This window comes from Blautia sp. BCRC 81119, from assembly GCF_003184505.1.
GTDB classification, from domain to species: domain Bacteria; phylum Bacillota; class Clostridia; order Lachnospirales; family Lachnospiraceae; genus Blautia_A; species Blautia_A fusiformis.
This window is the reverse complement of the sequence record NZ_QJHD01000018.1, coordinates 1-57,671: the sequence shown is the minus strand read 5'-3', so window position 1 is coordinate 57,671 and position 57,671 is coordinate 1. Positions and strand designations below refer to the sequence as shown.

Genomic DNA, 57,671 nt, shown 5'->3' with positions numbered 1-57,671 from the left:
AGAATTGGTGCAGCACGTGACCCATATGGAGCAATTGCGCTTAAAGATACAAAAGAGGATATGCCTGATTTTGCGCTTGGAAGAACAGGAAGGCGTTTTGTGATGGATAACCTGGCGGAAATGGACAGAGGAAGTGGAGAAAAACTTTCTAACTTCATGCATGGACATGACGAAGAATGGAGCCGACTGTTTAAGCGTCTTCATATCTCAGACCCAGCATGGAAGGCTGCAAAATACGATAATGTAAAGCAGGCAATTATCATCATCCAGAGCGGAATGAAGATTGACCGTCCGGCGAGAAGACTGGAAGAGGCCGTTAAAGCCGGGAATGTTGAACTCGCAGTAAAGGAATCTGCGAAAATGCCAGGTGAGTTCATGCGTCGCTTTGACAAGCTGTATCGTATGGGTATTGAGCAGGGTAAGGAGCAGGTTGTTCTTGACGCAATGAAAAGAGTTTCAGCAAAAGCCGGGATTGCAACTGTAACCGGAGCAATCGGTAATATTGAGATGAGAGACCATGACGAAGAAGAACGCTTCTTTAAGGGAAAGACCGGAAAAGTGGTAAGAAGCGTTAATAAAAACCGAAAAGGCTTTACAGCAGAACAGATTGAAGAGGCCGTTAATATCGCGATGAAAGGAATGTCGGAAAAATTTGTCGGCAAAAAGCCGATGGGTAAAGTGTTTATGAGTGATGCAATCGCTACCGTAAAAATCCCGACAGATATTCGTGATAATTCAGGAGCGGTGGGAGGCATGACCTCCGGCTCCAAGATGCCGATTGCAGAAGATTGGAACAAGATGAGGTTCTTTACCAGCTGGACAAATCTTGCAGAAGGCCAGAAATGTGACAATTCCTATTCTGGACACCGTGTCGATATTGACCTGACTGTAGCTTTCTGCGATAAAAACATGAATATCGTTGATTTCTGCGGCTGGAATGGAGAATATTCCTGTGAAGGTTTCATTTATTCCGGTGACGTGCAGGATGGTGGCCCATGTAATGGAGATGGCCGTGCCGAATTCATTGACATGGATATTGAAAAGCTGAAAGCAAGAGGAATTGCATATGCTATTCCACAGGTAAACAGTTATACTGGACAGAAATTTTCAGAGCAGCCACATACATGTTTCGGGGTCATGAAGAGAACAGATGATGATATGGGTGAGACCTTTGAACCTGCAACAGTCGTAAACAGATTTATTCTGGATACGAATGCGACTCAGGCATCAATGTATATCATTGATATCAAAAACCGTGAAATCCTCTGGATGAATGAAAAAGCTCAGGAAAACGTGGCTTCCAGAAGTCTTAGCGGTATGCTGAATCAGGTAGGGCGAGCAGCTGGTTCCAAAACCATGTCTTTAAGCCGTCTAGTTGAAGCAAATGTCATGGCAACCGGTGAATTCACAAAAAATCCGCAGAAAGCAGACCTCATCTTTGTGAGAGATACTGATGAAATGCAGGAGATTAAAAATGAATTTGATATTCCAGACAGTGATGACAGTAAATTTATTCTGTCAAGCAATATGGAATATATTACCGGATATCTGATGCAGGAAGGAACGCCTGCATCAGGCGAAAAAACAAAGGAAGCCCCAAAAGAAACAAAAAAAACAATCTCTCCAGAGGATATCAAGGTTGAAATTGAAATACATTCTGAAGAAAAAAGATGAGTGTAAGAACCGGTGCGAGAGTGCCGGTTTTTGCCTGTTCTTTTTTTGAAAAAAGGAGAGAAAAATGCAAAAAAAATTATCAAATATAATACGAAAAGCGGCTTTTTTTATGATTCCGATTGCATCAGCAATATGTTATGCAGGAATCTCAGATGATGTGTATGCCAGCAGCGAAACAACAGAAGATAGCCTTATTTACAATTTCAGGGATGCGAAAAAAGAAGGTACGATAACTTTTGTTAAGCGCTGGAAAGACGGAAAAAAGGAAGAAGACCGAAACATTCCAAATATAGAGATAAGTACGAAAAAGCCGAGAAAAAATGTCAGCGGATATACTGTTATATTTCACGGAAATGGGATGACGTTTGCTGATGGCAGCACTGAAAACGAGATGCTGTTCAATAGCAGTATGAATATCATTGGCGGACAATACAAAGTTCCAGGGGAAGCATATGCCTTCTGGTATACTGAACCGGAATGCATCAATAAAGTCAATGTATCAAGTACGGGAATACCAGATTTGCAGCTTGATGGAGATATTAATCTGTATGCGAGAGCTGTCACATTTGTTACAAAAACTGGAACAGAATTCAATAATGCAATACCTGACAATATGACATCTGTAATATTTACTGATGAGGAAATGCCTGATGAAGCTGAAATTATAAATGTTGATGAAGATAATGATGGTGGAGTAGTGGCATGGACTGAAGGTAATATAATGAAGGTATCCACTCAGATTGAAGGAATCCCGATTCAGTTTAATTCAGATTGCGAAGTTATGTTTGGAAACAAATCAAATTTAAATTCAATAGAGTTTGATAATATTGATACATCAAAAGTGGAAGAGATGGGAAACATGTTTAAAAGCTGTAGCAGCATTGCAAATCTTGATTTGTCATCATTTAATACATCAAACACTGAAAATATGAGTTCAATGTTTAAAGGGTGCGGAAATTTAACGACCTTAAATATCTCCTCATTTAATACAGCAAAAGTTGTGTATATGAACTCAATGTTCTGGGACTGTAGAAATCTGGAAGAAATAGATGTATCAAAATTCAATACTCAAAACGTGGTAAATATGAATGATATGTTTAATTCATGCACTAAATTAAAAAATCTGGATTTAAGAAGTTTCAAGACATCAAAAGTAAAAGGAATGGGTTATATGTTTTATGGCTGCAGTAATCTTCAGGTTGCAGATGTCTCTGGATTTTCTACCGGAAATGTGACAACATTTATTGGAATGTTTTCTGGATGCAAAAGCCTTGCAATTATAGATGTTTCAAATTTTGATACATCAAATGCATCAACATTTGGAGAAATGTTCTATCAATGTAAGAGCGTGACTGAACTGGACGTGTCCAAATTTAACACATCAAAATCAACATCATTCAATCATATGTTCTGCGGATGTTCTAAAGTTGCGACTATAGATGTGTCTAAATTCAATACAGCAAAGGCAAAAATGATGCAGTATATGTTTTCCTCATGTTCCAGCCTGGTTTCAGTAGACTTATCGTCTTTTTCAACAGAAAACGTGATAAATATGGAGCAGATATTCTATGGATGCAGCCTTCTCAAATCAATAGACATGTCATCATTCAAAACGCCAAATGTAACTAATGTCTGTAATATGTTTAATATGTGTTATGCTTTAACCTCGCTTGATTTATCGAATTTTGATACATCAAAAGTAACAAATATGAACTGGACATTTTCTAACCTGCGAAGCCTGAAAACTTTAACTCTTGGAGAAAATTTTGCATTCTACGGTACGGTTCACGGTCTGACCGGAACCTGGGTTAACTCTGCGAGAGAAGAGTTCGACGCCAAAGAAATCCCGGGTAATGTAGCTGATACATATACGAAAATCTGATTAAGCCAAATTTTTTGGAGCGAAAATAATTTTCGCTCCTTTTTTTTGTTCTTTGTTTTATTTTTTCTGCATATTATATATGTTGGGATATTTTTTCGGCATATTAAATATAAGGCAAGAAAAAAGCCCGCAAAAATTAAAAAGAAGGTGGAAATAAAATAAAATGGTAAAAAGAAACAAGGTTGTCGCTATGCTGATGGCGGGACTGATGGCTGTGTCTCCAATATCGCAGCCAGTTTCAATATACGCCAGCGAATCTGATGTGGAAACTGTGGTTCAGGAGGAACCTTCTGAAGAAGTCCAGGAAGAGCCTGCTGCAGAGCCAGAAATATCAGATGAATCCACAGAACTAGAAGAGTCCTCAGCACCTCAGGAAGACATTGACATAAACTACGACGACTCTGGCGGCGATATGTTCTCAGATGGCAGCACGGAAGATTTAAGCGTATTTGACACTGAAGAACAGGAAGCAACGGTGCAGTCGCTGCAGTGGACTGGCAGAATTAATGAAACTGATATAACAGCTAAGCTGTCATGTGAAAGCGGCTCTAAAATGGATGCTTCTGATATTCTGGATATTAAAGAAACAGAAAAAGAAGCAAAAAAAGAATTAGAAACAAAAATTTCCGCAATGGCGGTAAACTCGTGTGCTTCGGTAAAATTTGGATTTGATGTAAGCCGAAAGGACAAAAATGGAGAAGAAAAAGAAAAGAATATTTCTTATAAAATTTCCTTAAATATGGCTGATATCTCAGCGTTGAAAGGTCTAAAGTTATATCACCAAAAAGAAAATGGAGATATGGAAGAACTGACATTTACAGCAGGAAGCGACGAAAACGGAGGGCAGAAAGTTGAATTTGTGTCTGCTGAAGGTCTTGGAAGTTTTGTTTTTGCAGAGATAAGTGAAGACCTAACGGTAAATGACGAACCTAATACGACAGATGCACCAAAAAACGATACTGCGGTTCAAGATTCAGAAGAAAATATTGAAGATTTGACTGTGAATACAGAAAATATTTCAGAAGAACCTCAGGTTACAGAGGAAGATGCGGCTGCAGGCAACACCCAGGAAAATCCTGATGCAGACCCAACAGGAAGTGTTATCCCTGTTGATATCAGCGAATTCCAGGTGTCATTTGTCAGCGGTGCAGAAAATGCAGACGGTAAAAATGTCTGGAATCCATCAGACCCGACGAAAGGACATTCGTTTATTTACCGTGTAAATTACACAATGTCAGGTACATTTTCAACAGATATTGGAGCCTTTAAAATAGAACTCCCGCTGCATATCCTAAAAGATAAAGATGGAAACTGGGCTGATACGTTTAACTGTCCTTACTGGTTAAGGTCGGAAGTGACAGAGGAAGATAATCCTGATTTTGTCTATGAGATAGATGAAGAAAATAATAAGGTTACAATCTATAACTATAAACCATATCCGACAGGTGAAGCTGGCTATGTAGAATTCTCTTATGAAACCACAAAAGATACAATGCAGTATCTTGACATGGGAGCATCAACAAAAGTTCATGCGAAAGTGTATGCAACAAATGAATCATCAACAGTAACGAAAGAATCAGAAGCTGATGAGGTTTATATTGATACACATGCAACAATCGCTTACACACAGAAAAAGAAGCCTACATTATATAGAGAGTGGAACGAAGCCTGGGGCGAGAAGCCGGCAGGCGCAGAAAACTATTATTATCTTGTATGGCCAATCAGGTCATATGTCAATAAGAATACTTCAATCTATGATTTCTCTTTAAGTGACATCCCAACAGAGATGGATAGCGAGGTAATCGGATATAAGTTCTTTGGACAGACGGAATTTAGCCAGGAAAGCACCATTACAGGTATCTCAATGTATGGTGATAGATATGATTATGTATTGACAAGATATAATAAAGCAAAAGCAGATGAATTGACCAACAATAAAGAAAGATATTTTATCCATAATGATATTGAAGCGACAGTAAGCCCGATTGACCGGGTTGATGAAGATTCAAAGGCAACTTCTTCATATGACTGGTTTTATGAAGCGCCAAAATATTTTGGAGGTGATGGCGATTTCTGGGCTGAAAAATATGGTGTGTATGGTGAATATACAAGGGTTGAAAGTTCTGAAGATATTTCAAACTATGCTCTTGGAGAATTTGAAAGCGGAGAGATTGATTCCCTTTCATATTTGAAATACCGTGCAATATGCGATGGTGCACCGTATGCTTACACTCTTGCTGATGGAGCAACCGGAACAGTTGATGATGCACTAAATGGACTATACTGGCAAAAGAAAGTGGATTATGACCTGATAGATAATGGAATATCAATTGAAGGAACAAAACTTGATGATGCAGATTATGATATTGGAAGAGCAGAAGTAATACCGGTAATCAAAGACGCGACTTTTGATGAATCAACTTACACATTTAAATCCAAAAAGAAAACTTCCGGATTCAATGACAGTGATAATATTGATGTGTTCGTAAGAACAGCAGATGGATGGAATAAAGCTGCAACATATAATCTAAATAATAAGATGTATGAAAATATCAATAATAAATATATCAAGAATACTGACGGAAGGATAATTGAATTTAATGCAGGCGTCAAAGCACTGGAATATAAATGCTCTCACGCTTATTTCTACACAGAACTGAATATTTATCCGGAACTGGTTCTTTACAGAACGGAACATATGCAGGAAATATTAAAAAGCAAACCGGAAAAAATAGCAGTAACCAATGAAATTGATTATATCGTGACGCAGGGAGATAAAACGATGCTCAACAGACACACTCAGGGTACTGATTACGTACAGAAAGTAACACGAGAGTCAGAAATCAAAAAAGATGTCGTAAAAACAGAAAATATAAAAAGGGAATCAAGATTTGAAGTAACCTGGAACGTGAATTTTCAGGAAAAGTATATAGATGATAAAGGCATACATTACATTTATCAGAACAGCGGAAAATTTTACGACCTGCTTCCGACAGGATGCGACTTTAATGCTGACTCACTGGTTGTGACTGAATCGGGAATCCCCCTTGGAAAAGGAGAATATGATTATAGTCTGACATATAACTATAAAAATTCCGGAAGAATACTTCTTACAGTAACGATTTCAAGTCCGACAAAAAATGAATACGCTATGCAGTACAATACTTCACATGATTATAATTCTATTAATGATTATGGAAGAAACCTGCTAAACTCAGTTGTGTATGAGTCGGGAAATACAAGAATTGGTGAAGGATTTCCGGATGATGGAGGGAATATCACTGACAAAGAAATTCTGAAAGATATTGACCCTGACACCGATGCAGAAAAGTTTGTATACTCTGAAGCCCGTTATGAAGTAAACTTCCCGGTGGCAGCAGTTACCGGATTAAAGAAACAGGTTAAGAATTCAACTTCAAAATCTTATTCTTACAATGAAGTCGTACACAAAAACGAGTGGTACAGTTATAAAGTCAGAATGACAAACGATTCTTCAACAAAAGCAAAAGATATTGTTTTCTTTGATTCACTTGAAAACTTCTATCAGAATGAAGGCCAGAGCAAGCCAACGCTTAAATCTGACTGGCATGGAGCGCTGAAAAGTGTGGATGTGTCACAGATAGAGCAGAAAGGAGCTGCACCTGTTGTGTATCTCTCAAAGCTTGAGAGCATGAATCCAAATGAACATAACGATTTGGGAGAAGTTCTGAATGGGGAGCCGGTATGGCTGGAGCTCAGTGAATTTGAAAAGAAATATGGCTTTGATAAAGCAGCAGCAATTGCGATTGACGCATCAAAGCGTGAGGATGGTTCAGAATTCCTGCTTGATGAAAAAGAATCTGTTTCTTTTGTAATCTATATGCAGGCACCCTCAGAAGATACCAGCGGGGAAAAAGACCCGGTGGCATACAATAATATCTTCGTAAGAAGGACTGCAATCAAGGAAATCGGAAATGAAGTAAAAGAGATAAACCAGTTTTATCACCAGGAATACACTCAGGCACATTATAGAGTATCAGGGGATTTCGATTTTAAAAAAGTTGATGCGACAGACGTTGAAAGTGTAATAAAAGGTGCTACATACAAACTGACAGGAACATCAGATTATGGAACATTCTATGATGAGGAGCGTACTTCCAATAAAAAAGGAAAAATAAACTTTAAAGAAATAGAAAAAGGAAAATATGAACTGAGGGAAGTTTCCTGTTCTGATGACTGGCTGCTTGATAAAAATGTCTATACCGTTGTGATTGACGGAAAAGGCAATGTCGAGATTGCCGGACTGGCAGTAGAAAATGGTGAGTATGTCCTTACTGACGAACCAAGATACCATGCTGACATTGTTTTTCAGAAAATCAATCCGGTGACAAACGGAAGTGTTGAAGGGGCAGTATTTAAACTAACAGGAATATCAGATTACGATAATGATTATACACTGTATGCCAAATCAAATAAGATTGGCCGTGTCTCATTTAAAAATATTGATATGGGAACATATGAACTGAAAGAAGTTGAAGCTCCGGAAGGATACATCAAAAACAAAACGGTATTTACCGTAAAGATTGATGAAAACGGCAGAGTATCAATGTTTGACGGAGATAAGAAACTTGAAATGAACAATGCTGATATCTACGAGATAGAGAACGAACCTTATCATAGTGTAAGATTCCTAAAGAGCAGTACTTACGGCGATAATATTTATCTTGAAGGTGCAGAATTTAACCTTTCCGGAATCTCAGATTACGGAACAAATGTAAATATGACGGCTATGTCAGGAAAAGCCGAAGATGGCGGACTGGTAGTATTTGATGGTCTGGAGCCTGGTGTTTACACACTTAAGGAGACAAAAGCGCCGGAAGGACATTATCTTGATGAAAAGCCTTACAAGGTAACTCTTAAAAAAGACGGAACATTTACAATTGATGGTCTGGAAAAAATCAGATTCGGAGATACGACAGATGGGAGCGAAGTGAAATGATAAAAAGAAACAATAATACTAAGCCAGGGAAATCTTCCCTGGCGAAGGTGTTTTTAGTACTATTTAGTTTAATATGTTTATTTATAACAGGAATATCTGTTGTGTCTGCTGACGATGCCGTTTATTCCACTGTCGGAGGAACCTGGGTTAAGGTTAATGAAAAAACATGGACGATGGACAAAGACGGGGACGGCAAAACTGATGTCACTCTGATTAAAGAAGGTGACGAATGGAGATACATTTTTAATGTTGCAGACGATTCATCAATGTATTACGGATGGGAGACAGATATCCCGGACGGATATCAGGTTGAAAACGGATATGGAACAAAAGAAAATCCGGCAGTAAGCATCCAGTATGCACATACTCCCAATATTGATAACGACGGGGTGCAAAACGGAAATTACACGGGCGGGGTTGACACAAATAAAGTTTTCTCAGTTCCCGGCTCTTCCACAATAATGATGAAACTGACGGCTGACCTGGCTGCTGGAGACTATCTTGTTATCTGGACCGGAAGCCATCCGGATTATACGGCAGCAGGAGATACTGCAAAAGGAACAAAAATAACTGGAAAAGTAGATACAAAAGAATATGCATTCAATGACAATACAATCACGCTTGGATTTCATTCAGAAAAAGACGGCGAAAAAGGTTATGGATATTATGCTGTTATCAACAGCGATAAGAACCAGAATGGCCTTATGGCAACAAATGTGGCTACAGATGAACCGATTCCTGACACAGGAAATTTAATCGTTACTAAAAAAGTAACAGAATCCGACGGAACAGAATCAACAGATAATAATGTGTTTAAGTTTGATATTGAATTCACATCAGACAACGCTGGCACGACCGCAGCCCTTGCAGAAAAAAAGGATTATGGCGATGTGACTGTAGAAAACGGTAAAGGTTCTTTTTATCTTTCAAACGGACAACAGGTGAAAATGACAGGCCTTCCAGCCGGAATTTCCTATAAAATTACTGAAGCAGAAAATACAGATTATGAAGTTTCCTGGACTGCAGATTCCGGAGTCATCACGAAAGACGCCGAGGCAACAGCAATATGTGTAAATAAAAAGAAACCAAAAGAAGAAGTAAAAAGACAATCTTTAACAGTAAAAAAAGAAGTAAAAGAGGCAAAAAACGGAGCAGAGGAAAGCTTTGTATTCCATGCAGCATTTGAAGGACTGGAAGAAAATGCAGAATATAAATACAAAAAAGGAGAAGCAGAAACGGTCTTCTCTTCTGATGAAACTGGTGCTGCAGATGTTTCTTTTGAACTGAAAGATAAAGAATCCGTCATCTTTGAAGGACTCCCAGTGGGAAGCAAATATCAGATAACAGAAGATGGGAATAGTTATGCCGCATCTTATGAACTCACTGATTTTGTGAATGCGGTGCAGCAGAAACAGAATAACGATGAAGTAAACAAATCATTATCAACTGGAACAGAAATCGTTGATGCAGATGAAAATGCAGTTGTTACATTCATCAATACCGGAAAAGAACCTGATGTTCCGGAGACAAAAACAACAAAAATAAGAATCAAAAAAGTATGGAGCGATAACGAATCAAAAACAAGACCGGCTGCAATCACTGTATACCTTCTGCAGGATGAGAATATCATTAAAAACATTACATTAAATAATGATAATGGATGGCAGGCTGATTTTGACGGGCTGGACGTATTTCAGGAAGACGGGACAACGGAATATAAATATTCTGTTCAGGAAGAAAAAATTGACGGCTATACTTCCGAGATTACAGAAAGTACTGTTGATGAAAATGGCGAAAATATAAAACTTTTCACTGTTACAAATACTGCTGTATCAACCGGAGCGATTAAGGTAACAAAAGCAGTTGAAGGTGAGAAGGCTGAAACCGACAAGGCATTTAAATTTAACATCACGCTTCAGAAAGGTGGCCAGCCGGTGACAGGTGTTTACAATCTTGACAGCAAAGCCGGAACAAAGACCGGAACAATCGTATTTGACGAAAACGGAAAGGCTTCGTTTGAATTAAAACATAACGAATCAATCGTAATCTCAGGTCTTCCAATCGGTGCTTCATATGAAATCGCAGAGAACCCATATAAGTACTATACCGCATCAGATGAAGGTAAATATTCCGGAGTAATCCCTGAGGGAACTGCAGAAGTCAATGTGGTAAATACGCATAAAGAAATGTACAGCATCTCTGTTACTAAAACAGTCAAAGGAAACCAGGGAGACAAAACGAAAGAATTTGATTTTGTCCTGAAACTTACGGCAGGAGATGGAATTGACCTTCCGGCAGCGGTAGAATACAAAAAAGGAAAAGAAAACGGAAAAATAGATTTAACAAATAGCGAGGCAGAGTTCAAACTTGCACACGGAGAGGAAATCACATTTAAAGACATTCCGGCAGGCATTGGTTATGAAGTGACAGAAAGTGGTGCAGAAAATGATGGATATACCGTCAGCAGCGAAAATGCTTCAGGTGTGGTTAAGGCAGATGTGAATGTTTCTTTTGTGAATACGAAAAATGTTGGAATCCCAACGTCATCCATGACCAATACGATTGTGATGCTACTTATTGTATGCATTGCGGTTTGCGGTGTGGTGTATGGTGTAAGGAAGAGGAGATAAGAAAAGCATGAAGACGTGGCTATGTAATGGCTGCGTCTTTTTTTGTATTGTCAAGTGCCTAAATACGCTCCATCGCTTTGCAAAAGAAAATAAAAAATTTTTCAAAAAAAACGCCACACTCTTGGAATTATTTTGCATATTAATTATAGAGCATACAAACAAAACGTAAGAGGCATTTAAAAATGCTCAAATAAAAACATGGAGTGCTAAAAAAGCAAAAAAATATTTTTCACAGAAACACCACATTTTTTAATTATTTTGCATATTAAATATAGAGCAAAAAAAGAGCTAAAAGCAAACAAGAAAATGCTCAACGGAGAACGGGGAATCCCCGGCTGACCAAAAGTCGTCCGCGGGTCAAAGGCTCCGGTTTTAACTTCGCACGTGGGTCTGAATCCCCGTTCGAAGTCAAGTTACGAGTCCGGCTTTGCTGGCGAGTTATCAAAACCTAAAAGGAGAAAAGCACTCCGCAAAAAAAAAGACGGCAAAAAAAATAAAACCAAATCAGTCGTCAGTCGCCAGAGCGAAAGCGGTCCAGCTGGTGACATGTAATTTCATATGGAAAGGCCAAAGGCCCCAAAAATATAATAAAGAAAAAGGAGAGAAAAACATATGAATAAGAATAGAAAGATTAGACACATTTTACCAAAGGCAGGTATGACAGCACTTATGGCTGCTACCGCATTAGCAGGTATGGGAACTCCGGTTTTCGCTGCAGCAGGTACAAACTATGGTACAACAATTGAAGGAACAAAAACAACTACATTCGATAAATTCCTGGTTATGGACAGTCAGGCAAACGTACCGAATGCTACATTCTCTTATGCAGTAACAGCAGGTAATGCAAAAGCTTACAGTGTTGCAGACAAAAAATTCCAGGTTCTCGCTGGTGTTGATGCAGACAAAATCACAATGGCAGGCGTTGGTGAAGGCGCAGAAGCAAATAAAATCGTGTTCAAGCAGGGCGATGGTTCCGATACACACGATACAACAAAAGATAAGTATGTAAAAGACCTTGCAGCTGGAAAGAAATATGCACTGAAAACTGCTACACTTGACTTTTCTAAAGTACAGTTTACAGAACCAGGCGTTTACCGTTATGTTATCACAGAGTCCGGTACAAACCAGGCTATCACAAATGACGCTGACCTTACAAGAGTCCTTGATGTGTATGTAAACGATGCTTCTACAGATACAGATGGCGCACTTACAAAGAAACTGACAATCGCAGGATATGTCCTTCATTCTAATGAGAACGACGAGCCAGATGTTGCAGCAGGTGCAGATTTCGGTTCCGCAGGTGCTTATGTAGCAACAAAATCCCAGGGCTTCACAAACAGCTATGATACATCTGACCTGACACTGAGAAAACAGGTTACTGGTAACCAGGCTTCCCGTGATAAGTACTTCGAGTTTACTCTGAACATTGACAAGGCTCAGCCAAATACAAAATACGATGTTGTTATTGATGACGCAGACGCTACATCTAAAGCAAATGCCGCTACAATTGATGCAAATGCTGGACAGGCTAACGTTACATCTATCACAACAGATGGTGCTGGTAAAGCAACACAGAAATTCTATCTGCAGCATGGCCAGCAGATTACAGTACAGGGTCTTGCAAAAGATACAACATACGCTGTAACAGAGAATACAGAAGATTACAAATCCACAGCAAACACAGCAGCCGCTCCGGTTGTAGATGTTAAAGCAGATACAATCTCCGCAGAAGTTAACGGAACAATTGCTTCCAAAGACCTTACAACTGGTTACCTGAATACACGTGATGGTGTTATCCCAACTGGTGTTATTATGGCTGTCGCTCCGTTTGCAGTCGTTACACTCCTTGGCGGTGCTGGCGTAGTTACTATGGTAATGAAGAAAAATAAGAAAGAGGAAGAATAATCTTTTCTGATTAAGTTTTTGATAGCGCCGCACGTCGCGCCAGTCTCAGCCGCAGGCGAGTTCTTACTCGCCGCGGCTTGGCGGTTGCCCCGTTCGCAGTTGTAACTATTCTTGGTGGTGCCGGCGTTGTAACTACGGCGCTTCCAAAGAAGCGTCGGGCACTGACGGATTTTCCGTCAGACGCTGGTAATGAAGAAAAACAAGAAAGAGGATGAGTAATCCGTTCTGATTGAGTTTTTCAGCGGCACCACTCGGTGCAACCGCCTCAGTCACACGCGAGTTTTGCCAGCGGTGACTTGGCTGTCGCTCCGTTCGCAGTCGTTACACTCCTTGGTGGTGCCGGTATTGTGACTACGGCGCTTCCAAAGAAGCGTCGGGCGCTGACGGATTTTCCGTCAGACGCTGGTAATGAAAAAGAATAAGAAAGAAGAGGACTAATCTTTTCTGATTAATTTTAACTTTACGGCTCCGGCGAGCCTTCGGCTCGCCTCCACAGCCGTACATAGCATTTAAGAAAGGCGGTGTCAAAAATTCCAAAAAAAGAACCCAAAAAAGACGAAAAAGTAACCCCGGAAAACGAAAAAAGCGAAGCTAAAAAAAAGAAGAAGCGGTTACATCCGTTAATAAAACTTCTTATAAAAATAGCAGTTCTTGGCGTGATTATCTTTTTAGTCCTTACATATGTTCTTGGATTTTATCGGATGACAGGAAATAATATGTTTCCTTTTGTAAAAGATGGGGATTTATGCATCGTCTATAAACTTGATGAGTATACAACTGGTGATGTCGTGGCGTATAAAAATAAAAACGGCAAAACCAAGATTGGAAGAATTGTTGCAGTCGGAGGTCAGGAGGTTAATTTCCCAAAAGATGGCGGATATACGGTTGATGGCTATCAGCCGGCAGAAGAAATCACTTATCAGACATTTGGTGCTGATGGAGTGAAGTATCCGACTGAAGTTGGAAAGAATGAGTTCTTTGTTATGAACGATTTCCGTTCTGATACGGATGACAGCCGCCAAATTGGCAGCATTAAGGAATCCAAGATATGCGGAAAACTCTTATTCCTTATAAGAAGGAGAGGCTTCTGATGGTAAGAAAGATAATCCGGTTTATTGACAATATGATTGATAAGACTGTTTTTCTTGTTTGCCTGGTCTTGTTCCTGCTCGGGTCTTATGGACTTTACGACAGTTATATGGTATATCAGCAGGCGACAGACGACAGTATCTTGAAGTATAAGCCGGGATATGAGACCGATGACGCAACAAATAAAAAAATAAAAGAAAATATGGTGGCCTGGCTGACCGTTGATAACACAAATATTGATTATCCGGTCATGCAGGGTAAAGATAACAATGAATATCTAAACAAAGACCCGTTCGGTGATTACTCTTTATCAGGAAGTATCTTCCTTGACAGTAGAAATAACCCGGATTTTGATGATTATTATTCGTTGGTGTATGGACACCATATGGAACAGGATATGATGTTCGGAGCACTTGATGATTATCTTAAAGAAGGCTATCTTGATTCACACAGCAGCGGAACCCTCACGGTTGGTGAGAAAAAATATAAACTTCGTTTTTTCGCAGTGCTCGAATGTGAGGCAACGGAACCTGCAATATTTGCCCCAACAGAAAATGATGATGAAACTTTGGACTATATCAAGCAGCATGCGCTATTTCTGGACGATGACGCAACACCTGCCAAAGATGAAAAAATCCTTGGTCTGTCAACTTGCAAATATCCTGACACCGTTGAAAGAACTCTGATTTTTGGTGCAATGTCGCCAGTTAAAGATTAGCATAGGATGGGAGAGAGCCATGCTGGAAGCAGCAAGATGTCTCAGAGTCAACGGAGAACGGGGAATTCCTGTTCGGAACATGCTTCATGCTGGTTGTATTTATTCTGGTACCGAGCCGATACGGCGAGTTATTAAAATTTGGAGCCATATATATGGCAGGCGTCCTGATTCCACAATTAAATATGGAACAGGACGCTTTTTTTAAAGGAGGAGAAGAGATGGTAAAAAATGCTTTACCGTTAATTTTGACGTCTATCTGCTTAACGGCAACACCGGTTTGTGCGGCAGAAAAAGTAAATGCAGTTCTTCCAGTAACATGTACTGCAAGAGAAAGCACGGAAAAATTCGCGGTTTTGATTGAAGGAGATAGTGTTTATAAGGCGTCTCCTTCTATTGTCTATTTATCGGATGGAGACAATAAGAGCTTTACTGTATCAATAGACATGCCGGGTGATTATAAATATAAAATTTATCAAAAAAAAGGAAACAACAAAAATACCGATTATGATAAGACGATATATCAGGCAGAAGTTTTCGTTACAGAAGATGATGATGGAAAACTGAACGCCGATACCGTAGTCTTCTCAAACGGAAGCAGCGAAAAGTCTGCGGCATGTAGTTTTGTAAATAAGGTAAAAAGCCCTACGCCGGCACAGGATACTGAAACACAAAATAAGACTACAGGAAAAAATAATACTACAGGAAAAAGTGCAGCAGGAAATCCTGGGTCATCAGGAAACGTTGGCGCAGTGTCTAAAAGCACATCATCTGCCGCAGAAAAAGTCAGAACAGGCGTAGACACGTTTGAATGTCTGTATGCCGGAATTGGATTAGCCGGAATGATTACTGCAATATTGGCGTTACGAAAAAGGAGGAAGACAAAATGAAAAGACGGAAAGTAGTTGCGATGCTGCTTGCTGGAACGCTTACGTTGTCTCAGCCGCTTGCAGTGTTCGCTTCTGAGGACTTTATCTCGGATATCACATCGGAACAAAGCGGTATGGATACTGAGCCAGATGCAATAGCAGAAGATACAGGGTCTTCAGACGATGCGCAGGGAGAGGGGCTGCCTATGGACAATTCGGTGAACTCAGCACAAGGGTTAATAAATAATGATGAGACTGGAACTGCTGATATCCCGCAAAATGCAGATGTCTCTTGTGATTTCGACGATGGCGCCGGCAATAGCACTACAGATGACACAAATGAGGGTATTGTTGAAGAAGCCAGTGGAGCGGTCGACCAGACAGTCATAAAAAATCCCTCGTGCCAGGTTGCCTTATCAAATGGCAGTCTGATTGATATGGAGGTGTCGAATGACGCAGGCGAAATCCAGTCAGAGTATAGACTGGACGTTCGAGAAGTACTTGGCGACCAGAAGAAAAATGAAGAAGATGCGCTCAATAGCACGTATAATGATAATAAAAAAGGTTCATCCGCCATGTTTGACTTAAAAGTCAAAGATGGGCAGGATAATGACGTATTGCTCTCCAGCCCGAGTTTGATAACTTTATCGTCAACAGACTTTTCGTTTTTAGATAATTCTGTATTGTATCATAAAAAAAACGATGGTACATGGGAACAACTCGAGTACACACAGTTTCATGATGAAGAGAAAAATATAAAGCACATCACTTTTACAGTAAATGATGCGTATGGAACATTTGTTTTTGCAAAAGAGGCAGAAACCAGCGAGAATAACAAAAAAGAAGTTCACGAAACTGGGCCAGAATCTACGGAGACCACAGATACCGCGGACACGGATAATATAACTACCGATGAGCCAGCATCAACACCAGAAAAGTCAGACAGCAATAAAGACTTGAGTGTTGTGGAACAAATAAACAATTTCTCATGGAAAGGCGGAATCGGAGGTCAGGATTTATCCATCAACGTTACTTCTGAGACAGCATATCCAGAGACAGACACGCTGCAAGTGACAGAGGGCTCTGAGGACAAAATCAAGGCAGGGACAGATGTAATTGCAAAAGCAGTTGGAAAGAACGTATCGGTTGATTTGGCAACGAACATCAATATCTGCAAAACTGATGGAGAGGCAGAATTAGGTAATGGGGTTTACCATGTTGATTTTGATGGAGTGGCAATCACAGAGGACACGCTGCTTTATCATGAATTGAAGGATAATCAATGGGAAAAAGTACCTTACGAAAAAACAAGTTCAGGTATTGAGTTTAGCTTATCCGATGGGTTTGGGGATTTTATATTCCTGAAAACAGAAAAAGACGAAGCAAAAGAGGATAAAAAGGATAACTCAGATGAGAGCAGCAAAACGTATTCATATGAAGATGATGACGTTGCAATCACAGCTACCGCAAATAGCGATGCTGGGTTGCCGGATGGAGCAGAACTTTATGCGGAGAAACTGCAAAAAGGCACAGACGCTTACAACACAGCGATGAGCGAAGTTGAGAAATCTGTAAAGATAGGAAACAACCAAAAACTGTTTTATATCCCTTACGATGTATATTTTATCAATAATGGAGAAAAAATAGAACCAGAAAAAGGGAAAGTAAAAGTAAAAATGGCTTTCAAAGATGCATTGTTTGGCACATCTCCGAAACCGGATGAGACATTTGTTGCCCATATCAAGGATGACGGAACAGTTGAACAGATTACTAATAGTTCAAAAGAAAAAGACACTGTGGTATTTGGCGTTGACTCATTCAGCATTATGGGACCGGCGATTGTAACAGAAGCAAATAACACCGGAAGCGAAGGAAAAGATAGCGTCACGCCTGTTATAATCGATAAATTTAATGCTTCTTTTGTGAGTGGAGCAACTCTGACAGATGGCAAATATGTATGGAGCCCATCCGACTCAGCTTCAGGACATATGTTTGTTTACAGAATTGATTATACGATGTCAGGAACATTTTCAACAGACAAGGGCGCTTTTAAGATTGAAGTACCTCTTCATATATTAAAAGACCGCGATGGAAACTGGGCGGACACTTTTGATTGTCCATATAGCCTTGAGTCAGAATTAAGCTCAGACGACAACCCTGATTTTGTTTACTCTGTTGATGAAGAAAACAACAAAGCGATTATCTATAACTACAAGCCATACCCGACAGGAGAGGCTGGATATATAGAAGTATCATATTCAACATCTAAAAACACTATGAATTACGTAGATATGGGTGGCTCGACAGAAGTACATGCAAAAGTATATGCAACAAACGATGCTTCAACTGTAACAGCAGAGGCTGATGCTGTTCCCGTATATATCGACACTCATGCAACTATTTCTTATACGCAGAAAAAAGCACCAACACTGTATTCAAAATGGAATGATTCCTGGGGAGAGAAACCAGAAGGCGCAGATAATTATTTGTATCTGGTTTGGCCAATCCGAACTTATATAAATAAAAATACTTCTATGTATAATTTTTATCTTGACGATACGTTTTCGTCTTTAGAGGGAAGCGTTGTCGGATACAGGTTTGCAGGACAGGACAAATACACGGAAACAAACCATGTAGACAATGTCTCATCTTATGGGGATAGATATGATTATGTATTAACAAGGCACAGTAAGTCACTTGCTGAAGAGAAAGTACAATCAGACTTAAGATATGAAGTACATAATGATGTGGTTGCAACGGTTGACCCGATTGACCAGGTAGATGAGGATACGATAGCCCGTTCTTCATTAGACTGGTGGTATGAGGCACCTAAATATGAGGCTCCAACCGGTCATTTCTGGGCAGAGAAAGAAGGTATTTATGGAAAAAGAAATGTGGTCAGAAGTTCAGAAGACGTGTCAGATTATACTTTGGCAGAGTTTTGCGCCGGAGATGAGGATACGATTGATAATCTCAAGTATCATACATATGGAAATGCATATCCGTATCCATGGACGTTGGCAGATGGTGCGACTGGAACTGTGGATGATGCAACAAATGGCTTGTATGGCACGAAAAAAGTGAATTACAAGTTCACCGATGATACGTTTTATTTGGAAGGGACCAGGCTTAACAATGAAGACTATGAACTGACGAATATTGAATGGACGCCAACAGTGAATGATGCGACATTTAATCCGAATTCCTATACGTTCGTAGAGACACCTATTACCAATTATAGTGATGAAGATAATATCACAATATGGGTTAGATGGAGTGACGATAGCTGGAAACAGGCTGCGACATATGACCTTCAAAGAAAAGATTACGAAAATGTTGATGATACACTCATTAAATCGGCAGCGGGCGAAAATGTTGCATTTACAAAAGGAGTCAAGGGTGTGCGTTTTACAGCATCTAATGCCTATTATCATACAAAGTTCGAGTTATATCCAATTGTATCATTAAATAGAACAGATAATGTTTTAGCTATTATCGGAACAGATAAAAGTAAAGTAAGGTTAAGGAATGAAGCAAATTTTGTTGTAACACAAAATAAAGACATCCTTTTTGAAAGGGCTGTTGATGGTACAGACTATATCCAGAAAGTAAAGAGAGAGTCTGAAATAAAGAAGGATATAATCCAAACAAAGAATGTAAAGAGAAAATCAAGCTTCGACATCACATGGAGAGTTGATTTCGGTGAAAAATACGTTGATAACAATGGTATTCACTATATTCTGCAGGAGAGCGGCAAGTTTTACGATTTACTGCCGGCCGGAAGTATCTTAGATACATCAAGTATTACGGTGAATGCGTCAGGTGAAGAACTCGGCATTGGAGAGTATACATACGAAACAATAGATAATTTTAAGAATTCAGGAAGGACGATGCTTATTGTGTCAATCAATAATGAAACGAATAGCAGGTATATCATGACATACAAAACGTCACATACATATGACTCTATTAATGATTATGGCAAAAATGTTCTGAATTCAGTAGCTTATGAATCAGGCAACGAAAAGATAGGAGAGGGTCTTCCTGATAATGGCGGAGAAATCACAGACAAGTCATATATGACTGACCTTGATGAAGCAACCGACGCGAATAAGTTTAAATATGCAGAAGCACGTTACAATATCAATATTTTGTTTGCTGCTTCTACGGGACTTAAGAAGCAGATAAAGAATTCTACATCAACACAATATTCATACGATACAACAGTGCATCTTAATGAAGACTACAGTTATCAGGTACGGCTGGTAAATGATGCCTCAACCAAGTCAAAAGATGTTATATTTTTTGATTCATTGGAAAACTTTTATCAGAAAGCCGAAGAAACCTCACCAACAAAAGCATCTGACTGGAAAGGAACCCTTACCGGTATAAATGTTAACAACCTGTTGTTTAAGAATATATCACCCGCTGTTTATCTTTCAAAGATAGATAGCATGAATATTCAAAATCATCACGACCTGTCAGAAACAGTTGATAGTGGTGCGGTATGGATTCCGTATGATGAGTTCATCCAGAAATACGGGATTGATAAAGCTACAGCTATCGCAATTGACGCAAGTAAATGTGTAGACGGCAGCGATTATGTCATGAATGAAAAAGAATCTATTTCTTTTGATATTTATATGAAAGCGCCAGGAGAAGACAAAAGTGGAAAGACTGACCCGATTGCATACAACAACATATATGTAGAAAGAACTGCCATGGTTGTTAGTGATAATGGTAGTACAGAAGAACTGCCTCAGTTTTATCATCAGGATTATACAAAAGCACATTATAGGGTATCTGGTGATTTAAAACTAAAAAAAGTTGACGAAACAGACATGAAAACGCCAATCAGTGGTATTACATATAGACTAGCAGGGACATCTGATTATGGTACTGATTATAACGAGGAAAGAGTGTCAGACAAGAATGGAGGCATGGAATTTTTAACAATAGAAAAAGGAACCTATCTGCTTCAGGAAATAAATTGTTCGGACGACTGGCAGCTCAACACAGAATCATACACAGTGACTATCAATGAAAAAGGAAAAGCGATAATTACAAACCTGACAAAGGCTGACGATAGTTATATCGTATCTGATAAGCCAAGAATCCACGCGAATCTGCTGTTTATAAAACGTAACAGTGTGACAAGCGGCAGCGTCAAAAATGCAAAGTTCAGGCTCTCAGGAACGTCCGATTACGGGAATGATTATCTGCTGTATGAAACGTCTGGGGATATTGGCCGTGTATATTTCGAGAATATTGAACTTGGAACATACGAACTTGCAGAAGTAGAAGCCCCGGATGGGTATATACAAAAGAAAGAGCCATGGAAGGTTAAAGTAGATGAAAGGGGTGTTGCTGTTATCTATGACGGCGAAAAAGAGGAAGAAAAAGATGCAAATGGATATTACGTTTTAAAAAACGAACCATACCATAGCATAAGGTTCTTAAAGAGCAGTACTTATGGAGATAATATTTATCTTGAGGGTGCAGAGTTTAGTTTGACAGGCATTTCTGACTATGGTACAAGCGTTGATAAAACTGCTGTTTCAGGAAAGGCAGAGGACGGAGGCCTTGTTGTGTTCGATAGGCTGGAACCTGGGACATATATCTTAAGAGAGGCAAAGGCCCCAGAGGACCATGACCTGGATGAAAAGCCATACACAGTAGTTGTCAAAAAAGATGGAACATTTACGATTGACGGACTGAAAAAAGTAAGATTTGGTTCTGGTACTAAGACTATTTCTGAAAGCATTGCAGAGAACACGGCAGAGCTTGAAGAAAAGAGCCTTACGGAAAATGTCAAAATCACAACAAAAAACGACACAAACATAATGGATGAATTGTCTAAAAACACAGACACAGAAAGTTCTAAATCATGATGCGGCGGGCAAATGCCCGCCTGCAGTAAAAGACAGGAGGAAAAATAAGTGAAAAAAGCATGTAAAAAAAATCCAGGTATACTGAAAGTGATTTTGTTTACCGCACTTTGCATATTGTGTCTGGCAAATACGAAGGTTTATGCTGCAGCAGAAAACAATGAGACGACAGATTCAGCACCAGCAGCAGGCGGTAATGTGGTTTATTCGACAGAAAACGGGACATGGGAAAAAGTAAATGACTCAACATTTACCATGGATAAAGATGGAGACGGAACAACAGACGTAACCCTTGTTAAGAATGGTGACGAATGGAAATACATATTTACTGTTGCCGATGACAAAGCCACGTACTACGGTTGGGAAGAAAATGTGCCAGCCGGTTATGAGGTTATTGGAAGCGGAACCAGAGCAAAACCTGCTGTTACTTCTACAACGAAGTATTCTCATACGCCGAATATCAGCGATGATGGCGTTAAAAATGGAAACTATGCGAATAATCTTAATCTGAACGATGTAATTAGCATTCCAGGTGCAGATAAATTGCATGTCACGCTTACATATGGCGGAGAAAGTGCAAGTTATGATTATGTATGCGCCTGGGAAGGAAGCCAGCCGACATATACAGCATCGAACAACAATGGTTCTGCGATATCAGTAAATGGCACAAAGAAGTTTGGCGGTGGCAGCGGTACGACGGTTGAGTTTGATGTGTCTGGCGATACTGTTACGTTTGGATATAGGTCCGACGGAAGCGGCTGCGGAAATGGATATGGATATTACGCAGTAGTGACTGGAAGTGGCGGTGGACTGACCATCACAAATAAATCAAAGACAAACCCGGCACCGGAAACCGGAACGATAGAACTGACAAAAAAAGTAAAAGGTAAAAGCGGAGCAGAAAAATATGCACATACACCAAATGTCAATGACGAGGGCGTACAGAGTGGAAACTACGCAAATAACCTTAACTTAAATGATGTGGTTTCCATCCCAGGCTCTACACAATTACATGTTGTGCTAAAATATGCAGGAGAAAGCGTAAGTTATGATTATGTCTGCGCATGGACAGGAAATCATCCTGAATATACAGCGAACGGTGATTATCGCTCTGCAATATCAGTAAACGGAACACAGAAATTTGGTGGCGGCAGCGGCACAACAGTTGAATTTGATGTGGAAGGTGACACGGTCACTTTTGGATACAAGTCTGATAGTAGTGGCTGCGGAAACGGATTTGGATACTATGCTGTTGTAACCGGAAATGCTAGTCTTGGAGACAAGCAGTATTTTAAATTTAATGTAAAACTTTCATCAGATAACGCTGATTTAACAAAACTGATTTCCGGAGAAAAAATGTACGGCGATACTGTGTTCAAAGACGGCGAAGGGCTTGTGTACCTCGGAGGAGGAGACAAGGCAGTTATTGATGGTATCCCTGCTGGGGTAAACTATACAATCACCGAGGAGCCGAACGAAGATTATAGTGTTTCATGGACAGGAACGGCAGGAAGCGGAAACGAAAACACATATTCCGGAGCTGTTGAGGCTAATGTGACACATGAAATCATGTGTACAAATACATATGCGAAATCAACAGGCGGTGGAAGTTCAACCGAACATCCGGCAGAATATGGAGTATTAAAACTGACGAAGCAATTTGTAAATATCACAGGAAGCAAAAATGCAACATTGCATATTGCTTTTTGGAGTCTTGATAAGAACCTTTCATATAAATATTCAGATGGAACGAGTGAAAAAGAATTTACGTCTGACGCTACCGGCATGGCTGATGTAACATTGTCTGTTACAGATAACCAGGAATTTACATTTTCCGATTTGCCGGCAGGATGCAAATACCAGATATCAGAAGAGGCTGGGGACTATATTTCGTCATATGACGTAAGTGGAGCAGCACAGATAGCACAGCAGCATGGAGAAAACTTTGATGTGAACAAGGCACTAACAACAGCGAAAGAGACTATCAATAAAAACGATGTTGCTGTTGTGGCGTTTACGAACACTGGAAAGGAAACCCCGAAAGACGAAGATAAACTGGTAAATGTTCATGTTGAAAAGACCTGGAATGATAACGATAACGCAGCAGGAATGAGACCGGACAGTATTACAGTGCAGCTGACACAGGATGGAGATGTTGTTGCAACAGCAACACTGGATGCTGACACAAAATGGCGGGCAGACTTCACAGACCTGGATAAGTACGCAGAAGACGGTACGACAGAATGCGATTACGAGGTTAATGAAATTGATGTGCCGGGTTATAAGTCTGAAATAAAGACTGTGAGAGAGGATAAGACAAAATCGTTCACTATTACCAATTCGATTGAAGACGTTGGAGACTTAAAAGTTACAAAAACAGTGAAGGGCGATGGCGCGGACCTGACACAGGATTTCAGATTTACCGTAGCACTGGAAAAGGACGGCAAGCCGCTGGCTGGAACGTTTAATCTTGATGGAAACAAAGGTACAAAGACAGGAACTGTTGCATTTGCTGAAGACGGTACGGCATCATTTACTTTAAAGCATGGTGAAAGCATATACATGAAAGACATACCGGCCGGTGTTAAGTGGACGGTGACAGAAATTGTACAGTCTGGCTACACAGAAGCAAATAACGGTAAATACTCGGGAAGTATAACCAAAGGAAAAGCAAGTACCGCGGACGTAGTCAATACATATAACCCAAGCCACAAAGTGACAGTCAAAAAGACAGTCAAAGGAAACCAGGGAGACAAGACAAAACAGTTTAAGTTCCAAATGTCCATAACAGGAAATGGCGTACCGGGGAATCTGGCCTACGCAAGGAACGGAAAGGCCGGAAGTGTAGCTGTTAAGAACGGAATTGCAGAGTTTACCTTAGGACACAAAGATGTGATTGTCTTTAAAGAAGTGCCTGAAGGCGTAGAATATGCAGTTACAGAACTTGATGGCGAAAGCAATGGATACACTGTTGAGAGCAAGAACGCAAGCGGAACGCTTAATAAAGATACTGAAATAAGTTTTGTAAACACTAAAGATGTTGGTGTACCAACGGCGGCTATGACAAATACGGGTGCAATCGCCGGTGTAGTTATGGCTGGAATGATTGGAATTATGGCTATCGTGGTTCTAAAAAGAAAAAAAAGTGAAAAATAAGGTGAAAAGATAAGACGAAAGGATGCTAAATAGAGGGGCCCTGCCGGAAACGGAAGGGCCCTAAAAATATATGAAAATAAAATAATAGAGATTGTTAAGATGAAACTTTCGTGTAGGTGTCGGCAACGTTGGAAGGGAAATTCGCTGTATTGTAGTTTCCGTTGAAAGTTCCACCGGCGGTGTTCTGCCATGTGCCGGAGAGATAATAACCCGTGCCAACAAATTTGAAGTTGGTGCCGGTGGTGAGGCTGGTGAGGGCGGTGCATTCACTGAACATATTCCGCATACTCGTCACCTTCTGCGTATTTAGCGGCGATAAATCCAGACTTGTCAGACCGGAACAGCAGGAAAACATACCATCTATGTACGTCACCTTCTGCGTATCCAGCGTCGTCAAATCCAGACTGGTCAGGCCAGAGCAGCGGCAGAACATGTAACCCATATTCGTTACAGTCTGTGTATCCAGTGGCGTTAAGTCCAGGCTTGTGAGGCCGGAGCAGTAGTTGAACATCCCACCCATATTTGTCACTTTCTGCGTATCCAGCGTCGTCAAATCCAGACTGGTCAGGCCAGAGCAGTTGTAGAACATGTTACTCATATCCGTCACCTTTGATGTATTCAGCGGAGTCAAATCCAAGCTTGTCAGACCGCGGCAGCCGCGAAACATCTCACTCATATTTGTAACGTTCTGCGTATCCAGCGGAGTCAAATCCAAGCTGGTCAGCCGCTCGCAGCCGCGGAACATATTACTCATACTCGTCACGTTCTGCGTATCCAGCGAGGATAAATTCAGACTAGTCAGGCCGGAGCAGCCGGAGAACATGGAATATATACTCGTCACATTCTGCGTATCCAATGGCGATAAATCCAGGCTGGTCAGGCCGTAACAGCGGTAGAACATGGAATACATATACGTCACGTTTTTCGTATCCAGCGGCGTCAAATCCAGGCTAGTCAGGCCACGGCAGCCAGAGAACATTTCGCCCATATCCGTCACGTTCTGTGTATCCAGCGGAGATAAATCCAGGCTAGTCAGACCAGAACAGCCGGCGAACATATCTTCCATATTCGCCACCTTCTGAGTATCCAGCGGAGTTAAATCCAGACTTGTTAGACCAAAGCAGTCGTAGAACATGTAACTCATATCTGTAACGTTTGATGTATTTAAAGGTGCTAAATCTATATCTGTAAGTTCATAGCATTTTTCAAACATTCCATAGGCCCGCGAACCACCGCCAGAAGGTGCCACATAGGCATATGGGTCTTGTTTATTTATTTTCTCTAATTTTTCTGAAAAGGTTGGAAGCCTTAGTTTAGACAAATTTTCGCAATAGCAAAACATATTTATCGCAGAAGTTACTTTTTTTGCATCCATGCTTGAACAATCTATTTTTTTAAGTTTTATACATCCAGCAAACATATAGTCCATGTTTATTACGTTTGATGCATTCAAACTTGTAACATTTAAGTCAGATAAGTCAGCACAGCACTTAAACATGTTGTTCATATATATTACATTCTGCGTATCCAGCATCTTTAAATCGATTTTTTGAAGTTTACTTCTACTGTAAAACATATTTTCACTGTCTGTCGCTGCCTGCACTTTTACGCCCGGAATCTGCGTAGATACTTTCATAACCGTTCCGGTATCATCATCCAGCCATGCAACAACGCCGCTATCTCCGTCCGCATCAACATCAATGACTTCTTTCGTTTTTGGCTTTACTTCATCAGTAAAGATGACTTCGGTCACGGTATCCGGAATCGCAGCATTGAATCCGTTGTTGTTTTTTATTCCTGAACTATATCCTTTAATCTCAAACGTCATCTCTTTCGCCCACAAATCCAAGTCCCCGGCCAGTTCAACCTGTGGCACGCCGTCATCTGAAATCTCTACCCTGTTTTTACATGTCTTATCACTATACCACGCAACCCCGGTCCCTACCGCCTCTTTATAACTCCCCTCCACAATCTGCCCTGAAGAGTTGTAAACCACCATATTCTCGTCAGTCCCGTCGGCGAACTTCAGCCCGTTTCCGTGGAACGTGACGGTATATCCCTTCGTGCTCTTGCTCGGCTTTTTGGTGCTTAGATACATATCCGGGATTTCACGTTCCGCATTGGTCAGTCCGTCATCCCATTTCTTTGTGATGGTCACGGTCCCGGTTGTCTTGTTATCCTTGAAGTCGTAAAGTCCACTTTCGTCGTCGCTGTTCCCGCTAGTTTCCACATCACTCTCAGTGCTGTCTATTTTATCCTCAGTACTAGTACCCCCCCCGAAATATTCTGACTATTCTGATTACTCACATCTGCGGCATAAGCGTTAATCACCAGCCCATGCCCACTTCCAGGCAGCACCGCCGCGCCGGCCATCACCGCCGCTGCCAGTGCCATCCCAGCAGCCATCTTCTCAAACATACATCTGTTTCTCATTTTATTCCTCCTTTTGAATATTACGATTTAAAATCAATATGCAGAATAAGTGCGCAAAAACAACACAAAAAAAAGAAGCAAAAATAAATTCCGCTTCTTTTTTTTGAACATCGATATTGAGGTGCCGTGAGCACATTCAACGTTCTTCGTTAAATATTCGAATCATCCCAGTTATCACTGTCACTGTTAAATAAATCGTCAAAAATATTTCCGCTGCCGCTATTGATATCCGGCAAATCGGAAGGCAACGGCTCTTCGGGCTCCATGACAATTCCAAAGTCATCAGGCAGGTCAATATCCAGCTCTGCAGATTCTGTAAAATCTGGCTCTGAGAGCGGTTTCTCCTGTCCTGGATTTGCAACTGTATTATTGTTTTCCGTTTTTGCAGCAGATTGTGCTTCTGGATTTTGTGTATTCTTTTTTTGCTTCCTTCGGTCCTTTCTGGATTTTTTCTTTCCGTTTTTGTCAACGACAGTGGCGGTGGTAGTAACAGCGGCGGAACCCTTGACCTGTTCGTCTGTTTCTGATTGTTTTACCTCAGGCTGTTTTTCCTGTTGTGTCGGCTTTGAACCCTTTTCCTCTTTGTTTTGTGTAGATGTGTTTTTCTTATTGATTTTCGGGGTATCTGTTTTTGCCCGGCCGGGTGAAGCCGCGTCATTTTTTTCAGCTTTTTTGACGGATATTGATAACTCGCCTGCCTCGCAGGACTCGTTACCAGATTTCATCGATAGCTCGCCAGCGAAGCTGGACTCGTTGCCTGACTTCGAACGGGGATTCAGACCCGCGTTCTTCGTTGAAGTCTGAGGTTTAGGAGTCTTCTCTTTAGGCGCATTCTCCGCGTCGACAACGGCTTTTGTCTGACTAAGCGCAGTCGTTGTGGCTGCGGTTTTTCTTTCGGAAGCCTGATTATCTTTTTCTTTTTTTTCGGTTTTTTCTGGTTTCTTTATTTCTTTTAAAACGGGTTCGGGTCTGGGCTCTGTTATTGGAAGTTCCTTTTCGGCTTCTTCCTTATTCAATACAGGCGGTGCCTGCTCCTGGCTTTTTGGCTTTGCGTCGGCTGGGACTGAATTGCCCATATTTTCAGGCTCCGTGCTGATTTGAGAAGATGGTTCTTCTTTCTCCGCGTTTGGGTCTTCGTCCGGGCTCTCTAAGCCTTCTGACGTTTTAGGCTTTGATGTCTCCGGGTAATAGTATCTAGCCAGCTGCGCTAGGTCAATCGGGCCAAAATACTCTTTGACTGCATCCTCTGCAGTCTGCGGGAAGACTGGTCCGTCCTGTGTTGGGGAGTCTGGTTCACTTTCTGGGTTGTCACCGCTATTTTCATCGCTGCGGTCTCTCGTAGTGTCTGACTCGCCGAGGTTGACAGCAGCAAATAGTTCGGCTGACGTTTTGTTCAGTTCTTCCTCTTTCTTAGCCAGTTCTTTTTCCAGGTTTTTTATTTTTGAATCCATGTTCTTCATTCTGTCTTCACGGATAAAAAAGTCGTGTACGTTTCGCTTTACCGTGTTTTTCAAAACTGAGAACATGGATGACGGTTTTGATGCTTGTTTTAGTTCTTTTTTTAGTTTTTGTATCTCTTCATTTTGTTTTTTGAGCAGTTCATCTTTATTTTCTGGCATCATGTGTCACCTTCTTTCTGGTTTTTTCTCTTTATGTTTAATATGCAAAACGGGCGGATTTTTTGACATAAAAAGGTTTTGGCATATTAAAAATGAAATTATCTTTACAAAGAAAGGTGGAAAAATATATGGGAACAATTGATAAAAAAGAAGCACATAAGGTTTTTGGCGAGGTCTGGAAGATGTTCAATACAGTCAGAAAGAATGATACCGATGATGGATGGAAAGCGTGCATGGATGAAGCAAACAGGATTCATGCTGAATATCCATCTGAATTTTATAAAACGGTCGTCCTGGCTGTTGTCGCTGAAGCGGAGAAAGAGGCACGGCTCAATCCGTCTGACCGTCAGAAAGAATATAAGAATGCCGGAACGGTTTTTCAGGCTGCGTGGAAAATGTTTGAGACGTTTGCTAATGATATAGAGTCATTTAAGGTAAGCGGCATGAAAGCATTGAGCGATTTTAATGTAAAATTCAGCGGAAAATTTGCGGAGAAGATGGGAAGTGCTGTTTATGAAGCACTTTGCAGGGCAGCAAATGACAAAGGCTCGTTTATGACGGACGCTTTTTCGTTTTATCAGGAATTCCGGGGTGGAATTTCTGACAAGTCAAAAGCAGAGGCATATAAAAAAGCGGAAAACATCATCAACGTACATCCGGAACACATGCTGCAGATGATGAATCTGTATGCAGACCTTCGGGCGGCTGCACGATAGAAAGGAGTTTTTTTTATGAAATATGACAAGACTTTATATGGAGAGTCTGACCTTTTTGAGATGATTGATGCCTCAGAGGAAAGAAGCACAAACGGCGTTAATATCTCTGTGGCACTTGAATCAAAGGCAGTCAAGGAAGAGGAGATAAAAAAATCGGCAAAAGAGCTGGAACCGTTTAGTTCTGAAGAGTTGGAAGGATATACAATTCCCGGTAACGATTTATCCTGCATACAGATTGTCTGTGGCAGGATAGCGGAAATCACGGTAGAGAATGAACAGGCGGTAATCAATATTGAGGCCTGCGATGGGTCTGGCTCTGCACTAATACACGCAAAAAAAGAAGATGTGCTAGATAAGGCAAAGACCATACAGAAGGGCGACCCTGTCACGGCAGTGATTGACAGCGAAATGGAATGTGTCAATTTAAGATTCGGACCAATCTATGGTCAGGTATGTATCAGACTCAGGAAAAAGACGAACAAAAAAGTCGGCCTGAACTGCATCGTTTCTATGTAAAAAGTAAAAATTGCAAAAAGGAATCTGGCGAAAGTCAGGTTCTTTTTTTTGTGCAAAAAAGAAAAATAAAAAATTTCACTAAAAACGAAAAAACTTTTCAAATTCCGGCATATTGTATCTGACTTGGAAACGAACTTAAAAAATGCGAAAAGGAGATTTTAAAAAGAATGTCAGAAATTAAGAGATTAAGAAAAATGGCAGATAAAATATATGCAAAGATGGAAAACATGCAGCGTCTGACAGACAGTGAACTGAAAGGCAAAACAGACGAGTTTAAATTAAGGCTGAAAAACGGCGAAACCGTGGACCAGATTATGCCTGATGCGTATGCAGCAGTGGGAGAGGCGGCTTACCGAAGCATTGGTTTAAGACCGTACAAAGTGCAGATTATGGGTGCAATTGCGCTGAATGAGGGAAAGATTGCGGAACAAAAAACCGGTGAAGGAAAGGCAAATCCGCTTTATACACCAATTCCAACTCCAGATGGCTGGAAAACGGCAGGAGATATTAAAGTTGGAGATATGTTATTTGACAGACATGGAAAATCGACAAAGGTAACTGGTGTTTACCCTCAGGGCAAAAAACAGATTTATGAAGTGCATCTTGCGGATGGAAGAGTTGTGGAAGCGGCAGATGAACATTTATGGAGTGTATATCAGGCTGGAAGAAAAGGATTAAAGACTTTAAATACGGCAGATATGTACAATAAAGGACTACGAGAAGGAAAATCTTATAGATTCAGACTTCCGATGAATGATGCTGTAGAATACGCAAAGGCGGACCTTCCAGCTGCCCCATATGTACTTGGTGCATTTCTTGGAAATGGATGCAAAAGTGGGACTCATGCTTTAGAGATTTCAAGTGGAAATGAGTTTGTTCCAAATGAAATAGCAAAAAGCCTTGATGTTGATGTATTTAAAGCGCATAAAGATAATAATTCATGGATTTTTAGAAAACACGGAGATGACAATCACAGGCTTCATGGATATGATATCTGTCCTGAATTGGACGAGCTGTTAACACAGACAAAATGTGGTGATAAATATATTCCAGATATTTACAAAACCGCATCTATCGAGCAGCGTTGGGCTCTACTCCAGGGGTTATTTGACACAGATGGCTGCATTGAAGACAAAGACCGTTTTCACCTTACATACTCAACCACATCATCAAAACTTCGTGATGACATCTGTGAAGTGATTTATTCCCTTGGTATGTCCTGCTCCTGGTGGCTGTCAAGAAAGGCTGGCGTCAGAACTGCAAAATCAGACCAGTATACAATCAACGTTAATGTTGATAATGACATGAAGAAGAAATTCTTCCGTTATCCATTTAAACTGGAGCGCGCGCTGATGGCTGAGAAAGCAGGCAATAAACGAAAACACTACGACAGAATTGCCATCAAAGACATTGTAAAAAAAGAAGAGGAAACAGAGATGGTATGTTTTACTGTAGATAATGCAGAGCATCTGTTCCTGTGTGGAAATTATGTTGTAACACACAATACTCTCGTTGCTGCCCTTCCGGCATATCTCAATGCTCTTGAAGGTAAAGGGGTTCATGTTGTAACTGTTAACGATTACCTTGCAGAACGTGATGCGGAAGATATTGGAAGAATCCATCGCTTTATGGGCCTTACCGTCGGCTGCATCTTAAAGACGACATCACCGGAAGAAAAGAAAAAAGAATATGCAAAAGATATCACGTACATTACAAATACGGAACTTGGTTTTGACTATCTGAGAGACAACATGGCACAGCGGATGGAAGATAAGATGCAGCGGGGATTCCATTTCTGCATTATTGATGAGGTGGACTCTGTACTGATTGATGAGGCGAGGACTCCACTTATCGTTTCCGGAAACAGCGGCAAGTCTACAAAACTATATGTCGCATGTAATGAACTAGCGAAACAGCTGGAAAAAGGAGAAGTAACAGAATTATCAAAAGTGGACCTGATGGCAGGGGAGAGACCAGAAGAGACTGGTGATTATACGGTTGATGAAGAGCACCGAATCGTTACCCTCACGCTGCAGGGAATCAAGAAATGCGAAAAATACTTCGGAATTGACAACCTGGCAGACAGAGAATATACAGAGTTATACCATAACATCCTGGCAGCGCTGAAAGCGCATAACCTGATGAAAAAAGATAAGGATTATGTTGTTAAGAATGGCGAGGTTCTGATTGTAGATTCATTCACAGGACGTATCCAGCCGGGACGCCGTTATTCCGATGGCCTGCATCAGGCACTTGAGGCAAAAGAAGGGGTTGAAGTCAAAGAAGAAACTTCTACATATGCAACCGTTACATATCAGAATTTCTTTAACAAATACGATAAGAAATGCGGAATGACGGGAACAGCGTCTACTGAAAGGAAAGAATTTAAAGACATTTATCATATGTCTGTTGTAAAGATACCGACAAACAAGCCGGTACAGAGGGTTGATGAGTCCGACAAGATGTTCTTGACTAGACAGTCAAAATTTAAAGCGGTTGTTGACGAGATTAAGAAAACGCATGAGACCGGGCAGCCGATTCTGGTAGGTACATCAACTATTCAGGACTCTGAAATTCTTGATAAGATGCTGAAAGAAGAAGGCCTTCCACATACTGTACTGAACGCCAAGTTCCTAGAGAAAGAGGCCGAAATCATTGCAAAGGCTGGAACGAAAGGCTCAATCACCATTGCAACAAACATGGCCGGAAGAGGAACAGATATCAAACTTGATGATGATGCGAGAGCAGCCGGCGGCCTTAAGGTAATCGGCACACAGCGTCATGAGTCAAGAAGGATTGACAACCAGTTGAAAGGACGTTCCGGCAGACAGGGCGACCCTGGCGAATCTATCTTCTTCCTTTCTCTTGATGATGAGGTGCTCAGGCTTTACGGCTCAGAGCGTATGAAAAATATGTTAAGTCTGGCAGGTATGAAAAATGAAGAGAGCCTTGAAAATGGAACTGTAAATAAATTTGTCAAGAAAGCACAGACTGTGATTGAGGATAATAACTTCGGAGCAAGAAAGAATGTCCTGAAATTTGATAAGGTAAACAATGAGCAGCGTGAACTGATTTACGCAGAACGTGATGCTATCCTTGAAAAAGCAGATACCAGAAGTACGATGGTGACAATGATTGAAGATTCTATCAATATGGTCATTGATAAACACGCACCGGATAAGAAGGTGACAGATGCACAGTATCAGGAAATCCGTAAAGAAATTGAAGTTCTGGTCCATGGCATTAAAAGCCCGGAATATGAGCCAAATATGAAGAAGAAGAGGCTTTCTGAGCTTTATATCAACGCTGCAAAAGACAAATACGTTGACAGGGAAAGAGAGTGGCCGGACGTTAATGTATTCAGAGAATTTGAACGCCAGATTATTCTGAGATGTATTGACATCAAATGGATGCAGCATATCAATGACCTGGAAATCCTGCGCCAGAACATTGCCCTTGTGGGATATGGACAGAAGGACCCAGCGATTGTGTACAAACTGAAAGCATTTGACATGTTCAATAAGATGTCTGATGAGATTAAAACAGACTCCGTATACACACTGTTTTCTTCAAGACTGAAATCTTCAGCGGCAAATAACGGCGCGGCTTAAAAAAGAAGAAAAATACATAGAGGCCCGAGATAAGGATATCTCGGGCTATTTTTTCGCAAAGAATTTTGCATCTGGATTTGTTTTGCATATTTGTGTAGTATAGGAAACATACAAAAAAGAGGAGGAAAAATAAATGTTAAAAAAGTTCAGGATGATGCTGGCTGGAGCTATTGCTGCAGTTGTGGTAATCAGTGGAAGTAATGTCGGATGGATGCAGCAAACAGAAGTTCAGGCAGCGACAGATTTGAGCCAGGTTCCTGGCTACACAGGAAGCCCATATACTGTTGTCAATGACAATGAGCCGAATTTTGCAAAATCGGATTTCACGACAGATGCTTTTGAGGACTATGGCGATTTGGATAGTCTTGGGCGATGCGGTGTGGCTTATGCAAACATCTGCAAAGAGTTAATGCCGACAGAGAAGCGCGGAAGGATTGGTATGGTTAAGCCCTCCGGATGGCATACCGTCAAATATCCGGATATCATCAAAGACCGGTACTTATACAACCGCTGTCACCTTATTGGATTTCAGCTGGCCGGGGAGAATGCAAATGAGAAAAACCTGATAACCGGAACACGATATCTGAATGTGGAGGGAATGCTCCCGTTTGAAGATGAAGTGGCAGATTATGTTAAAGAAACCGGAAACCATGTACTCTATCGTGTAACTCCGGTTTTTGACGGAGATAATCTGGTTGCTTCCGGAGTGCAGATGGAAGCAGAGTCCGTGGAAGATTCCGGAGCAGGTGTCAAATTCAATGTGTATTGCTATAATGTGCAGCCTGGTATTGGAATTGATTATGCAACAGGCGACAGCTGGGTAGACCAGGAGTCAGTCGTGGACGGAGAGCCGGATGTGGGCGGAAACGCTGACACGAGTTCTGCAAGCGGTGTGTCTGGGAATTCTAGTGGCGCGACAGAACAGACGGAATATGTAATTAATACAAATACTGGAAAATTTCATAAACCGAGTTGTAACAGCGTAAAAAAGATGAAAACAAAAAACAAAAAAGAATATACCGGCAGCAGGGAAGAACTGATTTCAGAAGGTTATGAGCCTTGTGGAAGTTGCAGGCCGTAGGAAGAGCAATAAAAAAAAGCATGCAATAAATATGCAGTCAGAACAAAAAAAAGGCAACTGGCATTATTCCAGTTGTCTTTTTTGTTTGGATAGGTTTTTCTTTGTTTGTAAGTAAAATAATGGTTTTGAGTTGTTGATGTCGTCATTAGTGGTGTGCTCAACTTTAACTAAAAGCATTTGCTCATCTGGATTATCAACAAGGCAGTTGTATGTATAACTTTGGATGGCTACATATTCATTGCAAAACTGTGTATCGGTGCAGATGGCAGCGTAATAAGAATAGAAGTTTTCGATTGGCTCTCTCCGCATGCTCCAAACCTGACAATCTAAAACATGGATGTCGTAATCGTCTAACGCGCTAAATTGAAGTTTGTTATTCTTTTTGTATACAAGTAAAAATACAAAAAATATACAGATAAAGATATACGTCTGCATCGTTTCCTTTTCTAAGTGTCCATCCATGACAACATGGATAGTATTCCAGACAAGAAAAAATAAAACGACGGCTAAAAATGGAAGAAAGGAAGAAATAGTTACAGTCCTTAAGATTTTCATTGATTTTTTGGCATGTATAGCCTCATCCTTGTATGGCATACGAAAATTGTAAAAATCTTCTAAATTGTCCACGCGCGTTTTTCTTTTGATTTTGTCTTCGTTTCTGTACATTTCTCCTTTTACGGTTTTTTCTTTTGGCATTGGTGATTTTCTCCTTTTGTGTATTTATATTGTTTAATATGCCAAATAAGGATTTTCCTGTACCATTTTTGTACCGGCATTTCTTATCGACGGGCGGAAAAGCTTCAGAGTATTTCTCTTAACATATTTTTTTGCATATTAAATATGTAAAAAATAATATTCGTCTCGTAAATATAACATGAAGTCTCCACCCCTATGCGGTACATTGCGCCCATAGAGGTGGTATCTAAAACGGAGCGAAGCTCCGAAAAATACCTCCAGGAGTTACCGGTAAAAGGTTTTGTTCTTGAAGCCGTGTCGCTTTCGTCTCTCGAACATAAGGCAAATGAGCCATATGCTGACCGTGCCAACAAAGGACTGTTCACCAAGCCCCCTATCCATTGGTAAATGATGCCTAAGGAATACTTTGGTCTATGCTTTGCTTTTAAAGCGCGTGCATAAAGACGCATTATCTGACTATGCTGCATGTCTGCAAGAATAGCTAGAAGTATCGTCGGAAACGAAAATCCAGTTGTTATGCTGTTTATATCTTTCATGTGAGTCTGCAGGATTCAACATGGCAAACCCAATGCTTTCCGGTGTTGCAAGAAAGTGAAAGTCTGACACGCCTTTCCATGCATCCGGGATTGCCTTTCTGAGGATGTTTGCCGCTCCATTGCAGTCTGCGTTGATGCAGTATCCTTCTTTACATGAGTATAATCCGCGTTCAATACGCCGTCCGGAAAACACCGGGCGGCATTTTTCTTTTCCGTAAACAGGCATATAATCAGACGCAGTGATATCTGCTTTTGAAGTATAACTCTCTTCCTGTTCGATGACATCTATCCCTGCACGGAGTGCTTTATATTCTATCATCTGGCGAAGCTGGAAATGTGGAACAGGTACGAAGCTCTGGTTGTTCCTTCTGCCAATACTTGATTTCTGTTTCCAGAGCTTGTTTACACCAATCACAAGAATCCCGATACGGTGTGCGACACAGTATCTGATAATTTCTGTGCTGACTTTATGCATCTGGTCTTTCATGAAGCAACTATGTTTACGTGAAAGTGCAAGCAAATATTTTGATTCTGCATGCATTTTCGAATGTCCTTGCGTGATTAACGAAACTGCCTTTGCCTTTTTCTTGGCGAAAAACTGATTTGATGACAGTACTGCACCGCCCTTGTATATTACAGATGAATTATCTGTACATGCTATAGCTGCGATGTTGTCTGTCCCAAAGTCAAGCCCTGCCATATAAGGCATATCAGGATAAAATGGTGGTGCCATATCCTCAATCACAAAAGTCATGATATATTTATCGTAATAAGGCTTAAACGTCATCATACGTAAATTTGACTTATGGTCAATATAATTAACCGGGACTCGTTCCTTTTTCTTAAAACCTGGCAGTTTTAATTCATTGCCTGTAATACATCCATTTTTATCAATAACCGGATAAATCACGGCATCCTGATTTGTAACTGTAAAAGTCTTACGGATTGATTTGCAGTATCCCGGCATTTTAGGCTTCCCGGTGTAATTGGATGGGTTTTTCTTGTATCCCTTTAAACTGTCAAGCCATGCCTTAAAATCATGTACCGTATCTTTTAAAACCTGCTGCGCGGTCTGCATCGGAAGCCCGGCAAAGAAGTCAGGATTATGTGTTGCCCTCATGATTTTATCAAGTGCAGCATATGAGAGGACACGGCGTGGCTTAAAGCTTTTGTATACGGCTTCTGTCTGTTTCAATTCATCAAACACAAGCTGTTCCAAATCTGTTCGTTTCGTTTTATTCCATCCTGTAAAGACCTGGCGGATTCGAAAAAGGGCAGCATTATACAGATTTTTAGCAAGAGCAGAATTATCTTCAGCAAATGCAAAAATCTGTTCAAATGATTCTTTTGATATTACCATCGGAATTGCATTTAACATAATGGATGCCCTCCTTTCAAATCTTCTATTATTAATATGCCAAATTTTTATGAAAAAGTAAAATTTTCTGTGGACTTTTTTATGATACACGAATTAAAAAAAGGCATTCACCCACGCCATGCGGTATGGTAAATCTAAGTAATATCATATCCTATGGACGTGGTACTCTGCCTAATTTGATAGAAAAATACTAGCGCTAATAGGCTAGCATTTTTCTACCGTAGCATCCAGTTAAACGCAGAACTGCGAAATTTTGTTCTATCGCTGCATTTGGAAAGAGACAATTTACTGTTTTGTCGATGTGAAACGAGCGAAGACTGGCTGCAGGCTTTAATAATTTGGTTTTTTCGTAATGCTTCTAATCGTGTCATATAGAACCTCCTTTTTCTTTAATATGCAAAATATTTTTTCGCGCATCGATTTTTTCGGCATATTGTATATGAAAGAAATTGTAAAAACACACGCAAAGAAAGGAGAAAAAGATATGTCTAAAAAATTAAGCAAGAAAGAACTTCAGAAACTGGAACTGCAGATGGGTATCTCAAAGATTCAGCATAACCGTCCGCCGGTTGGAAGGCCAACTGTGTTTTACGGGAAGACCAATAAACAGAAACGGAGAGAAGGTCGGAGGATGGCGAAGGAGGGCTTCGTATAACGCGAAGCCGTCTTTTTTTATGCAAAAAAAAGAATACCACATTATTTTGTGGCATTCTTCGATAAAATTAGTCGTTTAAGCATACATCGCCTGGATTTCTCTGTCTGCTGCCTGGCGGTATGTATCCAGTGTATCTAATACTTCAGGGGTCAGGCTGATAACCTGCTTGTACTGCGCCAAGTGTTCGAGGCTTGCCCAACAGTCCATAACTGAAGTACGAATCTGAACTTCTACCTTCATTTCTGGAAAGACTTCGTCGTCAGATGTGATTCCTAAAATGACGTGCAGGCTGCGATATCCACTGGGTTTTGGATTTTTGATGTAATCCTTGATATGTAAAACCTGACATTTCGTATCACCGAAATCGTGGATTTTATCAAGGTTATCTGAAATCTTATACACGTCAGAGATAGAATCTGTGATAATACGGATTCCAATGGCATCAGATTCCTCAACCAGCATAGAGTGATAATTAACTGGCAAACTGTCTGCCAGAATCTTCTTCTCCATACTTTCCGGAGACTTTATCCTGGATACAATTCTGGATGTTTTTGCTCCGGAGAATTCGGCTGCAAATTTCGCAATGATGACCGCTTTGTCTTTGACAGTTTCCATATGGGTTAAGTGTGCTCCATAAAACTTTTCTTTTTCGTTTGTTTTCATTTTTTATTGCTCCCTTTCTTTATAAAACCAAAATTTCTCAGAATTAATATGCAGAATAATAAAAAATATGAAACGCTTTATTTTTTTCTTTTTGGAAAATTATTCATATTATCTGTATGCAAAAAAATATATGCAGCAGGAGGAAAAAATATGAGCTATAAATTGGATATTAAAGATGATGCATTACGAATCTGTGGACTGTTTGGTACATATGAAGCGGCAGACGATGGAAGCGGTGGCTTTCTGGTTTCCGTTCAGCAGGATTCGTGCGTAAATGAGATTGATGCGGATGGGGAGGAATACCTTGTTGACTTTGGGCAGGAATGGAGCGTTCCAGTAAAAAATCTGTCAGAGCTGAATGGTTTTATAAAAAGATGTGAAGAAGAGCGGTTATGGAATTACCTGCCAGGACCGGTGTTCCGGATGAAACCGGATATGGAAAACGGAATCCTTTATATAAGAGGACAAAGCCGAAATTTCGTTATAGGAGAAGGGGATAAGGGTCTGTACGTAGATGAATCCGCAAGCACGAAAAACCATAATTATAAAGATGATTTGCTCGGTATCACCAGATATATGACAGCAGAGGATAAATGGTGGCAGCGACCAGCAGAAGAGACTATGGATATCGCCAGAAATATGAGGTGCGCTGCAATGATTACTTCCGGAGGTAATCTACAGCTTGAATACAGGAATAAAAGTTTATGTATCGGACAGAAGGATGACGGGAGCTTTTGGGTCAACGTTTCCGGGGACCAGGAAAAACATATTTTCTTTAAAGACAACTGGAAAGAAGTAATTGCATTGCTTGGAAATTGAAAATAGAGGAGAAGGCCTGAGGATAGGTCTTTCTCCTCTATTTTTTTTGCTATTTTTTGGAAATTGTTTTGTTAATTTTTCGGAAATCTTTTACGGCCCGTTTTCCGATTTTAATGATTTTCGGAATGTTGATTGAGTTTACGCCTCCCTGGCGTGGCCGAAATGTGATAGGAATATATTTAACGCTGCATCCTTTTTTTGCATAAATGACTGACAGCAAAACATTGGAAAGGTTGAACCCATTTGGGATTAACTGAATATAGCGTTTTAACGTGTCAGTGTTCATTAAGCGGAATGGTGTGTTCGCGTCCTTCAGTGAAACACCGAAGCATAAACGTAAGACTAACTTCAAGGTCTTTGTGACAAGCACCCTTGAAAATCCGTCCTGCCTTCCTTTTCTCCATCCAATGACCATGTCATAGTCGCTGCGGTTCTGCCAAAATCCTTCAAATTCTGAAGCCAGCGTTTGACCATCAGAATCTGTCTGAAAAACATAATCAGCATTGTTTGCGATTGCATGTTGATATCCATATAATACAGTTCCACCGTGCCCGGAGTTCGTTTTTTTAACCGGGTGAAACAGCGGTCTTGTCTCCGCTGCGGCGGAAATAATGTTGTATGTATCGTCCTTGCTTCCATCATCAATGATAACAAGTCGGGATTTTTGGTTTCCGTTGTGCTTTTCAACAACTGGATACCAATTATTGATAACGTTTAAGATGTTGTCTGCCTCGTTATAGGCAGGGATGATGATATATAAAATGTCTTTTTCTGACATGTAAATAGCCTCCGTTCTGATTTGGTATATATATAGTATGCCTGATTCTCTACGAGAAGGCAAAGGAAAGAAGGAAACTGAAAACAGAGAAAAAACAGTCCGCAAAAAAAATAAGCAGCCGCATGTGCGTGGCTGCTTAAAAACATTCGATAGCAAATGCATCAGCGACTTCTTGCTGTAGGAATAATTGAAAAAATTTTGCCTGCGGGTCTTTTTTCGTGTTGTATCTGACAAGAAGGAATGGACAGCTATTGTCTTTGTGCCATTTCTGAAATGTTATGCTATCGACCATGATTGGCTCCGTGCAGATTTCTGTGTCTGTTGCTGCATATGCTGCATAAGTACCTTTTTTGTACAAATCCATTTTTGATACCCGGCATGTCATTGTTTCAAATATTATCTCTTTCTTACGTCTTCGTTCCCGGAAGAAAAAATCTACGAAAAAATAAGATAAAACCCAGGCTGCAAAAATAAGGGTAAAGAAACAACATAAAGAAGCAGCGCGCATGTGGTCATGATACCACTGGTAAACGGCCAGCATCGCCATAGCAATGGTTGCCCATATGATAGGAAGCAATGCATCCCATAGTATCCTGACTGTAAACGTCCTGGAGGTCTTGTTTTTGTTCTCAAGGAAGCGCTGTTCGTCATATGTAGGTTTATGGAAGCCTTTCAGTTCTTCTTTCTTAACTTCTTTTGGATTGATTATCATTTGTCATCAGCCCTCCTTACTTATTGCAAAAGGAGAGCCCGAACCAAAACTCAGCAATAGCCCAAAGAGACACGATGAAAGCGCCAATTCCGCAACAGATTGCTGATTCCGAAGAAACGAAAAGTGCATGATGTACAGCCAGATATGTCAGCCCCAATGCGGAACTGATAAGCGGAATGGATAGGAATAAAAGAGTTTTTGCGATAAACAATGCATCTTTATGTTTAGATTTTTCCGTAATGGTTTTTAATCTTTTCAAAGTTAACACCTCCTGTTTTTCTTTATATTTACAATATGCAAAAAAAAGTAAAAAAAATGTGAAAATGCGGTGAAATTTTACAGCTAAAAAAACGCAAAAAGAAATTCTCAAAAAACGAACGATACAGAGTTTTTTCAGCATATTGTATGTATACAGGAAGAAAAACAAAGGAGGGAAAAGATAACGAAAAGAAAAAAATATTGGTTTCCACCTGGATTTACGGTAAGCATTGTCGGTTTTTCCAGCATACTGGCTTTGACCGGATGTGGCAAACAATATGATGTGCTTGACAAGATTGCCGATTCCACGACAGTAGGAGAAAGTATTTCCGATAAAATGCAGGATGAATTGGATGTGGAATCATCAAACGCGGAATATATCATAAAGCGTCTGGCTGCGGCTGTCAATAAAACGGATGCGGACAGTACTTCTGAAGATGAAGGTACAGAAACAGGCGAAAGGCCGGAATACGACCCATTGAAATATGTGGATGTAAGCGGCTGCGATATTGCTGAAACAGCAAAAACGCAGGATATGGATATTTCCGAAAAGGATATCGATAATGCTGTAAAAGAAGAGATGATGAATCAGAATATCTTCAGTAAAAAAGAAAAATCGGAATCCGGTGATATTGTTACGATTGACTATACCGCAACAGAAGAAGGGCAACAAAAGGCTTTTGTTGATGTGAAAGATGAGGACCGAATCGTCGGAGACAATCTATTCCCTGACGAAGTTGATGAAGAACTCGTTGGGGTTAAGGCTGGTGATGTGATTAATGTAGAGCATTCATTCCCGAAGGACTACAAGGACAAAAATTATAGAGGAAAGAATTTTGATTATCACATCACAATTAAAAAAGTGAAAGGAATGACACTGACAGATGAAACAGCGGTAAGCTTGTCTAGCGGGGCGCAGACGACGATTAAGGAATACCGTGAGTACATAAAGTCACTTTTAGAGTACAAAAAAACGCAGGAATTAAGTGAAAACGGTGTAGACGCCCTGTGTAAAAATGCAAAAATCATAGGCTATCCGGATGATGTGCTCAGTTATGATATACAGCAGGCTTTTATCCGTGTATATCAGGAATCCGGGCTTTCAGATATTAACAGTGATGCTTTTAAGTCTTATGTAAAGAGCATAGGATATGACAGCATTGATGATTTCACAAAGAAGATGCAGGAATCAGTTACAGAGGCACTTGAAAAAGAAATGACAGTCCTTGCCCTTGCAAAAACATATGGTCTTTGGCTGGATGATAAAACATTAAGCAAGGAAATTTTAAATCAGGTAACAGGCTATTCAAGTGCAGAAGACTATTATGCTGATTACTCAAAATATCATGCACAATACGTTATGGCCAGAATCAATATAGCAAAGGAAATGCAGAAAAATGTCAAACAAACAAAACGTGCCGGCTAAAACGGCGCATTATCCAAAAAGAACAAACTTATTATTAAAAAGGACCAGCCTTTTGATTGACGAACTGGATGTAAGGAGAGAAGAGGAGGAGAAGTTTCAGCTCACACCGTATGAGGCTGGACGGTATATGCAGCTGAAAGAGATTTTTAAATGCCAGCGCCCAGCCGAGCCGATTGAGAATGCACTTGAGGACGAAAGGGCCTTAAAAGAAATCCGGAAAGAATACCTGACAGCATCAAAGATAAAAAGAGAAAGGCAGGAGATTAAAGAAAATGCAGATAAAGATGGAATGGGAGGATTGCTTTTGGCCACCGGGACGCCGGTCATTTTAGTAGGGGTTTCACTTATGGAAACATTTATGACTGCGGGAATCGGCATCATCGTAGCCGGTGCCGCGATGTACGTTCCGGCATTTATCAGAGAAGTAACAAAAAAAAGGAAGGCAAGAAAAGACTTAAAAGAAATTTCAAACTGTCTGGATTCGCTTTCCAATGAGATTGATGAGAAGACGATGAATGTGGACAAGATATGCTCACAATACGGACTTCCGATTAATTGCCTGGAAAGAGAAAAATACATGGTTCCACTGCTGGAAGCAGCAAAAGAATATGAAATGTTAAACCAGAAAGAAACAGATTATGAACTGCTGGTCCAGATAAACGGAAGCCAGGATATCAGCCGGAAGATTTCAAAGAATCTGGAAACGGTATTAGGCATTCCGGTAAAAGACGAAAAGGAGTATAAAAAAACATTAAAAAAAATTGAAGACCAAATCAAAAATTAAATACAGAAACAGAAAAGGAGACTTAAAAAAATGATTAACTCTATCAAACAGGCCCTGACAACACGAGACATCAGACGGAAACTGGAAATCATTGTCGGAATAATCTTTCTGACACGTGTGATTTCCATGATTCCGGTTCCCGGAGTGGACGCCTCTGTTTTTAAGCAGTGGATGGCGTCCAATTCCAACGATGCGCTCAATCTTTTCTCAGCATTCACAGGAGGGTCATTTGAAAACTTCTCCATGTTTGCTTTAGGCATCACCCCGCTTATTACAGCACAGATTGTCATCCAGCTGATGGCAGGCGTAATCCCGTCACTGGCAAAACTACAGAAAAAGGGTGAGCATGGACAGAAAGTCACAAAGTTCATCACTAACATCGTTGGTATCGTACTTGCAGCAATCCAGAGCCTTTGTATGGCAATCGGGTTCAATAAGAGCGGTATGATTACCGGAAACGCTGTCTTCTCTGCTATTGCTATCACGGTATTTATGACGGCAGGCACAGGAATCATGATGTATCTTGCGCACATCATTACAGAAAAAGCAATCGGAAACGGTGTATCTGTACTATTGATGGCGAACATCGTATCCAGGATGCCAGGCCAGTTCGCATCTATGGCGAAAAGCGTGGTTGACGGAAAGAGTAAAATGGTGGCTGTGCTCTCTATCACCGGGTTTATCGCTTTACTGCTGCTGATGATTATCGTAATTATTTATATGACAGAAGGATATCATCCACTGCATGTACAGTATAGCCAGAAGATGAGCCAGTCCGGAGAGGATGCCGAAACAGGACAGATTCCGGTGAAGGTAGGAATTTCTGGCGTTATGCCAATTATCTTTGCTTCATCGCTCATGGCCATCCCTCAGCTGATTGCAACGATTGCCGGAAAAGGATATGGCAGCGGATACAGCAAAATCTTCCTGAATATGATGACACAGAAGAACTGGTTTGATAACGACCATCCGATTTATGCGGTTGGCCTGCTGATTTATCTGGCACTGATTGTATTTTTCGCGTTCTTCTACCTGCCGGTGACATTTAATGCGGCAGAAATCTCTGACAATATCAGGAAGGCCGGGGGCTTTATTCCGGGAGTAAGAGCAGGAGAGGATACGGAGAACTACATCCAGAGTATTTCCCGTCGCCTTACTTCTATCGGCGTAGTGATGCTGATTTGCGTAACGGTAATCCCAATGGCTATTTGCGGTTCCCTCGGAATCACAACAACCATCAGCGGAACCTCATTAATCATCGTCATCGGTGTTGTGGCAGAAACGATGCAGCAGATTCAGCTTGAAATGGCAGGAAGGAATTATTGCGGAATCCTTTGCCAGGATACAGAAAAATAAAAAAGAAGGAGTTAAAAATGGAGATAAGAAAAGGAGAAAATATCGGTGAGCCAGGCGATATCGAATTTAAGAAAGAAGAACTTGACGAGTCTAAAAAAATGACTCCGGATATGAAATATATCAAATGGCCAGGCAACGTAACGGTTATGAAAGAGCTTATGTCAGTTGTGGTGGCATCTGCTGTACTGGCTATGCTGATTGCAGCAGGTGACCAGCTGGGAATGGCAATCGTCAACCTGGTGCTGAAATTTATCTGATATATACGGCGGCTGTATCTTGGACGATACAGCCGTTTTTTTGTATCCTCAACATTTTTGCATATTAAAACCGTAAAAGAGAAACAATATCTCAAATAAATCAAAGAAAGGAAAATGCAAAAATGGCGAGCATTAATTTATATGAAGAGCCAGTCTATTATTCGGAATTGGCAGATAAAGAAATCACAAAGGAAGGGGTGAAAGAGGACTGTAGCCGAATACTGAATGTCTGCACATATAAAGTACAGAAATATATCAACAGCCACTACGGAAAAAGTTTCCTCAACGAAGATAGCCTGAAAGACATGGTCCAGAATACTGCTGTAAGTATTATGGGAAGCATCAGTGATTACATCCTCACCGACAAAGCAGTCCCGTTTTGGGCATATATCAATGTCTGCATCCGGTCAGCGGCGAAGGAAGCATACCGGAAAGAGACCGGAGCAATGGGTGCATCTGCGCATGTAATGCGCGAGGCATCAAAGACAGTCGAAAAGATGCATAGCGAGCATCTGTCAGAAGACGAAGTCGCGAAAAGTATGCATATGAAAAAAAGCACAGTACAGAGTTATGTACGGTTGAAGTACCATACACTCAGTATGGATGAACCGGTTGCGCTAGCAGCAGTTGACAGTTTTAATGAAGGAGACACCCTTGCCGACAGGATTGGTGAAAAGAAGCAAGATATCTTAAGACGCGACAGTGTTGACGAGGTTTTGAAAGAAGAGCCGGGCGAGGTACATGAGATTGTTGAAAAAATGCTGGTCTCCATGAACGAAGAGGCCAGGTTCGTTATTGACAACTACCTGAAATATGCGCCGGAAGATAATTGGAGAGAATTGACCATGAAAGCATGCCAGCAAAAGAATATTTCCGAATCAAGGACAATGGATATCATCTACCGGTTCAGGAGAAGAGCAAAGCATGAACTGAAGGACTGGGAGAAGAATGGCAGGATTGGCTCAGAGTAGAATTCAGGGCGGAATATCGCCTGCTAAATATAAATGATGCTGAAGATAAGATTGCAAAGATAAAAGAAAATAAAAGCAAAAATAAAACAGCCTGGCGAAGCCAGGCTGTTTGTTTAACGGAGAGCGGGAAGTCCCCGGCCGACGAAAAGTCGTCCGCGGGTCAAATGTTTCGGTTTTAACTTCGCACGTAGGTCAGAATCCACGTTCGTGCACTGCACTCAGCCTTATCGACGGGCGGGAAACCCGCCCTCGTCTCTACACTCCGACTGCGTCGTCGTTTGTCAGCGGTCATGACCGCTTGGTACACGCGAGCATAGCTCGCGGTATCACGGCTTCGCTTGTCAGCGGCAAAAACCGCTTGATTACCTTCAGACAGACTGGCAAACAAGTTTGATAACTCAGCCTTCGGCTTCGTTACCAGATTCGCTTCGCTCAATGACCGCGGTCTCCCGTCCGTCGATGATACCGGATGATACAGCGAGTAAAACAATTAGTATGCTGAAAAAAATGTTCTAATTTTTTTTTGATTTGTCATATTAAAAAAGAAAGAAAAAAATGCCAGGAACGGTTTTTCATAGAGACAAAAAAAGGCAGGAAATATAAAGAAAATAACGGGAGGATGAAAAATGAGAGAATACAAACCGTAGCGTATAGTTGACAAAGAAGAAAGGAAATTAAAATGATAAAGCTTAAAAAGATAAAAAATCTTAAGCAAGGAGGAAGAAAGATATGAAAAAACAATATTTTAACCCGCCAGACCGGAGAAAAAGAAAAAAAATAACAATAAAAACGGTTAAAGCAAGTATTATGTCAAGCGTGATGGCAGCAGTAACAGCTGCAACAACCGTGGCTGCGCCTATTTTAAGTTATGCTGCAGACCTGACAGAAACAGACTCTTCAGCACAGACGCAGACTATTACGAATGATGACGGCACTCAGACCATCCTGAATACAAGCGATGGGAACGAGACTGCTGATGGTACGGGAGTTTCAAGTGAAGATGAAGCAGAAGAAACAAGGTTTTTGTTTCTGAAGCTGAAAAACACTGGCGGAAAAATCGTCATAGACGAAGGCGAAGACGAAGAACATACGGTCAGACTTGTAAAACATAAATCCGAAGACGGAAAGACGGATGAAGAAAAGATTGATGTTTACGATAAGGATGACGTACTGGTCTCAAGTGAGGATGCCGCTAAAAATAATTATACATACGCTTACGAAGTAAAATCTGACAGCGTGGCTAATGTGAAAGCAGAGGCTGATGAAGGATATGTACTGAAAAAGTATGAGGTGAAGGCTGAAGATACAAATAAAAAGGCTGACCTTAACGCTGATGATGTTTCAGACAGTCATGAGCAGGCAATTTTTATGGATGAAAACAAAACTGTAGACGTGGAGTTTGAGAAGTCCAGCGAAGACGATGCTGGTGTTACTGATGAGACAACGCAGACAGCAGATGAAGATGTCAGCGATGATTGTGCTGATGATACGACTGCGGACAATAGTACAAATGAAGATGCGGATGTAAATGATGACAAAGAGAAAGACGAGGATATCAGCGTTGATGATTCGGTGCGCAAAGGAACTGATACAGAGGCAGAAGATGTTGAGTCCAAAGCGGATGCTGCGAGTATGGATGATGACTTATCAGTTGTAGACCCTGAAGAAAACAAGGCTGAAAGCGAGGTCGAAACAGCAGTAGATGAAAATGACACTGATGACGTTACTGAGGCTGGCGATGAAGAGTTGACTACAGACGCGGAAGCTGCGGATGACAGCGAGACAACGGATACAGGAGAGAGTGCGGATGAAACAGTGGAAGAACACTTTTTGGAAAAAGCAGACGGCGTGGATGAACTGAACGCTGATGAATTTGCTTCTGCAAGACTGATTGTTGTGACTGATGCTGAATCTGGAATCGTTGACAAAGAACATTTGATTGGCGCTTACGGCAGCATTTACCTGCTGCAGTATAAAGATGCCGCACAAACAATGAATGCTTATATGTATTACAAAGAGAATGCAGAGGCAGTGGAACCGGATGCAATCGTTGAAGCTGCTACTAAAAATGCTTCAGAAAATGCATGCGACAGCATCCCGTCAGAAACAGAAAGTAATGCTATTGCAGCACTGAATACCGCCGAGGATTCTGTGGCAGCAAAGAGTGAAGATAATGTAATCGCACTGATTGACACAGGCGTGTCTGAGTCTGAAAATATCGTAGACAGAATTTCGCTGATTGATGATGACCTGACCGGTAAAAACAGCCATGGTGACACCATGGTAAAAAATATCGTAAATCAGAACAATGAAGCAAAAATCTTGTCTATCAGGGCGCTTGGAGACAACGGCCAGGGTAGCATTTCTGATGTTATTGCTGCAATGGAATATGCTATAAAGCAAAATGTAGGTATCATCAATCTTTCAATATCAACAAGAAAAGACTCCATAAACAAAATACTGGAAACAGAAATCGATAAAGCCGTAGGAGATGGAATCACCGTTGTTGGTGCTGCAGGAAATAATGGCGATGATGCTTCCGGATACATGCCTGCATCTGTTGATTCTGCGTACATTATTGGCGCATGCAATAAAGAAGGCGTGAGACTTACAACATCAAATTATGGAGATACTGTTGATTATAACGCGGTAGCCAATTCAACATCGGAGGCTGCGGCCATGTTCAGTGGTTATGCTTCTAAGTGTGGAATCAAAAATGTAAAAGCAGACAAAAAAGATTTTTTTGACGCATCTTACAGGAGTGATGAAGTATCGCAGGGTGACGGATTGAAAGTATATTACCTGTTTTACGATGCAAGTAAGCCAGATATTGATGAGCATACAAAAAATGTTGTAACAAATATCATTTTGAAGTATCCATATGAAAAGATGTCAGATGGAAGCCTTCATTGTTTAATAAATCCAGATGCTTCAAAATACGACTATAATCTTAACGGTGCTGACGGAACATCACTGGCGGTTGATGTAGACCGTGGAGCACATGGCGGACGGCAGCAGCCTATCACTGATGAATGTACATATGATGAGCAGACCGGATATATCGACATCCCGGCAGAATATGCAGACAAGGATGTAACTGTCACTGTATGGCAAGACACGGAGTCAGCATTCTATAAAAACCTTATGCCAGATGAGATAAAACCTGAAGAAGACCAGACTGGAAAAGTTTCAGTGGCAACTTTTTCAAGCTATTTTCCAGATGGAACATATCCCGCATACTTTATAGCAAAAGGATGTAATATGGTATATCTGAAAGGAGATATCAGTAAATACACCGTAGGAAAGAGCTGGCAGGCCAGCGCAACAACACATAATGTTGGAAATGGTGGTGTTTCGTTTAACTGGGTATCTGGAATGGATGTATACCATAATGGTTTCGGGGCTGGACAGATTTTTAATATTCACGGTTGCAGCGATAGTATCTTCAATAACATCGGCGGAAAGGGTGCTGATGGACTCAACTGGCTGTTTGGCGGATGTGTAAGTGATGTGAGCAATAATTTTGACGGAGACCCTGTTGTAACGGATTTTTACATTGAGTGTATCAAAAATGATTCTGCAACAGCAAGAACCTTCTTCTTCCGTGCAAAATGTTCGGGACCAAGCGGACAGACCGCGCAGACAATGGTTGGCTTTTTCTGTGCATCTATTACGACTCCGCCCCCAACGACTTCAAAGTTTTCGGTTTATAAATGTATGAGCCTGTATGACCAGCTGGCAAAGAACACAAGCCGTGTAGGAGAGGTTGTTGATACAACGTTCACTATCTATACAAACAAGGACTGCGCTGCTTCACATATCGCTACGATGTCAAATGGCAAAAAGGCTGTCATTGGTAAGGGCGGAAACGTTCCACTGTCATACATGACAGATTCAAAGACCAAAAAAACCGTAAAATCAAAAGCGTACGCTACTGTTGTATTAAAACCAGGAACATATTACGTGAAGGAAACAGGCCGAATATCCGGTACGATTCAGAATACACATGTGTATGGTCCGTGTAAGATAGCAGCGGGAAAGAGCTATAAGCTCAGAGATTTTGTCAAAACGGCAGACAGAAGCAAAAAAAGCATGACGTCGACAGGATATGTTGTAAACTATCCGTTCAGGTTCAAAGGCACGATACTTACCAAAAAGGCCGGAGACACGAAAAAGCCACTGGCAGGAGCGATATACAAAGTGCAGTACAGTGAGCAGGGTGGCACAGCTTTTAAAGCAAAGAGGACATGGTACTTGAAATCTGACAGCAATGGACAGGTTAAAGTAGATGGAAGCCATCTTGCTTCAGGGTATAAGAGCAGTGCACTGTTCTATGTGACGAATGCAGACAATACAAAAACTTATTTCCTGCCTGTATGCTCATTAAAGATAACAGAGGTCAAGGCACCGGAAGGATATCAGGTTGTGAAAACTACTAAGACAATTGGTATCGTAACAAAGCCGAAAGACTCAAAACTGGACACATGGGTTGATTACAATGCGGTAACTTCTGAGAAGTATGAGCAGATAGACCCGCATATTGATGAAAGATGGAGACTTACGGTCTATGCTAAAAAAATCGACCAGAACGGAAATCCGCTAGCCGGGGCTGTATTTGGCGTTTATGAAACGAAAGAAAATGCAAAAAAAGATATGTATAGACTAAAAACCCTTACCACGGGCTCGGACGGGCTGACCCCGGATTATACGTATCCTGATTTAGACCAGTCTACAGAAAAAACATGTACACTATACTGTAAAGAACTAAAGGCTCCTGATGGATTTGCCCTTCCCGCAAACAACGAACCGTTGTCACTTACTTTCAGTCTTAGTGATTATAAAAAACTCACAAAAAAAGAGCAGGATTCCACCGGCGAGAGGAAGCCGTTTGGTGGTAAAGGAGTGATAAATACCCCGGAAGGATGGGCTTATTCGTTCAGGATAAAAAAAATAGATGAAAAAAATAAACCTTTAAAAGGGGCTGAATTTAGTATCTATAAGAGTCAGGATGATGCAGAGGCTGGCGAAAATGAGCTGGATTCATATGTAACTGACGAAGACGGTCTGACGCCTTTGGAAACAATGAGGCTCACAAACGATGTATCAGAGATAACGCTGTATTGTCGTGAGACAGCCGTTCCTGATGGATATATACTTAATGACGAAGTGTTTACCCTGACATGGAAAAAGGCGGATTACGATAAACTGTCTGATACGGACAAGAAAAATGGACAACTTCAATGGTTTGGCTCAGAAAATGGAATTGTAAATGAACACGAATCCAATCCTTCGGGATGGAATCTGAGGGCACAAATCAAGAAAGTTGACGACGCCAATAAACCTCTTGCTGATGCTGTGTTTGGAATATATACAAACGAGGCATGTGGCGAGGATTCACAGGTGGCAGAGCTTACGTCAGGTGAAGACGGACTTACGGATGAATTCACATATGAAGCTGACGCAGCGAATGACTCAATCACGTTATACTGTAAAGAAACGGATGCTCCAGATGGATATGATATTGATGACAAAGTCTATAGTCAGACATGGACTCATGATGAATATAAAGCATTAAGTGCAGAGGAACAGGAAAATGGAAAGCTTAAAATGTTTGGCCCGGTTGATGGTATCGTGAACCATCTGTCATGGCGTGTAAGGATGAACGTTAAAAAGATAAATAAGAAAAAAGAACCTTTGGCTGGAGCACAGTTTGAGGTTTATGGTGATAAAAATTGTAGTTCTTCAGAGTTCATTGGCACATTGACAACAGGTCAGGATGGTATGAGTAATACTATCTCATTCGCTGTTGATTCAGCAACAACGTCTATCACATTATGGTGCAAGGAGACAAAAGCCCCTAAGGGATATCTGATATCAAAAGAAATCGCATCGCTTACATTTGATAAATCAGAGTACAAAACACTTCTGGCACAGGGTAGCACAGAAGGGCCATTGAAGACATTTGCGGGCGAAGGATTCATAGATGATGAGATAACCCCACCGACTGTAAAGATACAGAAAAAGTCTACTGTGTCAAATGAAATATTGGAATTAAGCGGATATTCATTGAAAGGTGCTGAGTTTGAGATAACAGGAAATGGATTCACTGGAAGGCTGATAACAGCGGAGGATGGAACAACAGAAGAGATGTCGCTTCCAACCACATCCGGGGAGTACCAGGTCACAGAGGTCAAGGCACCGCTTGGTCATACATTAGACAGCAGAACGCAGACGATAAAAATCAATATGCCCCAAGACAACGGTAAAAAGGTTGCACTTGAGTTCACTGATGAGCCGATATTTGTTTCAGACGGATTCCAGATTACAAAAACCGATGAAAATAAGAATCCAATCAAGGGTGTAGTCTTCAAAGTTGAGTTCATGGACAATGACATAACAAAGAAAACATGGTATCTCGTTTCCGATGAAAAAGGACTCGTAAAAATGGATACGTCATACACCTCAAAAGAGGCTGGTTATAAGAGTGATGGTTTTTATAAACATAATAATAAAGTAGTTATTCCTATTGGGGGAACACTAAAAATTACGGAAGTAAAAGCACCTGCTGAATATACAATTGACAGTACACCTAAATATCTGACGACAGGTAAAGATGAAAAAATGAAGCTGGATGTTATCAATACTTCAAAGCCATGCAAAATAAGTATCAGGAAATTTGATACAGATGGAAAAACACCTTTAAAAGGAGTTCAGTTTGAACTGAAGTTCCTCAAGTCTGCTTCGGTACAGTCTGCTCCAAATAGACTTTTAAAAGTTGGTGAGAGCACAAAAGGAGAAACTGATGCAAATGGAAATCTTGTATTTGATAACCTTGACAGGGGACAATATCAGATAACAGAAACAAAAACAACTTCAGGACATACACTCCTGAAAGACCCGATTACTGTAACGCTTCCAATCACAATGACGAAAGAGGAAGCTATCAAGAATAAGGCTGATACATCAAAGGCGACGTGGGATGCCTATACGAACAAGTGGCAGTTCTACGACTGTACTTTTGAAGTAACCAACTCAGCAACATTTAAGATGCCGATGACTGGAGGAACAGGAAATTGGAAGTATGGTATTATCGGATTTGGCACACTTGCGGTTCTTGGAACTGGACTAATCCTGATGAATCCTCGGAAGCAGAAGAAACGCAGGAAGTAACTGAAAATGGATAACCACGAAAGATATGAAGTGGTGAGAAAAAAAAGAAATAAAAGATAAGAAGAGAAGCGCACGGAAACGTGCGCTTCTTGTATCTAAAAAAATAAACAAATGCTTGCTTTGCTGAAACAAGAATGTTATAATATAAGAAACATAGGGAGCCGTTGCAAACGGTTTATCTCCTAAACGATAATTTTAGTGTTATGTTTAGCCGTCGTCTAGTTCCAGTAGTCGGCGGCTTTTTGCTTTTGTTTCGTTTGTCAAGTTCTACTTGCCAGATAAATTTCCAGCATTCTAACACGAAAGTGAGACCACTTATCGCGACTACAAACTTATACATGTCGCATCCCCTCCTTGTAAAAACTAGAGAAGGGGCATTTATCTGCACCTCCCCAGTAAACTATATTAACAGTTACGAGGAGATAAACCGCCTGCCGTTATTCTCGGCTCCCTATGCAACATAGTATATCAGGATAGAAATAAAAAATCAAGAAAACGCAAAGAAATGGTCAATTTTGAAAAGTTTTTAAGATAAATTTACTTTTTTCTACCACCGATGGGTAGAGAAGTTTCCATCCGTGTCTGCTACACGCGAGCGTAGTTCGCGGTATCATAAATATTTCTTTCTTCTTGTATTTTTTTATATATGTTTTACAACAAATATATATGGTTTGCAAAAAAAAGAACAAACGCACCACAGCGAGGTGGTGCGTTTGTTCGATATAAACTAGTTAAGATGGGTTTTCTGTCCAATTGGCTTTCAAGGTTTGAGTTTCATACATTATTATGTAATCTTCAACCCCATATGGTATGTCAGTGCTGTCAACCGCAGTCCACTTTTGGAATTTTGCGTTTAGTTTCTCTGGCTTTGTAAGATTCGTCAAAGAAAATTTCATCCCCGCCGGAATCTGTATCGTATATTTCTCAACGCCGCCCTTATCAGGAAATGTACCGCCATTTGCGTCAACGGTCAGCGTAAATTTCTGGTCAGGGTTTTTGGCAAAAATCTGCACCCAGTAAATGACTCCGTCTTTTTTGTAACAGCCTACTCCAATATGTGTAGCACCGCTGTCTGCCATAGTAACATAATGTCCAGGGCTATTTACAACGCCATTGACAAATTCTTTTGGAGTTCTAAAGCCTACAGCGATATTTTCCCCACGAATATTTCCAGCACCGGCTTCATGATAAGCTGTATTTGCATTCGTTCCATCTGGCCTGGTGTGGCTATATTTAACAAGTGCGCATTCCTTCGCTCTTACCGCTGCTCCTTTATCAAGCGCTGCGTTCTCCTGCACCGAATTTTTCCCGGCTTTTTGTCTCTCAATGTTCGTCAATCGTATGACTTCCTTGATAAATTTCTCTGTATTGAGCGGGGCTTCTGTTGGCTTTGGTGTAGCGGTTGGCTTTGGCTTTTGCGTAGGCTTCGGCCTTGCCGTAGGCTTCGGTTTCTGTGTAGGCTTCGGTGTTGCTGTCGGCGCAACTGTAGGGGTTGCGGTGGGCGTTGCAGCCGGTTTCTCTGGAATGACAACCTGCAGTCCCGCTTTGTTGTAACTGCCGTAAGTCTTATATGTCTTGTTATAACCCCTTACCATATAGTAGTAAGTTCTCCCGGCTTTAACCGGGTACTTGCGGCTGGACTTGTGAACGTATTTCAGGGTCTTTGAACTGACGTTCGCAATCCTGGTCCACTTTGTGGTGTCAGCAGAGCGGTAATAAACCAGGTAGTTCGTAGCATTGATGGATTTTGTCCAAGTAACAGTAGTCTGCTTATAGTTGTTCGCTTTCACGCGGGTTTTTACAATAGACGGTACGGCCGGAATAGTGACGGTCTTACCTTTCCTGTCGTAAGAACTCCATTTCCTGCCGTACTTGTTGTATGCCCTGACGGTATAGGTATATTTTTTACCACCCTTGAGCGGATGCTTTCTGGAAGACTTGTGAGTGTACTTCAGATTTTTGCTGCTGATAGTTGCCAGCATGGTCCACTTCTTCGCACCGGCCTGTTTGTAATAAATCCGGTAAGAAGTGGCATACTTGGATTTCTTCCAGGTGACCGTTGCGGAATTCTTGGTCGCGGTAGCTTTCGTAATCGCCGGTCTTGCGGGCGTTCGTTTGGAAGCGGCTTCGGCTGGACTCTGAATCATCATGGGCACGATTAATAAGATAGCCATAATGAGAGTCAGAAAGCTATAAAACAGCTTCCGTTTGTCTATTTTTCTTGTCATAAATACTTATCCCTCCTTGATGATTTTTTCTTTATTTGCTTATATTTTACTATAGGAATTAGTGGTTTGCAAATGTTTTATGACATGTATAATATGCTGAAAAATAAGCCGCAAAAAAAATAAAAGGAAATTAAAAAGATGGTTGCTTCTGATTTTTATTTTTAAGAAATAAGTGGGAATTCTCGGTTATTTAATTGCCGAGATGAAAACGCCTAGATATACAAATAAACAAAAATATCGCTTGCGAATTTCTAATTTCTCTGCGCTTCGACGTAGAGGAATTTTTATTTTCGTCAATTTTTTTCGCAAAAAATCGTCCCGTTTTAGATTTTTTCGGCATATTAACTATGTAAGAAAGTAAGAAAAAAACAGGAGGTTTTTGATATGGCAAAGAAAAAGTCCATAAGGGTTGATTTTGTAAAGTCTTGTACTACATATAACAAACTGAATATGATTGCTAAAATTGCCATATCAGGCATTGAAAATATCTGTAAACACTTGAATCTTGGCAACATTTACGATGTCATTAACGGCAGGTTTACAATCCCTTCCAAGAGACCATCAAGTAAGAAGTCTTCTTCAAAGCGCGTTGCAAAATGCGATACCGTATTTGTGGCTTACAGATTCTGCGGACATCCGACAGAAGAACAGTCATCAGACTTAAATCAAAATATTGGTGCTTCACGTTTTATGTGGAACCGTATGCTATCAGATTACAAATTGATGTGGAAGATGTATGGCATTTCAATACCTATGACTCCGGCTGATTACAAAGATGTATCCGGTCTGGAATGGCTTAACGACAGGGATTCCCTGGCACTGGCAAATGTTCAGTTGAATCTTGAAAAGGCAAGAAGCGATTACTTTGCCGGTGAAAGAGGTGCTCCTAAGCGAAAGAAAAAACATCAGTGCAAGGATTCTTATACGACAAACCGCGTTGGAAAGAATATCCGTATCGAGGATGGCGGTCTCCGTCTTCCAAAGATTAACGGTTTGATAAAACTTTCCATACACAGACCGATTAAGCCAGACGGCACCCTAAAAAGCGTTACGGTTACACACGAGCCAGACGGGAAATGGTATTTTTCAATCCTGATTGAGTATCCAGCCGAAGAAGTTGAATTGTCGGACGGATTGCAGAGATTTTTCGCTTACGGTGATGTCAATGTGATTTCCGGAATCGGACTTGATATGTCAGTACCGTTCTTATATATAGATTCATCAGGAAATAAACCGTCTTATGAATTAAACGGAAAAGAAATAAAATTCATGAAGCAGTATCGGAAACTTGAGAAGCGTATTGCAAAAGAGCAGTGCAGACGCTCTCACATGGTTAAAGATTCTAACAATTACAGCAAGCAGAGCGAGAAAATCGCCAGACTGCATGTGAAAGCCAAGCATCGCAGGGAAGATTTTCTTCATCAGATTGCTGTAAGACTTGTCAGAACTTACGACGTGATTGCGATTGAAGACCTCGATATTGCAGCAATGAAAAAGGCTCTCAGCCTTGGAAAGTCCGTGTCCGATGTCGGATGGGGAAGATTCACGACAATCCTGGAGGAGCTCTGTCTGAAGTACGGCAAGATTCTTGTACGCGCCAGCAGATGGTATCCTTCTTCTAAAACATGCCATCATTGCGGATATAAAAACGATGATTTGCAGTTGTCTGACAGGGTTTATGTCTGCCCGGTATGTGGAAATATCATGCCCCGTGACAAAAACGCAGCCATTAACGTCCTGGAAGAAGGCCTGAAAATCTTGAAAGAAAATATGCTTAGACCATCAGTAGAGGGATATTCTAAACCCTTTCTGATTACTACGATTGCATAAAATGCAGTCTTTCGGTAACCCAATAACCTTACCGGTGGAACACCGGAGTAGCCTGCCGAGCTACGGGGTCACGCTTACAGACGTGGCATAATATGTCACCCGGATAGACAGGAAAAGAGAAAACCTGCGGGTTCGAAGCCTGTGTCTTTAGACTGTCTTCTTCGGAAGCCTGCTTCTTTAGATGCGGGTAGTTCACGACGAGAGTAATATGCCGGAAAAATAAACCGCAAAAAATAAGATATTTCAGACTTCTTTCTTGTTTTTTTATTTTTTTTACTATAAATGAGCAAATTTGAAAAATTGCACAAAACTACACTGCGAATTTCATAAATGAATCAAAATCATTGCTTTCCTTTGCGCATTGAAAAAGATAACGATACTTTTCCAGCTGA

The 57,671-nt window shown here is 40.8% G+C and carries 34 protein-coding genes (1 of these 34 running past the window's edge); 24 read left to right on the top strand and 10 right to left on the bottom strand.

Annotated features, from left to right (window positions below; all coding sequences use genetic code 11):
* The 11 genes from DMI82_RS11570 to DMI82_RS11520 form a co-directional block, all read left to right on the top strand.
* On the top strand, positions 1–1,674 hold the 3' portion of the coding sequence (locus DMI82_RS11570) for a hypothetical protein (protein WP_110103379.1). Its footprint begins 690 nt before the window's first position; the window shows 1,674 of its 2,364 coding nt (coding positions 691–2,364); its start codon lies off the left edge, out of view; its stop codon occupies positions 1,672–1,674.
* Between the two features lie 64 nt (positions 1,675–1,738).
* Entirely contained in the window at positions 1,739–3,556 is a 1,818-nt protein-coding gene (locus tag DMI82_RS11565; RefSeq protein WP_110103378.1) for a BspA family leucine-rich repeat surface protein, read from the top strand.
* 163 nt (positions 3,557–3,719) lie between these two features.
* Entirely contained in the window at positions 3,720–8,534 is a 4,815-nt protein-coding gene (locus DMI82_RS11560; RefSeq protein ID WP_110103377.1) for an MSCRAMM family protein, read from the top strand.
* 101 nt (positions 8,535–8,635) lie between these two features.
* A complete protein-coding gene (locus tag DMI82_RS11555; protein ID WP_158526456.1) occupies positions 8,636–11,164 on the top strand; it encodes a Cna B-type domain-containing protein in 2,529 nt (842 codons plus the stop codon).
* Positions 11,165–11,776: 612 nt separating this feature from the next.
* Positions 11,777–13,069 carry a DUF7601 domain-containing protein gene (locus tag DMI82_RS11545; RefSeq protein ID WP_110103374.1) on the top strand — a complete coding sequence of 431 codons (1,293 nt, stop codon included), beginning with the start codon at positions 11,777–11,779 and terminating at the stop codon, positions 13,067–13,069.
* A 254-nt stretch (positions 13,070–13,323) separates the two neighbouring features.
* A complete protein-coding gene (locus tag DMI82_RS19785) occupies positions 13,324–13,491 on the top strand; it encodes a hypothetical protein (protein WP_158526455.1) in 168 nt (55 codons plus the stop codon).
* 99 nt (positions 13,492–13,590) lie between these two features.
* Positions 13,591–14,160 (top strand): signal peptidase I, encoded by a 570-nt coding sequence (gene lepB / locus DMI82_RS11540; RefSeq protein WP_110103373.1) that lies wholly within the window; start codon positions 13,591–13,593, stop codon positions 14,158–14,160.
* The gene (gene srtB / locus DMI82_RS11535; protein ID WP_158526453.1) at positions 14,160–14,876 is read left to right on the top strand and encodes a class B sortase; all 717 of its coding nucleotides are present in this window, start codon (positions 14,160–14,162) and stop codon (positions 14,874–14,876) included. The genes lepB and srtB overlap by 1 nt, the downstream gene beginning before the upstream one ends.
* Positions 14,877–15,094: 218 nt before the next feature.
* Entirely contained in the window at positions 15,095–15,763 is a 669-nt protein-coding gene (locus tag DMI82_RS11530; protein ID WP_158526452.1) for a Spy0128 family protein, read from the top strand.
* Entirely contained in the window at positions 15,760–21,633 is a 5,874-nt protein-coding gene (locus DMI82_RS11525; RefSeq protein ID WP_110103370.1) for an MSCRAMM family protein, read from the top strand. The genes DMI82_RS11530 and DMI82_RS11525 overlap by 4 nt, the downstream gene beginning before the upstream one ends.
* Before the next feature lie 48 nt (positions 21,634–21,681).
* Positions 21,682–24,786 carry a Cna B-type domain-containing protein gene (locus DMI82_RS11520; protein WP_110103369.1) on the top strand — a complete coding sequence of 1,035 codons (3,105 nt, stop codon included), beginning with the start codon at positions 21,682–21,684 and terminating at the stop codon, positions 24,784–24,786.
* A 94-nt stretch (positions 24,787–24,880) separates the two neighbouring features.
* Here DMI82_RS11520 and DMI82_RS11515 read toward each other — a convergent pair whose 3' ends face one another.
* The 3 genes from DMI82_RS11515 to DMI82_RS11505 form a co-directional block, all read right to left on the bottom strand.
* Positions 24,881–27,016 carry a BspA family leucine-rich repeat surface protein gene (locus DMI82_RS11515; RefSeq protein ID WP_110103368.1) on the bottom strand — a complete coding sequence of 712 codons (2,136 nt, stop codon included), beginning with the start codon at positions 27,014–27,016 and terminating at the stop codon, positions 24,881–24,883.
* Positions 27,017–27,033: 17 nt separating this feature from the next.
* The gene (locus tag DMI82_RS11510) at positions 27,034–27,219 is read right to left on the bottom strand and encodes a hypothetical protein (protein WP_110103367.1); all 186 of its coding nucleotides are present in this window, start codon (positions 27,217–27,219) and stop codon (positions 27,034–27,036) included.
* Between the two features lie 149 nt (positions 27,220–27,368).
* Complete coding sequence (locus DMI82_RS11505) at positions 27,369–28,841, bottom strand: hypothetical protein (RefSeq protein ID WP_110103366.1); 1,473 nt, start codon at positions 28,839–28,841, stop codon at positions 27,369–27,371.
* A 125-nt stretch (positions 28,842–28,966) separates the two neighbouring features.
* On the opposite strand from DMI82_RS11505, the gene DMI82_RS11500 reads away from it, so the two are divergent.
* From DMI82_RS11500 to DMI82_RS11485, 4 genes are all read left to right on the top strand, one after another.
* Positions 28,967–29,554, top strand: coding sequence for a hypothetical protein (locus DMI82_RS11500; RefSeq protein ID WP_110103365.1), 588 nt, complete (start codon positions 28,967–28,969; stop codon positions 29,552–29,554).
* A gap of 15 nt (positions 29,555–29,569) precedes the next feature.
* Entirely contained in the window at positions 29,570–30,070 is a 501-nt protein-coding gene (locus tag DMI82_RS11495) for a hypothetical protein (RefSeq protein WP_110103364.1), read from the top strand.
* A 167-nt stretch (positions 30,071–30,237) separates the two neighbouring features.
* Positions 30,238–33,681, top strand: a complete 3,444-nt coding sequence (locus DMI82_RS11490; protein ID WP_110103363.1) for a preprotein translocase subunit SecA — start codon at positions 30,238–30,240, stop codon at positions 33,679–33,681.
* Positions 33,682–33,814: 133 nt separating this feature from the next.
* Complete coding sequence (locus tag DMI82_RS11485; RefSeq protein ID WP_110103362.1) at positions 33,815–34,762, top strand: DNA/RNA non-specific endonuclease; 948 nt, start codon at positions 33,815–33,817, stop codon at positions 34,760–34,762.
* Between the two features lie 63 nt (positions 34,763–34,825).
* On the opposite strand, the gene DMI82_RS11480 is transcribed toward DMI82_RS11485, so the two are convergent.
* Both DMI82_RS11480 and DMI82_RS11470 read right to left on the bottom strand, forming a co-directional pair.
* Complete coding sequence (locus DMI82_RS11480; RefSeq protein ID WP_110103361.1) at positions 34,826–35,458, bottom strand: hypothetical protein; 633 nt, start codon at positions 35,456–35,458, stop codon at positions 34,826–34,828.
* Positions 35,459–35,914: 456 nt separating this feature from the next.
* The gene (locus DMI82_RS11470) at positions 35,915–37,372 is read right to left on the bottom strand and encodes an RNA-guided endonuclease InsQ/TnpB family protein (protein WP_110103359.1); all 1,458 of its coding nucleotides are present in this window, start codon (positions 37,370–37,372) and stop codon (positions 35,915–35,917) included.
* Positions 37,373–37,856: 484 nt separating this feature from the next.
* Here DMI82_RS11470 and DMI82_RS19780 point away from each other — a divergent pair, with 484 nt between their 5' ends.
* A complete protein-coding gene (locus DMI82_RS19780) occupies positions 37,857–38,027 on the top strand; it encodes a hypothetical protein (RefSeq protein ID WP_158526450.1) in 171 nt (56 codons plus the stop codon).
* A gap of 75 nt (positions 38,028–38,102) precedes the next feature.
* Here DMI82_RS19780 and DMI82_RS11465 read toward each other — a convergent pair whose 3' ends face one another.
* Positions 38,103–38,690 (bottom strand): GTP pyrophosphokinase, encoded by a 588-nt coding sequence (locus DMI82_RS11465; protein ID WP_110103358.1) that lies wholly within the window; start codon positions 38,688–38,690, stop codon positions 38,103–38,105.
* Positions 38,691–38,840: 150 nt separating this feature from the next.
* On the opposite strand from DMI82_RS11465, the gene DMI82_RS11460 reads away from it, so the two are divergent.
* Positions 38,841–39,509 (top strand): hypothetical protein, encoded by a 669-nt coding sequence (locus tag DMI82_RS11460; RefSeq protein WP_110103357.1) that lies wholly within the window; start codon positions 38,841–38,843, stop codon positions 39,507–39,509.
* 49 nt (positions 39,510–39,558) lie between these two features.
* On the opposite strand, the gene DMI82_RS11455 is transcribed toward DMI82_RS11460, so the two are convergent.
* The 3 genes from DMI82_RS11455 to DMI82_RS19645 form a co-directional block, all read right to left on the bottom strand.
* Positions 39,559–40,287: a glycosyltransferase family 2 protein gene (locus DMI82_RS11455; RefSeq protein ID WP_110103356.1), complete on the bottom strand. Its 729-nt coding sequence runs from the start codon at positions 40,285–40,287 to the stop codon at positions 39,559–39,561.
* A 136-nt stretch (positions 40,288–40,423) separates the two neighbouring features.
* Positions 40,424–40,999: a hypothetical protein gene (locus DMI82_RS11450; protein ID WP_110103355.1), complete on the bottom strand. Its 576-nt coding sequence runs from the start codon at positions 40,997–40,999 to the stop codon at positions 40,424–40,426.
* Between the two features lie 16 nt (positions 41,000–41,015).
* Complete coding sequence (locus DMI82_RS19645; protein WP_146207151.1) at positions 41,016–41,258, bottom strand: hypothetical protein; 243 nt, start codon at positions 41,256–41,258, stop codon at positions 41,016–41,018.
* Between the two features lie 282 nt (positions 41,259–41,540).
* Here DMI82_RS19645 and DMI82_RS11440 point away from each other — a divergent pair, with 282 nt between their 5' ends.
* The 6 genes from DMI82_RS11440 (at position 41,541) to DMI82_RS11410 (ending at position 53,221) form a co-directional block, all read left to right on the top strand.
* On the top strand, positions 41,541–42,683 hold the full coding sequence (locus DMI82_RS11440; protein WP_146207150.1) for an FKBP-type peptidyl-prolyl cis-trans isomerase: 1,143 nt from the start codon (positions 41,541–41,543) through the stop codon (positions 42,681–42,683).
* Positions 42,655–43,467 carry a hypothetical protein gene (locus tag DMI82_RS11435; RefSeq protein ID WP_110103352.1) on the top strand — a complete coding sequence of 271 codons (813 nt, stop codon included), beginning with the start codon at positions 42,655–42,657 and terminating at the stop codon, positions 43,465–43,467. The genes DMI82_RS11440 and DMI82_RS11435 overlap by 29 nt, the downstream gene beginning before the upstream one ends.
* Positions 43,468–43,497: 30 nt before the next feature.
* The gene (gene secY / locus DMI82_RS11430) at positions 43,498–44,823 is read left to right on the top strand and encodes a preprotein translocase subunit SecY (protein ID WP_110103351.1); all 1,326 of its coding nucleotides are present in this window, start codon (positions 43,498–43,500) and stop codon (positions 44,821–44,823) included.
* Between the two features lie 17 nt (positions 44,824–44,840).
* Positions 44,841–45,080: a hypothetical protein gene (locus tag DMI82_RS11425; protein ID WP_110103350.1), complete on the top strand. Its 240-nt coding sequence runs from the start codon at positions 44,841–44,843 to the stop codon at positions 45,078–45,080.
* 122 nt (positions 45,081–45,202) lie between these two features.
* Positions 45,203–46,051: a hypothetical protein gene (locus tag DMI82_RS11420; RefSeq protein ID WP_110103349.1), complete on the top strand. Its 849-nt coding sequence runs from the start codon at positions 45,203–45,205 to the stop codon at positions 46,049–46,051.
* Positions 46,052–46,780: 729 nt separating this feature from the next.
* On the top strand, positions 46,781–53,221 hold the full coding sequence (locus DMI82_RS11410; RefSeq protein WP_110103347.1) for a SpaA isopeptide-forming pilin-related protein: 6,441 nt from the start codon (positions 46,781–46,783) through the stop codon (positions 53,219–53,221).
* A gap of 731 nt (positions 53,222–53,952) precedes the next feature.
* On the opposite strand, the gene DMI82_RS11405 is transcribed toward DMI82_RS11410, so the two are convergent.
* Complete coding sequence (locus DMI82_RS11405; RefSeq protein ID WP_110103346.1) at positions 53,953–55,449, bottom strand: CAP domain-containing protein; 1,497 nt, start codon at positions 55,447–55,449, stop codon at positions 53,953–53,955.
* Positions 55,450–55,833: 384 nt separating this feature from the next.
* Here DMI82_RS11405 and DMI82_RS11400 point away from each other — a divergent pair, with 384 nt between their 5' ends.
* On the top strand, positions 55,834–57,279 hold the full coding sequence (locus DMI82_RS11400; protein WP_110103345.1) for an RNA-guided endonuclease InsQ/TnpB family protein: 1,446 nt from the start codon (positions 55,834–55,836) through the stop codon (positions 57,277–57,279).
* Positions 57,280–57,671: the final 392 nt, after the last annotated feature.

What these genes read in the sequence shown, in the direction of transcription:
- DMI82_RS11405 (WP_110103346.1), bottom strand. Translation starts at nt 55,449, where the DNA reads ATGACAAGAAAAATAGACAAACGGAAGCTGTTTTATAGCTTTCTGACT.
- DMI82_RS11510 (WP_110103367.1), bottom strand. Translation starts at nt 27,219, where the DNA reads ATGAGAAACAGATGTATGTTTGAGAAGATGGCTGCTGGGATGGCACTG.
- DMI82_RS11495 (WP_110103364.1), top strand. Translation starts at nt 29,570, where the DNA reads ATGAAATATGACAAGACTTTATATGGAGAGTCTGACCTTTTTGAGATG.
- DMI82_RS11490 (WP_110103363.1), top strand. Translation starts at nt 30,238, where the DNA reads ATGTCAGAAATTAAGAGATTAAGAAAAATGGCAGATAAAATATATGCA.
- DMI82_RS11565 (WP_110103378.1), top strand. Translation starts at nt 1,739, where the DNA reads ATGCAAAAAAAATTATCAAATATAATACGAAAAGCGGCTTTTTTTATG.
- DMI82_RS11450 (WP_110103355.1), bottom strand. Translation starts at nt 40,999, where the DNA reads ATGATAATCAATCCAAAAGAAGTTAAGAAAGAAGAACTGAAAGGCTTC.
- secY (WP_110103351.1), top strand. Translation starts at nt 43,498, where the DNA reads ATGATTAACTCTATCAAACAGGCCCTGACAACACGAGACATCAGACGG.
- DMI82_RS11560 (WP_110103377.1), top strand. Translation starts at nt 3,720, where the DNA reads ATGGTAAAAAGAAACAAGGTTGTCGCTATGCTGATGGCGGGACTGATG.
- DMI82_RS11465 (WP_110103358.1), bottom strand. Translation starts at nt 38,690, where the DNA reads ATGAAAACAAACGAAAAAGAAAAGTTTTATGGAGCACACTTAACCCAT.
- DMI82_RS11410 (WP_110103347.1), top strand. Translation starts at nt 46,781, where the DNA reads ATGAAAAAACAATATTTTAACCCGCCAGACCGGAGAAAAAGAAAAAAA.
- DMI82_RS11435 (WP_110103352.1), top strand. Translation starts at nt 42,655, where the DNA reads ATGTCAAACAAACAAAACGTGCCGGCTAAAACGGCGCATTATCCAAAA.
- DMI82_RS11485 (WP_110103362.1), top strand. Translation starts at nt 33,815, where the DNA reads ATGTTAAAAAAGTTCAGGATGATGCTGGCTGGAGCTATTGCTGCAGTT.
- DMI82_RS11420 (WP_110103349.1), top strand. Translation starts at nt 45,203, where the DNA reads ATGGCGAGCATTAATTTATATGAAGAGCCAGTCTATTATTCGGAATTG.
- DMI82_RS11500 (WP_110103365.1), top strand. Translation starts at nt 28,967, where the DNA reads ATGGGAACAATTGATAAAAAAGAAGCACATAAGGTTTTTGGCGAGGTC.
- DMI82_RS11455 (WP_110103356.1), bottom strand. Translation starts at nt 40,287, where the DNA reads ATGTCAGAAAAAGACATTTTATATATCATCATCCCTGCCTATAACGAG.
- DMI82_RS11545 (WP_110103374.1), top strand. Translation starts at nt 11,777, where the DNA reads ATGAATAAGAATAGAAAGATTAGACACATTTTACCAAAGGCAGGTATG.
- DMI82_RS11400 (WP_110103345.1), top strand. Translation starts at nt 55,834, where the DNA reads ATGGCAAAGAAAAAGTCCATAAGGGTTGATTTTGTAAAGTCTTGTACT.
- DMI82_RS11525 (WP_110103370.1), top strand. Translation starts at nt 15,760, where the DNA reads ATGAAAAGACGGAAAGTAGTTGCGATGCTGCTTGCTGGAACGCTTACG.
- DMI82_RS11425 (WP_110103350.1), top strand. Translation starts at nt 44,841, where the DNA reads ATGGAGATAAGAAAAGGAGAAAATATCGGTGAGCCAGGCGATATCGAA.
- DMI82_RS11505 (WP_110103366.1), bottom strand. Translation starts at nt 28,841, where the DNA reads ATGATGCCAGAAAATAAAGATGAACTGCTCAAAAAACAAAATGAAGAG.
- DMI82_RS19780 (WP_158526450.1), top strand. Translation starts at nt 37,857, where the DNA reads ATGTCTAAAAAATTAAGCAAGAAAGAACTTCAGAAACTGGAACTGCAG.
- DMI82_RS11480 (WP_110103361.1), bottom strand. Translation starts at nt 35,458, where the DNA reads ATGCCAAAAGAAAAAACCGTAAAAGGAGAAATGTACAGAAACGAAGAC.
- DMI82_RS11470 (WP_110103359.1), bottom strand. Translation starts at nt 37,372, where the DNA reads ATGTTAAATGCAATTCCGATGGTAATATCAAAAGAATCATTTGAACAG.
- DMI82_RS11460 (WP_110103357.1), top strand. Translation starts at nt 38,841, where the DNA reads ATGAGCTATAAATTGGATATTAAAGATGATGCATTACGAATCTGTGGA.
- srtB (WP_158526453.1), top strand. Translation starts at nt 14,160, where the DNA reads ATGGTAAGAAAGATAATCCGGTTTATTGACAATATGATTGATAAGACT.
- DMI82_RS11530 (WP_158526452.1), top strand. Translation starts at nt 15,095, where the DNA reads ATGGTAAAAAATGCTTTACCGTTAATTTTGACGTCTATCTGCTTAACG.